The sequence below is a fragment of the Oceanibaculum indicum P24 genome, from assembly GCF_000299935.1.
GTDB lineage: Bacteria > Pseudomonadota > Alphaproteobacteria > Oceanibaculales > Oceanibaculaceae > Oceanibaculum > Oceanibaculum indicum.
The window spans coordinates 1-54,970 of sequence record NZ_AMRL01000023.1 but is presented as its reverse complement, the minus strand read 5'-3'; the positions used below and the strand labels follow the sequence as shown (position 1 = coordinate 54,970).

Here is a 54,970-nt window from a genome sequence, read left to right as displayed (position 1 = left end):
TTCTCGCCGGCAAACAGCTCGGTCGTGGCCTCGCCATCGGCCAGCAGCAACTCATGGCGGCCGACGCGGCCGGCGATGCTGTAGCCTTCGCGGTCAAGCCCGCGGGCGGTGAACTGGCGCATCGCCTCCGCCATGGAGGGCGCGATGATGGTGCAGTAATCCTCTTGCGGAGGCATGGTGCGGTTGTTCTGGTCCTGCATGGTCGGTCTCCTCAATCTCTGCTCCGCAATGGCGCGGGCTGTTGATGTAAAGATTTGACACGAGCCGAATTTACGCAACAAATATCGTGAGTTAGCCGTGTAAACCTGCAAAACACAGGTCAAAGAAAACGGCACGGTTTGTAAAATTTTGTAAACCGAGGGGCGGACATGACCGCAAAATCGGACCCGCAGATCGGATCGCGCATCCGCAAGCTTCGCCTGCAGCGCCGGCTGAGCCAGACCGACCTGGCGTCGGCACTCGGAATCTCGATCAGCTACCTGAATTTGATCGAGCACAACCGCCGCAAGATCACCGTGCCGCTGCTGTTCAAGCTGGCCGGGTATTTCGGCGTGGAGCCGGGCGACCTGGTCGATGGCGACGAGGCGCGGATCGTCGGCGACCTGATGGAGATGTTCGGCGAGGATCTGTTCGCGGAATCCGACCTTACCAACCACGACATCCGCGACTTCGCGCACAGCAACCCGGCCGTGGCGCGCGCCATCCTGCATCTCTACGACCGCTATCGCGCGCTGGAATCGCACCGCCAGGCAGAGCCCGACATACCGAGCGAGGAAGGCCCGCCCTTTCATCTGGCGACCGACCGGATTTCCGATTTCATCCAGGAGAATGCCAATTACTTCCCGGCGCTGGAGGCGGCGGCGGAGCGGGTGCGCGCCGATATCGACCATGCCGCCGAGGATTTCGAGGGCGGGCTGAAGAGCTACCTTGCCAATGTGTTCGGTATCGACTGGCGCCTTTCCTCGCTGCCCTCCGGCATTGCCCGCAAGCTGGAGCCCACCAGTGGCCGGCTTTTGGTCTCCGACATATTGCCGCCGGAATCGGCGATCTTCGCGGCGGCGCACCAACTGGGCCTGCTGGCGGCGGTGCGCGAGATCGACGCCATCGTCGCCGAGGCCAGCCTGCCGGAAGGCGACGCGCCTGACCTCGCGCGCAACGCGCTGGCCGCCTATTTCGCCGCCGCCCTCATCATGCCCTATGAGCCGTTCTACCGGATGGCACGCGACTACCGTTACGACATCGAGCGTCTGGCACGCCGCTTCGGCGCCAGCTTCGAGCAGGTGTGCCACCGGCTGACCAGCCTGCAGCGGCCGGGCCTGCAGGGCATCCCGATGCACCTTGTGCGCACCGATATCGCCGGAAACATCTCCAAGCGCTTCTCGCTGTCGGGTATCCAGATTCCGCGCCATTCCGGTGCGTGCCCGCGCTGGAACGTCTATGCCGCCTTCCTGCAGCCGGAACGCATCAATATCCAGATATCCGAGATGCCAAGCGGCGAGCGCTATTTCTGCATCGCCCGCACCATCACCAAGGGCGACTACCGTCACAACGCCCCGCGCCGGCATTTCGCCATCGGCATCGGCTGCGCGATGATCCATGCGCGCGAGATGATCTATGCCGATGGCTTCGACCTTGCCAACAGCGCGCATGTGGTGCCGATCGGTGTTGGCTGCCGCATCTGCCCGCGCATGGAATGCGGCCAGCGCGCGCATCCGCCGGCCAACCACCGTTTCCGGCTGGACGAGGCAATCCGCCCGGAAAGCCTTTACACGATGATGTAAAAGGCCGGTTAGCCGGCGATACGGCGCAGCGGATTCCGGCTGCCGCGCACGCGCAGTTTGGGAGCGGATTTCTTGTCGCCCCGCCACGGCGCCAGCAGATCGGCGATGTCGGCCGAGACGGCAACCGTGCCGTCTCGCGCATAGGCCTCGTGATTCTCCTCGATATCCTCGCGCCGGTAGAGATAGTTCACCATCAGCCCGGCGGATTCCTTCAGTCCCTTGGCGGACACGTCACCCAGCCAGTTCAGCCGTTCGATCCGCGCGCCATTGCCGAGATGGAAGCGCGCCACCGGATCGAGCAGCCTTCCCTTGGGCTGGATGGTGAGATAGCGGGCGCACAGCCGCTCAAGCGGCTCGTGCAGCGCTTCTGCCAGCGCCTTGTCCTGTTGCCAGCCGGGCTCGGCCAGCAGCTGCGCCAGGACCGACGGATCGGCAAAATCCGCATTCCGCTCGGCGATGGCCGCGCGCTCGGCATCGGGCAACAGCTCCGGATCGGCGGCCAGCGCGCCGTCCAGCCAGCGCCGGAAACCGGGGATCGGCGACAAGGTGGAGAAGATCTTCAGCTGCGGCAGATCGGCGGCCAGCGCATCAACCACGCGCTTGATGAGAAAGCTGCCGAAGCTAATACCGCGCAGGCCGTTCTGGGTGTTGGAGATCGAATAGAAGATCGCGGTGTCCGCGTCTTTCGGGTCGGCCACCGGCGCGCTTTCGTCCAGCAGCGCCTGGACCGATCCCGCCAGCCCTTTCACCAGCGCCACCTCGACGAAGATCAGCGGTTCGTCCGGCATGCGCGGATGGAAGAAGCCGTAGCAGCGCCGGTCGCGGTCCAGCCGGTTGCGCAGATCGGCCCAGGAGCGGATTTCATGCACCGCCTCATAGGCGATCAGCTTCTCCAGCAGGGCCGCCGGCGAGTCCCAGGAGATCGCCCGCATATCGAGGAAGCCGACATCGAACCAGGCAGTCAGCAGATCCTTCATGTCGCGGTCGAGGCTGGCCAGGTGCGGCTGCTTCAGATCCATGCGCAGCAGGTCGGCGCGCATATCGACCAGGAATTTCACCCCCTGCGGCAAGGCGTTGAACTGGGTCAGCAGCTTCACGCGCGGCGCCACCAGCACGCTGCGCAGCCTTTCCTCCGCTGCCAGCCGCGCCGCCCGGTCCGGTGCTTCCCGACAGGCGGCAAGCGCCGCATCCAGCGCCGCATCCTCGACATCGAACTCCCCGGCCAGCACAGTCAGGAAGCGTTCGCGCCCTTCCCGGTTCAACCCAAGATAGAGCTGACCGATACCCGCCGCACGGGCCCGGGCCGAAACCTCACCACCACGCGCCTCGATACATTCGGCGATGCGGGCGCGCAGCTTCTGCACAGCACCATCGTCCAGCGCGTGCGGCTCCTGTTCCTTGCCGCCGGCAATCTCGCGCCAGGCCGATTTCAGGTTCGTCAGCGCGCGGTCAAGCAAGCCAGGTGCTGGACCACCAGCCTGGGGTGCATCCCCGGACGAGATTGTTTCCGGAACCGGATTCGCAGCAGACACAGGGAACCTCGCAATGGCGTTTGACGGAATGGCTTCTTCAGCATGTGGGTATTGCCACCCTTCTGGCAATAACCGGCTACCCTGTCATCTTGCTGCAAGATGCTTGATTGAACTGCGCAAATAAAGACAATGCGAGGTATTGACGGCACCGGGGGGCCAAAAGCCCCGCCGGCCAGCCACCAGCAATCCTTAAACGGGACGCCTGATGCCGATTCTCTATGAGGTTCACACGCTGAAAGGCGGAAACTGGATGATCGATTCGACCTATTCCGACAGGGATAAGGCGGTCGATACGGCCAAGCAGCTTTATGCCGAAAAACGTTTCGAGGGCGTGAAGGTCATCAAGGATGATTATGACGCCGACGCCAATCAGGGCCGCGAGATCGTCATCTACGACACCAGCAAACCGGCCACCGAGAAGCGCACGCTGGTAAAGGAGACGCCAAAGGCGGCACCCGCCGCTGCCGACACGAAGGCCAATGTCGATTTCAAGCATCACAAGCACAAGGCCGGCGCGAAGGCGGAGGTGTCGGTCTTCCTGCGCTCGGTGATCTGGCTGCTCGTCATTCTGGGTGCCGGCATCACCATCATCTGGCTGCTGTTCGCCTTCACCGACTTCCTGGCCGGTGCGGGCATCATGCGCTGACGGATCAGTAGCGCCCCATCAGGACCGAAGGGCGGCGATCCGCTGCACCATGGCCGGCCTCGGTTCCGACAGTTCGATATCCTCGTAGGCGACGATTCTGAACGCGCCGCGCACGGCGTCCAGCAATTCGCCGGGCTGCAACAGGAAATCCGGGTTGCTGGGCTTGCCGAAGCGTTCGTTGCCGGCGGCGAAGGTCTCGTAGAGCAGGGCCCCGCCCGGCGCCACCGAGGCCACAATATCCGCCAGGATCGGCCGCCATAGATAGTTGGTGACGATCACACCGGCGAAGCGCCGATCCGCAAACAGCCAGGGCCCGCCATCCTCAAGGTCGTGCCGCAGCAGTTCGACATCCGGGTCGCCCGCAAGATCAGCCAGCCCGGCAATGTCGATATCGACCACGACCACCGGATGGCCCAGCCGCCGGAAAAGCCGCGTGTGCCGTCCACCGCCCGCGGCCACGTCCAGTACCGTGCCGCCCTCCGGCACCAGCCCGGCGTGGCGCACGATCCAGTCTGAGGGGCGGGGATCACCATGCATGCCGATTTCTCTTGTTTCATTCGGATGACACGCCACATTAAATGCCCAATTCGATTGGCATTCATGCAGACACCCCATGATCCGATATCAGCTACGCTGCGACAAGGCGCACGGTTTCGAGTCCTGGTTCCGCGACAGTGCTGCCTATGATGCGCTGGTGAAGGTGGGCGAGGTCGCCTGCCCGGTCTGCGGCAGCACCAAGGTGGAAAAGCAGCTGATGGCCCCTGCCATCGCGAAACCGACGGAAAGCGCCCCCGCGACCGCCGGCAGCGATCAGGCCATGGCCGTCGCGGGCGAACAGCTGCGCCAACTGCGCGAGCTGCGGCGGCAGATCGAGGCGAATGCCGATTATGTCGGTCCTGCCTTCGCCGAGGAGGCGCGCAAAATCCATTATGGCGAGGCCGATCCGCGCAGCATCTATGGCGAGACCTCGGGCGAGGACGCCAAGGCACTACGCGAGGAAGGCATCGATATCGCCGTCGTGCCCTGGGTTCCCACAGCCGATAACTGACAGCCGGGGCTTAGGGCCCTAAAAGCTAAGGCCGCGGCGCCCGCTTGTTCAGGATGCGCTGCAGGGTCCGCCGGTGCATCTTCAGCCGGCGCGCCGTTTCCGAGACATTGCGGTCGCATTGCTGGAACACGCGCTGGATATGCTCCCAGCGCACCCGGTCGGCCGACATCGGATCGTCGGGCGGCGGCGGCAGCGCTTCCTTGTGGTCCAGCAGCGCCGCCTCGACCGCATCGGCATCGGCCGGCTTCGGCAGGTAATCGACGGCACCGGCCTTGATCGCGGCGACGGCGGTGGCGATGTTGCCATAGCCCGTCAGCATCACGATCCGCATGTCCGGGCGGGCACTGCGCAGCGCCTCCACCACATCCAGGCCGCTGCCGTCGGCCAGCCGCAGATCGACCACCGCATAAGCCGGCGGCTGACCGTGCCGCGCGGCGTCCAGACCTTCCGCGACGGTTTCCACATCGGTAACGGCAAAGCCGCGCTTTTCCATGGCCCGCGCCAGACGCTGGCGGAAGGGCGAATCGTCATCCACCAGCAGCAGGGTCATGTCGCCGGCGACTGGCCCCGTCATCCTGTGAGAACTGTCTTCCGCCATGTCTCGGCCTGCTCCTTCGTTCTTACCGGGATAGCGTTCTCATCCCTGGGCATTATCTGGTGGTTCTGGAAGCCAAAACCAGCTTTTTAGCAGCAAATACTAGCCGGTATGCGCCCGTGGCCAGCGCAGCGTCACCCGCGCGCCGCCCCCTTCTCCGGCATTGCCGAAATCGACCAGCGCCCCGGTCCGCCCCAGCAGGGTCTTGGCGATGAAAATGCCAAGGCCCATATGGCCGTCCCGCTGCGTGCGGCCAGAGAGATACGGCTCGCCCAGACTGTCCAGCACGGCGAGGGGATAGCCTGGCCCGTCATCCTGGATTTCCACCAGCACCGTGTTCTCATCCCAGTGCAGCCGGACCTCCACGGTCTCACGCGCGAACTGGATGGCGTTCTGCATGATGTTGCCCAGCCCGTGCATCAGTTCCGGCGTATGCGGCAGGGTGGGCTCCTCCCCCGTTGGCGGATTACCCTCGGAATCCGCCGCTTCCAGCACGAGCACAATCGGATCGCGGCGATAAGGCGCTGCGGCTGCTTCCACCGCGTCGGTCAGGCGGATGCGGCTGAACGGCGCATTACCGTCTGCCTCCGGCCGCTGGCTCAGCTGCGCCAGAATGCGGCGGCAGCGGTCGGTCTCGCTCTGCAGCAGCTTCAGATCGTCGGCGATCTCGCTGCCCGCCGGCACTTCGCGGATCAACTCCTTGGCAACCACCGCGATGGTGGAGAGCGGGCTGCCCAGCTCATGCGCCGCCGCCGCCGCCAGCCCGCCCAGTGCGGACAGGCGCTGTTCGCGCGCCAGCGCCATCTGCGTCGCGGCCAGCGCATCGCGCATCCGCCGCGCTTCCTCCGCCACCAGCCAGCCGAAGGTCGCCATGAAGATCGTCGCGATCCACAACCCGGCCCAGATGCCCAGCACATAGGTCTGCGGCAGGTCGAACAGTGGCCGGGTCATCCAGGGCAGCGGCAGGTGGAAGAAGGCCAGCAGGCTGAGGCAGGCCAGCGAGAGCACACACAGCGCGATGGTGGAGCGCGCCGACAGGATGGTCGCCGCCACCGTCACCGGCGCCAGCACCAGCAGCGCGAAGGGATTGGTGAGGCCACCAGTGATGAACAGCAGGCCCGAGAGCTGCAAGATGTCGAAGGCCATCGACCCCGCCGCCTCGCGGTCGGTCAGCCGCGCCGAGGAAGGCTGGCGCAGCGCGGTCGAGAGGTTCAGCAGCGCCAGCAGGCCGACGATGGTGAAGCCCAGCTCGATGGGCAGGTCGAAGCCCAGCCAGAAATAAGTGACCAGCAGCGTCGCCGCCTGCCCGCTGACCGCCACCCAGCGCAGCATGACCAGCGTATGCAGACGGACCGGGTGGGTCAGTTCGTACGGCGTCATCGGACGGTCTGGCGGGGTCGGGCTCATCTCACTATCGCTTCTGTACGCAACGGACCGCATCGTCCTATATAGACGCTATGCCCGATGCCGTCCTCGAAGTCCAATCCCTGCGCAAGGACTATATCAGCCGCGAGCGGACCGTGACCGCCGTGGACGGGATCGATTTCGCCATCGCGCCCGGCCAGACCGTGGCGCTGCTGGGCGGCAATGGCGCCGGCAAGACCACCACACTGTCCATGCTGCTGGGCCTGCTGATCCCCACTTCCGGGTCCATTCGTATCCTGGGCGAGGATATGGTGCGCCACCGCTATCGCGCGCTGCCGCGCATGAATTTCTCCTCGCCCTATGTGGAGCTGCCGCACCGGCTGACCGTCGCCGAAAATCTGGGCATCTATGCCCGGCTCTACGGCGTGCGCGACCGCAAGGCGCGGATAGCCGCAATCGCCGCCGACATGGATATCGAGGCCCTGCTGGAGCGCCCCGCCGGCAAGCTGTCCGCCGGGCAGAAGACGCGGGTGACGCTGGCCAAGGCGCTGCTGAACCGGCCGGAAGTGCTGCTGCTGGATGAGCCGACGGCGAGTCTGGACCCCGACACGGCGGACTGGGTGCGCCAGTATCTGCGGCGCTACCAGCAGGACAGCGGCGCCACCATCCTGCTCGCCTCGCACAACATGCAGGAGGTGGAGCGGCTGTGCGATGCCGTGCTGATGATGCGCGGCGGGCGGATCGTGGACCGGGGTGCCCCGTCGGAGCTGATCGCGCGCTATGGCCGCCAGAACCTTGAGGAAGTCTTCCTCGACATCGCCCGCCGGCCCGACACCGCGCCGGAGGCGGTCTCCGCATGATCGCGTCCGCCAACCGGATCGCGGCAATGGTGCTGCGCTATCTCTATCTGCTGCGCGGCTCCTGGCCACGACTGCTGGAACTTGCCTACTGGCCGACCGTTCAGATGGTCATATGGGGTTTCATCACCCAGTTCTTCCTCGGCCACTCCTCCTGGGTGGCGGAGGCCGTCGGCGTCCTGCTGGCCGCCGTGTTGTTGTGGGATGTGGTGTTCCGCAGCCAGCTCGGCGTTTCCATCTCCTTCCTGGAGGAAATGTGGTCACGCAATCTGGGCCATCTCTTCGTCAGCCCGCTGAGGCCGCAGGAATTTGCCGCGGCGCTGGTGAGCATGGCCTTGATCCGCACGCTGATCGGCGTGGTGCCGGCGATGCTGCTAGCGATCCCGCTCTATCATTACTCGATCTTCTCGCTGGGCCTGCCGCTGCTCGCCTTCTTCAGCGCCCTGATGATCATGGGCTGGTCGCTGGGGCTGGCGGTCACCGGCCTCATCATGCGCGTGGGGCTGGGCGCGGAAAGCCTGGCCTGGATCACCATCTTCGCCTTCGCGCCGGTCAGCGGCATCTACTACCCGGTCGCCACATTGCCCTTCTGGCTGCAGCCCATCGCCTGGGCCACGCCGTCGGCCTATGTGTTCGAGGGCATGCGCGCCGTCATGTTCGAGGGCGTGTTCCGCTGGGACCTGTGGGCTGGCGCGATGGCGGTGAACGCCGTCTATCTGGTGCTGGCCGTGGGCTTCTTCCTGTTGGCCTTCCGCAGCGCGCGCCAGCGCGGCCTGCTGCTGCAACAGGGGGAATAGGCGGGTGACGGACACTGTCGGCCCCTTGCTCTATCTGCGCGGTGCATCAGAGGAACGAATCAGCCTCGCCGCCCTGCTTGTGCTGCCGGACGGACACGAACCGCCGCTGCTTGATGCCGAGGGCGAGGCTATCGCTGCCACCCGGCTGCTGACGCGGCTGGGGAAAACCGCCTGGCGCTATGACTTCACCCTGCCGATGCGGCGGGATACCGGATACAGCCTGGGTGGCACTCACTATCCGGTGAATGCCGATTTCCACGGCGATCTGCGCATCGCCTTCGTGTCCTGCAACGGGCAGGAGGAGGATGACCGCGAGCGGCCATTGGACGAACGCAACGCGATGTGGCGGCGGCTGCGGATCGAACATGAAGACCGGCCCTTCCAGCTGCTGCTGCAGGGCGGCGACCAGATCTATGCCGACGAACTGCTGAAAAGCCACCCGGCGCTGAAGCGCTGGGCGCGCGGCAAGCGGCCCCCCAAGGCGGGCACACCGCAGGCCGATCTCGCCGAGACCCTGCATGACGGTTTCTTCGGACTGTATCTCGACATACTGGGCCAGCCGGCGATCTCCGGCATGATGGCGCGGGTGCCCTCGCTCGCCATGTGGGACGACCACGATATCTGCGACGGCTGGGGCTCGCTGCGCCCGGCGAAGCTGGATTCGCCGGAGGGCAAGACGCTGTTCGCCGTCGCCCGCGAGTATTTCCTGCTGTTCCAGTATGGTGCCCGGCCGGACGAGCTGCCCGGCTTTTGCCCGGACCGCAGCGGCGCCAGCCTGGGCTGGCATGTCGCCCTGCCCGGCCTACAGGTGATCGCGCCCGATCTGCGCTCCGAACGGCGGCCGAACCGCGTCATGGGGCCGGCGGGCTGGAAATCCTTCGAGACCATGCTGGAGACCATCCGGTCCGGCGCGGACGGGAAAGGCGGGGGCGGGCGCGTCCTGCTGCTGTCCAGCGTGCCGGCGCTGGGGCCGCGCCTGTCCTGGGTCGAGGCGCTGATGCATCTGACGCCGCGGCTGGAGAAATACGAGGACGATTTGCGCGACCAGTGGCAGAGCCGCGCCCACCGGGAGGAATGGAAGAACTTCCTGGAACGGCTGGCCGCACTCCATGCCAACCCCGCGACGCCGGTGACCTGCCTGTCGGGCGAGATTCACCTGGCCACCCACGGCACGCTGGACGTGCCAACGAAGCCGCTGCACCAGCTGGTCGCCTCCGGAATATCCCATCCCGCCCCGCCCAAGGGCTACGCCATCGGTCTCGGCCTGCTGGCGCGCTTCGGCAGCTCGCCGCTGCCTGGCCATCCGATCCGCCTGCAGGGCCTGCCCGGCCAGTCCGGCACCTACACAGCGGAGCGCAATTATCTGGTGCTGGAGCGCAGAGGCGCGGACTGGACCGCCAGCTGGGAGCTGGAACAGTCCGGCCGCACGTCAGAGGTGGAGATTTAGGCAGCAGAGTCCCTCCACACATCCAGACCGTCACCCCCGCACTTGTTGCGGGGGTCCAGGCTTCCGCTTGCTGGATCGTCGGTCGAGTAGGCTGAGCCCTGGATTCCCGGGACAAGCCCGGGAATGACGACAGAGGGAATTCCACTATTGGCGTATCAGTTAGAAATACTGTCTCTCACCACCAATTGACGCTCGCGCAGGGCGATGGGCATTGTAGCGCATGCTCCTGTTTCTCGGCCAATCGACGGAAACCCTGATCTTGCTGATCGCGGCACTGGCTATCGATGCCTATGCCGGCGGCTTCGTGTGGCCGCGCAGCCTGTCGCGGCTGAATCCGGCCCATCTGCTGGGCCGGCTGGCGCGCTGGTTCGACGACCGGCTGAACCGGCCGGAACGCACGCCGCGCTCGCTGCGCATCCGGAGCTGGCTGGCCCTGCTGGCCCTGCTGATCCTGGTCCTTCCCGTCGGGATTGCGGTGCATGGTCTGGCGATGACCAGCGGCTTCGGCTGGGCGCTGGCGCTTTGGCTGATGGTCGCCTTCGTGACGCTGCGCCGCACTTACGATCTGGCGGAGAATGCCCGCCGCCTGCTGCAGGGCGGCACGCTGGCCGAGGCACGGCTGTCGGTCGATGCGCTGACCGACCGCGATATCTACCGGCTGGACGAGCATGCCGTTGCCCGCGTCGCCGTGGAATCGCTGACCGAGCGCTTCGTTGCCTGGGTCGCGGCCCCGCTGCTGTGGGCGGCGCTGTTCGGTCTGCCCGGCCTGCTGGCCCAGGCCGCCGCCCATGCCGGCTCGCGCATCCTGCGGCGCGGCGACCAGACGCTCTATGGCCGTGCCTTCACCCTGGCCGACCGGCTGTTCCAGGCGCCGGCCTCGTGGCTGGCGGGCCTTGCCTTCACGATAGCCGCCATCGCCGTGCCGACCGCGCGGCCCCTCACGGCCCTGCGCATCCTGCTGCGCGACGGCGATAAGGCGAAGGACCAGACCGAAGGACGAGCTCTGGCGGCGATGGCCGGCGCGCTCGATCTGTCGCTTGGCGGCCCGCGCCAGCATGCCGCGCTGACCGTGCCCGGCGCATGGATCGGCAGCGGCCGGGCTCGGCTGCAGCCTGACGATGTGCGCCGCGCCCTGATGCTCTATGCGGTTTCCGGCGTGGTGCTGGCCGGCCTACTGGCCGCGACCATTGTGGTCAGCCTGCGCCTTTAAAACAAAACCCCGCCGGCAGGCCCGGCGGGGTTCGTTTCGCCTGCGATACAGTCCGCGATCAGCGGCGCATCACCATCATCTTCTTGATCTCGGCGATGGCCTTCGCCGGGTTCAGATGCTTCGGGCAGGTCTTGGTGCAGTTCATGATGGTATGGCAGCGATAGAGGCGGAACGGGTCCTCCAGCGCGTCCAGACGCTCGCCGGTCTTCTCGTCGCGGCTGTCGGCGATCCAGCGATAGGCCTGCAGCAGCACGGCCGGGCCGAGATAGCGGTCGCCATTCCACCAGTAGCTGGGGCAGGAGGTGGAGCAGCAGAAGCACAGCACGCACTCCCACAGCCCATCCAGCTTCTCGCGCTCCTCCGGGCTCTGCCGGCGTTCGGTATCCGGCGGCGGGGCCGATTCGGTCTGCAGCCACGGCTCAATGGAGGCCAGCTGCGCATAGGGCGTCGAGAGGTCGGGCACCAGGTCCTTGATCACCGGCATGTGCGGCAGCGGGTAGATCTTCACCTCGCCCTCGACATCCTCGATCGGCTTCAGGCAGGCCAGCGTGTTGGTGCCGTCGATGTTCATCGAGCAGGAACCGCAGATGCCCTCGCGGCAGGAACGGCGGAAGGTCAGCGTGGTATCGACCTCGTTCTTGATCTTGATCAGCGCGTCGAGAACCATCGGCGCGCAATCGTCGAGATCGATCTCGTAGGTATCGACACGCGGCGTCTTCCCGCTGTCGGGATCGTAGCGGTAGATCTTGAACTTCTTGACCCGCTTCGCCCCGTCCGGCGCCTTGTAGGTCTGGCCGTCGGTAACCTTGGAGTTGGCGGGCAGCGTGAACTGAGCCATGGGGGTTTCCTTGTCCTGGGCTCCAGAAGAAATGGCCGGGCTTAGTAGACGCGGGCCTTCGGCGGGATCGTCTTGATCTCGTTCGACATGGTGTTCAGATGCACCGGGCGATAGCCCAGCTCCACCTTGAAGCCATTATCCACATCGCACCAGGAGACGGTGTGCTTCATCCAGTTCTCGTCATCGCGCTCGGTGAAGTCGTCGCGGGCGTGCGCGCCGCGGCTTTCCTTGCGCGCCTCGCCGGATTCCAGCGTGACGATGGCCTGGCCCATGAGGTTGTGAAGCTCCAGCGTCTCCACCAGGTCGGTGTTCCAGATCAGCGACTTGTCGGTCACCGCCACATCGACCAGGCCTTTGGCGACATCGTGAATGTTCTTCACGCCGGTCTCCAGGATGTTCTGGTCGCGGAACACGGCGGCATGACGCTGCATGACATGCTGCATCTTCAGCCGCACCTCGCCGGTCTTGGTGCCGCCCTTGTTGAAGCGCACGGCATCGAGACGCGCGATGGCGTTCTCACCGGCACTCTCGGGCAGCGGCTTGTGCGGGGTGCCCGGCTTCAGCGTCTCGCCGCAGCGGTTGGCGCAGGCCCGGCCGAACACGACCAGGTCGAGCAGCGAGTTGGTGCCGAGGCGGTTGGCGCCATGCACCGACACGCAGGCCGCCTCGCCCGCCGCCATCAGGCCGGGGATGGTGGCGTCCGGATCATCCTTGGTCGGCCGGAACACCTCGCCATGATAGTTGGTCGGGATGCCGCCCATATTGTAGTGCACGGTCGGCACCACGGGGATCGGCTCCTTGGTCACATCGACGCCGGCGAACACCTTGGCGGTCTCGGAAATACCGGGCAGGCGCTGGTGCAGCACCGCCGGGTCCAGATGCTCCAGATGCAGATGGATGTGATCCTTGTTCGGACCGACGCCGCGGCCCTCATTGATCTCCACCGTCATCGCCCGGCTGACCACGTCGCGGCTGGCCAGATCCTTGGCGTTGGGGGCATAGCGCTCCATGAAGCGCTCACCCTCGGAATTGGTGAGGTAGCCGCCCTCGCCGCGCGCGCCCTCGGTGATCAGGCAGCCAGCGCCATAGATGCCGGTCGGGTGGAACTGCACGAACTCCATGTCCTGCAGCGGCAGGCCGGCGCGCAGCACCATCGCCCCGCCATCGCCGGTGCAGGTATGCGCCGAGGTGCAGGAGAAATAGGCGCGGCCATAGCCGCCGGTCGCCAGCACCACCTGATGCCCGCGGAAACGGTGAATCGTGCCGTCCTCCAGGCACAGCGCCATGACGCCACGGCACTCGCCCTCCTCATCGATGATGAGGTCGAGCGCGAAATATTCGATGAAGAACTCCGCCTTGTGCTTCAGGCACTGCTGGTAGAGCGTGTGCAGCAGCGCATGGCCGGTGCGGTCGGCGGCGGCACAGGCCCGCTTGGCCATGCCCTCGCCGTAGTTGGTGGTGTGCCCGCCGAACGGGCGCTGATAGATCTTGCCCTCCTCGGTGCGGCTGAAGGGCATGCCGAAATGCTCCAGCTCGATGATCGCCGGGATCGCGTTGCGGCACATGTACTCGATGGCGTCCTGATCCCCCAGCCAGTCCGACCCCTTCACGGTGTCGTACATGTGGTACTGCCAGTTATCGCCATCATTCATGTTGTTCAGCGCGGCACCGATGCCGCCCTGGGCTGCCACCGTGTGGCTGCGGGTCGGGAACACCTTGGTCACGCAGGCGGTCTTCAGCCCGGCCATGGTGGCGCCCATGGTCGCGCGCAGGCCGGCACCGCCGGCCCCCACCACGACAACATCATAGGCATGATCGACAATCTTGTAGGACTGCATGGGTTAAGCTCCGAAAGCCAGCTTCAGAATGGCGAACACGGAAGCGACACCTAGCACCACGGTGAGCAACTTCAAGCCGATGAGGGCGGCGAACTTCACACCCTCGTTATGCACATAATCCTCGATGACCACCTGCATACCGAGCTTGGCATGATAGTAGCCTCCGACCACCAGCAGGATCATCAGGATGGCCGGGATGGGCTGCCCCATCCACGCGGTCACGGCGGCATGGCCGGCCCCGGCATGGGCGACGATGGAGATCACCAGCCACAGCATCAACGGCACCAGCGCGATGGCGGTCAGGCGCTGCATCCACCAGTGATGCACGCCTTCCTTGGCGGAACCCATGCCGCGCACGCGGCCGAGATTGGATTGCATCGACATGGCTCAGCTCCCCATCGAGAGGCCAACGCCCCAGGCGATGGCGGTCAGGATCACCGTGGCGGCAAGCACCGCATAGCCGCTCTTGTACACCTGCGGCAGCTCGAAGCCCCAGCCGGCGTCCCAGGCAAGATGCCGGATGCCGTTGGACAGGTGATAGAACAGCGCCACCGACCAGCCCAGCAGCAGCAGCCAGCCAAGCCAGGAGGTGATGAAGCCGTGCGCCAGCGCGAAATGATCAGGGCCAGCCGCAGCGGCCAGCAGCCACCAGGTCAGCATCAGCGTGCCGACCGAGAGTGCGACGCCGGTGATGCGGTGCAGGATCGACAGCGCAGAGGTAATCTGCGGACGGTAAATCTGCAAATGGGGTGATAGCGGCCGTGCCGCCTTCCCGCCGGACTGCATGGTGCCCCCTTCGCCAGAGCGGTAAGAATGGTTTTCAACTGTACCTGAACGGGTTGGGCCCGTCTCTTAAACACGCAGTTGATTTAGACCCCGCCCGCCTTCAAGTCAACGCAGCGCTGCCTTACCCCCGGCGCAGCCGTCCAACGCCCCGCACCGCAGAGAACCGTCCGGCGCAGCATCAAGGCCTCGTCCTGTGGATTTTTTGCCGAACATTATCCACCGCTGTGGATAAACCGCGCCTTGGACGCCAGCCAGAGGCGCAACACACAGCCATGGAATGATTTTTCGCGAGGATGCGGCTTGGGTACAAATGGAAGGGCCTGTGGAAAAACCGTTAGTGAAATTTAGTAACTTTTTCTTGCGATAAATTGGTTGATTAATACCGATTTTTCGTTGCCAGGGCAATGAAATTCCGACAGACTTGATTCCAGCGCAGTAGGCGTCATGGCACAGGGCGATGTTAATGCCATGCTGGCGGCAGGCCGGTTACCGGCCCCCGCTGGCTGATCGGGACCAGATGGCCGGAAACGGCCTGTTCGGAAACGATCCATAGAATCGCACCGCCACCCGCCCGCTTGGAAACCGCGCCGCGCCAGCGGCGATGGTGGATAGCGGAACCGCGCGGTCCGGTTCAGCCGATCAGGCGGACCGGCACCGAGGGGAAGGGGCATGCCAGCGGTCGCGCCGGTCCGGGTTCCTTCGTGGCCCAACGACGGCGATGACGGGGCGGCATGACTTGCGGGAGATCTTGCGCGCTGTCGGCCGGGCGGCTCCGTGCCAAGCTGTCGCCCAGCCTGGTGCCCCGCACCGGACAGCGCAAAGAGAATGACGGTTTCTGCGTCTGGGGTTCCGGCGGTCGCTTGCGGCCCGCCTCCGGCCCCGAAAAGAGAGGCGTCGAGGACGTGCCTTCCCGGGCCGGGCGATTATCGCCTACATCCTCGACGCCTCTGCTTTTTATCAGAATCGGCGTCTCGCAACAACCAGATAAGGTGGTTTGCCTGGCATGGCCCCATAGGGCTATTGCGCCGGAACAGCATGTCGCGGCCAGAAGACCGCGGACGGGACGGCGGAAATACCCCTCGAACATTGCAAGCGGACCGGGAGGCGCTACATTGGCTGGCAATGAAGAAGATCATCGGCCTTTCCTTCCTGCTGGCGGCGCTGACAGCGGTGTCGCTTGCCCCCTCCCCCGCCCTTGCGGGCTGCGGCGATCCGCCCGGTCCGGGCGTGGATTGGCGGAACTGCAATATGAGCCGGCAGGAGATGCCCGGCGCTAACCTGACGAAGGCGACCCTGTGGCAGACCAACCTGAACCGCAGCGACATCGCCGGGGCCGATCTAAGCGAGGCCGATGCCAACCGGGCGCTGTTCCTGGAAACTAGGATGCCGGGCGCCTCGCTGGATGGCGGGCGCTTCACCTATGCGGACTTCTCCCGTGCCGACCTGACCGGCGCCTCGCTGAAAGGCGCCAACCTGTCGCGCGCCCGGTTCCATAACGCGATCCTGCGCGAGGCGGACTTTACCGGTGCGGACATCCGGGACGCGGATTTCTTCCGGGCCGATCTGCGCGGCGCGCTGTGGATCGATGGCAAGCGACGCTGCGGCGAAGACTCAATCGGCGCCTGCCGCTGATGTGCGACAGACGCCGATTTCCAGAAGGCCGGGAAAGCGGCCTTAGTCGTTGGCGGCAAGCTCCTTGCGCAGCTCGGCACTGCCGGCCGGCGTGCGACCGCCACCCATGACGATGCCCTCGGCCGTGACGTCGGCACCGTAATAGGCCTTGTTCATCTCAGGCTTCGGCTTCACGACACCGCCTTCCAGCGAACCGCCACCGAACAGACCCTTCGACTTGGCATAGACCAGAATGTCGGCTTCCGGGTTGCCGGTACTGGCCGCGCCAACGCCTGCGCCAACGCCACCGACGGCGACACTGGCATCGGCACCAAGCTTCATCTCGTTCTGCATCAGCTTCTTCAGGCCGGCATCGCTCATCACCAGGAAGATGGTCTCCCGCGATTCGACACCCGCCTGCAGGCCGATGCTGCCGGCTATCACCTGATAGAAGGCCGGGCCGCTCCAGCTGCCATCCGCGCCGCGCGTCAGCAGCACGCCATCGCCAGCCTGGCCGCCCAGGATGAAGCCGGCCTTGATGAGGTCGGGCACGATCAGCACGCCCTTGGCCTGCTTCAGATGCTCGCGGGCCGGTTCCAGCCCTTTTTCATTCAGGATCGCGCGCAGCGAGCCGAGCGACTTGTCCACCAGCAGCTGCGGCGTGTCGTCGGCATGGGCCGGGGTCGTCATCGCCGGGGCGGCGACGAACAGGCCGAGGGCCAGGGTAAGGGCGTATCGCAGACGGCGCATGGCCAATCTCCTCATGTTTCATGCAACAGATGCCCGCCGTGCGGGCTTACTTCCTGCCGATAGAAACGCCGGGACCGGCGATACGTTCCGTCTCCACCCTTGGTCCCGGGCCTATTTCGGGTGCCGGTTCACCATCACCACCTGCCAGGCCGGGTCCGGCCAGTTCTCCTCCGCCGGATGATGGTCGATGCGGGTGACCGACAAATTATCGATCTGGAAATGCAGCGCCTTGGCCGCCGGTATCTCCAGCGCATGCGCCAGCGCCGCGCGGATCGTACCGCCATGGGCGACGCAGATGACATCCCGCCGCGCATAGTCATGCGTCAGCCGCTCGACCACCGGAGTCACCCGGCCCAGCAGATCCTCAAAGCTCTCGCCGCCAGGCGGTGCCACCTCCGGCGCGGTCAGCCAGAAGCGGTGGCGCTGGAATTCCACCGTGGCGAACACCTCATGCCGGGGCCTGCCCTGCAGATCGCCGAAACTCTGCTCGCCGAGATCGATCTCGATGCCCTGCGTGCCGGCCTCCGGCAGCGGATAGCCGGCTTCGCCGATTGCCGCCATGGTCTGGTGGGTGCGCTGCAGATGCGTAGTCACCCACACCGCATCGCGCGGTAGCAGCCCGGCCAGCCCCCGGAAGCTCTCGATATCCGACACATCCGCCAGCGGATCGCCGGCGCCGTAGATCCGGCCCCCGGTGCTGTTGACCGGCGCGTGCCGTATCCACCACCAGCGCGTTGTCATCGGACTGTCCTGGTTCATCCCGTCGCATCCTTTTCATTCTGCTTTCTCTCTCGCGCGTGAGGATATAGGAGAGAGGCGCCGTCGCGATATCTTCATCGCCGACATGAGCCGACCCGATATGGAGAGGACACCGCCATGGCCCAGGAGCCCCGCGCCGAAGAGACCCGTGCCGAGGAGCCGCATTTCGGCGAAATCCGCCGCATGCTGGGTGACCTGCCGGACATCGACCGCGATGCCGCGAGTGCGGCGGGCCATGCCGCCCTGCCTGGCACTGGCCGGCTGGCGACGCTGGCGCGCTTCCTGGCCGGCTGGCAGGGACGGACCGCGCCGCAGCTGAACCATCCGCGCCTGACCCTGTTCGCCGCCAGCCATGGCGCCGCCGCCGCGCTCGGCCTCGACCCGGTGGCCGCGAGCGAGGCGTCCGTGAAGCGCTTCCTGGACGGCGAGACGCCATTGAACCGGCTGGCGGAATCGCTCGATTCCGACCTGCGCATCTACGAATTGTCAGTCGAGCTGGCGAGCGGCGATTTCACGCAGGGCCCGGCGCTGGAGGAGGCCGACTGCGCGCGCGCCATGACCTACGGCATGATCGCTGTCGAACCCGGCATCGATGTGCTGGCGCTGGCCAGCATCTCTGCCGAATCGCAGCTGCCGGCGGCGGCGCTGGCAACCCTGCTGCTGGGCGGCATGGCGGCGGACTGGTGCGGACCCTCCACCGATCCGGCGCGGCTCGCCCTCATCGACAAGGCGGTCTCGTTGCATGCCGGCACCAGGGCCGACCCGCTGGAGGCGCTGCGCTGCCTGGGCGGCCTCGATATCGCGGCAATGGCCGGCGCCATCCTGGCCTGCCGCTTCGCCCGCACGCCGGTGCTGATCGACGGCATCGAAGGACTGGCAGCCGCGCTGGTGCTGCGCGCGCTGGAGCCGACGGCAATCCAGCACTGCCTGCTGGCCCATGCGAGCGCCGACCCGCTGGCGGCGGCACTCGGCCGCGCGCTGGGATTCGAACCGCTGCTCGACCTCGGCATTTCGACCGGCGATGGCGTCGCCTCCGCCACCGCCCTGTCCGTGCTGCGCGCCGCCTGCGCCTGCCAGATCGCCGCCGACCAGCGCAACTGAGAATATCGCGGCTTTTACGGGGCGAAAACAGCCGTACTCTTGCCATTGTCGGGCGTTACTTGGCACAAATACCCCGATTGAGGGGGACAACCGCCAAGGGAGACTCCGATGCGCCATCCTGCGCCAAATAAAACCCGCCTTCTGGCGCTGCCTGTTCTGGCCGTGCTGCTGCTGAGCGTGCCGCTCGCCGCACAGGCCCAGCCCGCCGGCCGCCACGGTCCCGCCGACGACGAGATCGTGCTGCGACTGGAGGCCGAAGGCTGGGTCGAGACCCAGACCGCGAAGCTGATCGTCGCCATCGACATGGCGCTGCAGGGTGGTGAGATGGCCGATGCCCGTGCACAGGTGAATGACACGCTGGGCGGACTGGTGGCCGGTGTGGACTGGCGCACCACCCGCTTCTCCCGGCAGATGGATTCGGCGGGCCTGGAGCGCTGGCAGGTTGTCGCCGAGGCGCGCGTGCCGGAGGCGAAGCTGGCCGGTGTGCACGACAAGGCCAAGAATGCCAGCAAGCCGGGCCTGTCGGTACGCGTCGCCGATATCGATTTCACCCCGACGCTGGCTGAGCACACGGCGGTCGAATCGGCGCTGCGCGCCGAGCTGTACCGCCAGACCAAGGAAGAGCTGGCACGCCTGGCCGACATCTTCCCGGAGCGGGACTACCGCGTGCGCATGATCGATTTCCAGTCGGCCGGCATGCCCAGCCCGCGCCCGGCCATGATGGTGCGCGGCATGGCGGCGGAATCCGCGCCCGCCATGATGAAGGACCAGGCTGGCGGCGAGGGCCTGTCGGTCAGCCGCCGCATCGTGCAGAGCGCCACCGTGATCCTGGGCACCACCGCCCCGGCGCCGGAACGGCGTGGCGGCCCGAAGCGGGAGGACGTTCCGCCCAAGCAGTAATATAAAGCGAATAAGGGGAGGGGATCATGACCGGCATTCTCATCGTCACCGGCGGCAGCCGGGGCATTGGCGCCGCCACCGCACGGCTGGCCGCCCAGCGCGGCTGGGATGTGGTGGTGAACTACAAGGGCAATGCCAGCGCCGCGAAGACAGTGGCTGGCGAGGTCGAGAGCGAGGGCCGCCGCGCCGTCGCCATCCAGGGTGACATGGCCCTCGAATCCGACGTGATCCGCCTCTTCCTGGAAGCCGAAAAGGCGCTCGGCAAGGTGACCGGCGTGGTGAACAATGCCGGCATCACCGGCACCGGCAGCCTGCTGGCCGATACCGACCTCGCCACCATCAAGTCGGTCATCGATCTGAATGTGACCGGCGCGCTGGTGGTGGCGCGTGAAGCCGTGCGCCACATGGCGAAGTCGCGTGGCGGCCGGGGCGGCGGCATCGTGAACCTGTCCTCGGTCGCGGCGCGGATCGGCGGCAGCGGCGAGCTGATCCCCTATGCCGCCAGCAAGGGCGCCATCGAGACGCTGACGCTCGGCCTCGCCAAGGAAGTAGCCGCCGAAGGGATAAGGGTGAACGCGGTGTCGCCCGGACTGATCGAGACGGACATCCATGACACGACCGGCGACCCGAACCGGCTCGCCCGGCTGGTGAAGGGCGTGCCGATGGGCCGTACCGGCACTGCGGCGGAAGTCGCCGAGGCGATCCTGTGGCTGCTGTCGCCGGCTTCGTCCTACGTCACCGGCACCTCGATCCAGATTGGCGGCGGCCGGCTGTAGGGCTTCGGTCAGATCGTGAAGTCGAGGGCGGACTTGCCGGTCTTGCGGATGTCCTTGCCGCGGGCCTCCTCGCACAGATCCTCGATGGTGACGGCGTCCAGCTTGGCCAGCAACTCGTCGCGCAGGCCGGCCCAGAGCGGGCGCAGCACCTCGCGCCCCAGTTCGGAGCCTTCGGTATCTTGCCGGTCTTCCTCGGCCTCCAGCCCGCCATCGACGGTGCGGCAAATCTCGCCCAGCGTGATGCGCCGCCGCTCCCGCCCCAGCCGGTAGCCGCCGCGCGGGCCGCGCACGCCGATCAATATGTCGGCACGGACAAGCTGCTGCAGCACCGGCTCCAGATAGCGCCGGGGGATGCCCTGGCGTTCGGTGATCTCCCGGCTCTGCACCGGCGTATCGGCCGCGTTGTAGGCGATATCCAGCACCGCCTCGATGGCGAACAGCAGCTTGCGCGAGGATTTCAGCATGGGTGTCAGGTGCCGGCTGTACCGGTCGCGGTCCCGGTCGAGCCGAAGCCTCCGGCGCCGCGCGCCGTCTCGTCCAGATCGGCAACCGGCTGCCACGCAATCTGCGTCACCGGGGCGACCACCATCTGGGCGATGCGCTCGCCGCGCTTCACCGCGAAAGGCTCCTGCCCCAGATTGATCATCAGCACCTTCACCTCGCCGCGATAATCGGCATCGACGGTGCCCGGGGAATTCAGCACCGTGAGACCGTGCTTGAAGGCAAGGCCGGAGCGCGGCCTGATCTGCGCCTCATAGCCGGATGGCAGGGCAATGGCGAGGCCGGTCGGCACCAGCGCGCGTTCGCCTGGCTGAAGCACCATCTCCGCCTCCACCGCCGCGACCAGATCGAGGCCGGCGCTGTCCGCCGTCTGATAGGCCGGCAGGGCCAGCCCCTCGCCATGCGGCAGGATGCGGACGGGAAGCGCAATGCTCATGTCGTTTTCTTTCCGAAATGATCGCCGATGCGGGCGGCGAGCCGTTCCGCCACCTGCTGCTTGGTAAGGCGCGGCCAGTCCTCGGTGCCGTTCTCCGTCACCAGATGGATGGTGTTGGCATCGCCGCCGAAGGTGCCGGTCCCGGCGGAGACGTCATTCGCCAGGATCCAGTCGCAGCCCTTGCGGGCGCGCTTGGCAGCGGCATGCTCCGCCACCTTCTCGGTCTCCGCCGCGAACCCTATGACCAGGGCCGGCCGGCCCTGTTTCAGGCCGGCGATGCTGGCCAGGATATCGGGATTCTCGGCGAAGCTGAGGGTCGGTGCGGCCCCGCCTTCCGCCGGCTTCTTGATCTTCTGTGGTGCTTCCTGCGCCACGCGCCAGTCGGCGACAGCGGCGGCGAACACGGCGATATCGGCCGGCAGCGCGGATTCGCAGGCCGCCAGCATCTCGCGCGCCGATTCGATGCGCACCACCTTCACCCCCGCCGGATCGGGCAATGCCACCGGGCCGCAGACCAGGGTGACGGCGGCACCCGCGCGCGCCAGCGCCGTGGCGATGGCATGGCCCTGCTTGCCAGAGGAGCGGTTGCCAATGAAGCGCACCGGATCGATGGCCTCATAGGTCGGGCCGCTGGTGACCAGCGCGCGCAGCCCCGCCAACGGGGCGCCCTTGCCGAAATAGCTCTCGATGGCGGCGACGATCTCCAGCGGTTCCGCCATGCGGCCCGGCCCGTATTCGCCGCAGGCCATGTCGCCCTCATTCGGCCCGACGAAGCGCACGCCGCGCTGCCTGAGAATGTCGAGATTGGCCTGGGTCGCGGCATGGGTCCACATGCGGACATTCATCGCGGGGGCGGCCAGCACCTCCTTGTCGGTTGCCAGCAGCAGCGTGGTGGCAAGGTCATCGGCAAGCCCGCCTGCCATCTTGGCGAGAATGTTGGCGGTCGCCGGTGCCACGACGATGAGGTCAGCCTGACGCGACAGGTTTATGTGACCCATCTCGGATTCGTCGGTCAGCGAGAACAGGTCGCGATAGACCTTGTCCTCCGTCAGTGCCTGCAGGGAGAGCGGCGTGACGAACTGTTCGGCCGAGGTGGTCATGGCGCAGCGCACCGCGGCCCCGCGCTCGCGCAGGCGGCGGACCAGCTCCAGGCTCTTATAGGCGGCGATACCGCCCGAGACGATTAGCAGGATGCGCTTGCCGGCCAGCATGTCAGCCCCAACAGGTAAAACCCCAGCAGATAAAACACAGTATCGCCTAGTACAATACCGCCGCCACCGACACAAGCAGCAATGCCAGCCAGAGCGGCCAGAGGGCCACCGCACCATTACGCCGCCGGCGCAGCAGCGCCTCCGCCGTGTCGGGGTGCAGCTTCACGCCGGCCGGGTCGGCCAGCCGGTCGGCGGCGCGCTCGATCTGGCCCAGCAGCGCCGGCAGCCGCTCCAGCACCTGGCCGATATCCAGGGCCGCCTGTCGGATGCGTGCCTCCGGCCCGCGATGCGCGCGCATCCAGTCCTCGATCAGCGGGCGCGCCAGCTCCCACATGTTCAGCGTCGGGTTCAGCGTGCGCCCCACCCCCTCGGCCACCAGCATGGTCTTCTGCAGCAGCAGCAGCTGCGGCTGGGTCTCCATGGCGAAGGTCTCGGTCACCTGGAACAGCTGCGCCAGCAGCCGGGCAACGGAAATCTCGTGCACGGGACGGCCCAGAATCGGCTGGCCGATGGCGCGGCAGGCCTGCATGAAATCGTCGATCGACTGGTCGGCGGGAACATAGCCGGCCTGGAAATGCACCTCGGCGACGCGGCGGTAATCACCGTTCAGGAAGCCCAGCAGCATGTCGGCGAGGAAATAGCGGGTCTTCACGTCGAGCCGGCCCATGATGCCGAAATCGACCGGGCGCAGCACGCTGTCCCCGTCCACGAACATGTTGCCGGGATGCATGTCGGCATGGAAGAAGCCGTCGCGGAAAACCTGCAGGAAGAACACTTCCGCCGACTGCCGCAGCAGCTGGTCGGTGTCGTGCCCGGCCTCCTTCAGCGCCGCCACATTGTCGATGCGGATGCCATCGATCCGCTCTAGCGTCAGCACTCGGCGCGCGGTGCGCTGCCAGTCCACCTGCGGCACGCGGAAGCCGTCATAATCGGCGAAATTGTCCGACAGCTCGGCAGCGGCGGCGGCTTCCAGCCGCAAATCCATCTCGGCGCGCACCGTGGCGGCAAAGGTGGCGACCACCGCGCGCGGCTTCAGCCGGCGCAGCTGCGGCTGCACCCGTTCCACCGTCTCGGCGATCCAGTCGAACAGGTCAAGATCGCGGGCAAAGGCAGCCTCGATACCGGGGCGCAGCACCTTCACCGCGACCTTTTCGCCTTCCGCCGTTTCGGCGAAATGCACCTGGCTGATCGAGGCGGCGGCGACCGGCCGGTCATCGAAGCTGGCGAACAGCTCGGCCAGCGGCCTTTCCAGCTCCGCCTCGATGGTGGCCCGTGCCCGAGCGCTGGAGAAGGGCGGCAGCCGGTCCTGCAGGGTGGAAAGGTCGGCGGCGATATCCTCGCCCAGCAGGTCGGACCGGGTGGCCAGCGTCTGCCCCAACTTGATGAAGCTCGGCCCCATTTCCTGCAGTGCGGCGGCCAGGCGCAGGCCGGGGCGCTGCTGCCGGCCGCGCTTGCGGCCGATCCTGCCCAGCAGCCGGCCAAACCAGCGCAGCGCCGGCAGGCCGGGCACGGCCTCCAGCGGAAACAACGCATCATGCCGGGCAAGGATGCGCACGATGCCGATCAGCCGGCCGGTATTGCGGAAGGCGCGGATCATGCGGGTCAGATACGCCAGCCGGAATGCAACGCCGCGATGCCGCCCGACAGGTTGCGATAACTCACACGCTCGAACCCTACGGCACGGATGCGCGCCGCAAGTTCCTCCTGCGGCGGGAAGGTGCGGATGCTCTCGGCCAGATAGACATAGGCATCACGGTCCTTCGCCACATACTGGCCCAGCGCCGGCAGCACGCTGAAGGAATAGGCGTCATAGAGCCTGTCCAGCACCGGCAGCACAACATGGCTGAATTCCAGGCACAGGAAGCGCCCGCCCGGCTTCAGCACGCGGTGCGCCTCGGCCAGCGCCTTGTCGATGCGGGTCACGTTGCGCAGCCCGAAGGCGATTGTATAGGCGTCGAAGGAGCGGTCGGCGACGGGCAGGCTCTCGGCATTGCCGGAAACCCAGGCGAGGCCGCCCCCGGCGTAGGGCGTCAGCCGGCCCTTGTCGATGGCGCGGTCGCGCCCTACCGCCAGCATTTCCGGCGTCAGGTCGCAGACCATGACCGGCCCGCCGCCGCGATCCTGGAAGCGGAAGGCGATATCGCCGGTGCCGCCGGCCACGTCGATGAGTCGCATGCCGGGACGCGGCGCCAGCCAGTCCATCATCGCCGACTTCCAGAGCCGGTGGACGCCGCCGCTCATCAGATCGTTCATCAGGTCGTAATTCTGCGCGACGCCGCCGAACAGCGTCTGCACCAGCCCGTGCTTCTCCGCCGCCCTCACCTCGCGAAAACCGAAGGGGGCTGTCTCTTCGCTGTGCTGCGCCTGCATGGTCGGCTGCTTTTCCTGCTTGTCCGTCTGCATGGTTCGGGGAAGATAGCCTCTGCCCGGCGGTTTCGCTACGGTAACGCCGGTTGTCGCTTAAGGTTTTATGTCGCATGCCCGAATTGCCCGAGGTCGAGACCGTATGCCGGGGACTGGCCCCGCATCTGGAAGGACGCCGCCTTGTCCATGTCGAGGCACGCCGGCCCGACCTGCGCTGGCCGCTGCCCGTGGATTTCGCCCAGCGCCTGCAGGGCCGCACGGTGGTGGCGCTGCGCCGCCGCGCCAAATACCTGCTGGCCGAGCTGGAGGATGGCACGGTGCTGATCGCCCATCTCGGCATGTCGGGCCGCATGCTGATCACCGAAGGCAAGCCGCCGGTGCTGGAAAAGCACGACCATATTGTGCTGGCCACCGACCGCGACATCTGGGTGCGCTTCAACGATGCGCGGCGCTTCGGCGCCATGGACCTGACCACGCTGGACGCACTGGAGACCCACAAGCTGCTGGCCGGGCTGGGGCCGGAGCCGCTGTCGAACGCCTTCAACGGGCCGGCGCTGGCGCTCGCCCTGAAGGGACGGCGCACGCCGATCAAGGCCGCGCTGCTGGACCAGCATGTCGTCGCCGGCATCGGCAATATCTATGCCTGCGAGGCGCTGTACCGGGCGGGCCTGTCGCCGCGCCGGCAGGCCTACACCGTCCAGGGCGAGCGCGCCGAGCGGCTGGCGATGGCGGTGAAGCAGGTGCTGGCCGAGGCCATCGAGGCCGGTGGCTCGACGCTGCGCGATTACCGCCAGGCCGATGGCGAGCTGGGTTATTTCCAGCACGCCTTCAAGGCCTATGGCCGCGAGGGCGAGGCCTGCGGCAATCCCGGCTGCGGCCGCCCCGTGCTCCGGCTGGTGCAGTCCGGCCGGTCCACTTTCTATTGTGCGCGCTGCCAGCGCTGATGGTATAGACGGTGCCCATGATCAGCAGGCGACAGTTCGCGGTGCTTCTGGTGGCGGCGCTGTCTTTTCCGTCACTGATGGCAGCCCCTCGCGCGGCGGACGAGTTCGTGCCGGGCTTCGAGGATCTGCCGCTGGCGCCGGGCTTGACGGCGGTTCCGGATGCCGCCATGAGCTTCGATTCGGCGGGCGGACGCATCGTCGAATCGCTGGCTACCGGACGCATCGATGCCGGATCGGTTGCCGATTTCTATGCCCGCACCCTGCCGCAACTGGGCTGGCAGCAGGCAGATGAGGGAACCTATCGCCGCGAGGGCGAGGAACTGGTGATCGAGATCGCCCGGTCGGGCGGCGTGCTCACCGTCCGCTTCGCCCTCACGCCACGCTGAACGGGCGCCACGCTGACCGGGCGCCGCAGAGCGCCGTCAACAATCTCGAAGTGGGGACTATCATGGCCTACGAAAACATCATCGCGGAGAAGAAGGGCGCCGTCGGCGTCATCACGCTGAACCGCCCGAAGGCGCTGAATGCGCTGTCCGCCGGCCTGATCGCCGACCTTGGTGCCGCGCTGGACGATTTCGAGTCCGATGCCGAGATCGGCTGCATCCTCGTCACCGGCAGCGAGAAGGCCTTCGCGGCCGGCGCCGACATCAAGGAAATGGCCGGCTTCTCCTACATGGACGCCTATAAGGCCGACTTCATCACTAGGGGCTGGGAACGGCTCGCCCAGTGCCGCAAGCCGGTGATTGCGGCGGTCGCCGGCTACGCGCTGGGCGGCGGCTGCGAGATCGCCATGATGTGCGACTTCATCCTGGCCGCCGACACCGCCAAGTTCGGCCAGCCGGAAATCACCATCGGCACCATTCCGGGTGCTGGCGGCACGCAGCGCCTGACCCGCTTCGTCGGCAAGTCGAAGGCAATGGAGATGTGCCTGACCGGGCGCATGATGGATGCCGAGGAGGCGGAGCGCGCCGGCCTCGTCAGCCGCATCATCCCTGCGGCCGAGCTGATGGACGAGGCGATGAAGACCGCCGAGCGGATCGCCGGCATGTCGAAGCCCGCCGTGATGATGGCGAAGGAATCGGTCAACCGCGCCTATGAGACCACGCTGGCCGAAGGGGTGCGGTTCGAACGCCGGCTGTTCCATTCCACCTTCGCCACGGCGGACCAGAAGGAAGGCATGGCCGCCTTCATCGAAAAGCGCAAACCCGCCTTCCGCGACGAATGAGGCAATGCGCTAGGCCGGCTGTGGATATACCCCCACAGCGGCCTTGACGCGCCGGGGGCCGGGGTATATAAACCGCGCTCCTTTCGATAAGGCGACAGTGATTTAGCGAGCAAGGGCACATCATGGCCAACACAGCGTCGGCAAAGAAGCGCATCCGTCAGACCATCCGCCGCACGGCGGTTAACGGTGCGCGTGTCAGCCGCATCCGCACCTTCGTGAAGCAGGTGGAAACCGCCATCGCCGGTGGCAACAAGGACGCTGCCGCCCAGGCGCTGAAGGCCGCCATGCCGGAAATGCAGCGCGGCGTGACCAAGGGTGTGCTGCACCAGAACACGGTCGCCCGCAAGCTCTCCCGCCTGTCCGCGCGCATCAAGGCTCTGTAAGCCGGCGCGCCACCCGGCGGCCCCTTCGGGAACCGCCACCAGCATCCACTGACGACAGCCCACCCGGTCCATTCCTGGCCCGGTGAGTGGGCTTTTGTCATTTTCATTGCAGGCGGGTGACAAAAAATACACCGTTCTCTATTCGTCCTGTTGCGAGTCAATTTTTAGCCCGATACATTTGAGAAGCGTTGGCGGGAAGCAATAGGAAACAAAATTTCACGCCGGCGCCTTAAAAATTGAAACCGATCTGAATGTCCAGAGTATTAGATTAAAAATTGAAACCCGGTAGGACAATCGGGATAGAGAGTTTTATTTAAAATGAGGGCTTCGGTGTTTCGCTTTTACATAACACGTCCTGACAGAAACGGGATTTATACAGGCATCGCCGCAAGTGATTCGGCGACAAACCCTCAGCCTCGGCATTCCAAAACAGACTTCCGGCGAACCGTTTCCGTGCCCGCTCGCCTGTATGCGCCGCGCTTTGCCGTGATGGCCGCCGACTTGCCGAACGCCACCCGCGCGCAGCAACAATAAGTAATAAGGAAAGGCGCCGGAAATGGTTCACCTTGATAGCACGTCCACCGGATCCCAGACCGGCACGTTCGCCCATGACGCCCAATGGACCCGGATTCGCGCACGCTTGCGCAGCGAGGTCGGCGACTCTGCCTTCCGCAGCTGGCTGAAGCCGCTGACGCTGATCGCCATCAATGGCCAGAGCGTGACCCTGTCGGTACCGACCCGTTTCATGCGCGACTGGGTGAACACCCATTACGCCGACCGTCTGCGCGCCCTGTGGGCCAGCGAAGACCCGGCGCTGCGCAATGTCGAGATCGTCACCGGCGTGGCAGCCCCGAGCAAGGCGGCCCCAGGCAAGGCAACCGCAAATGGCGCCCGGAGCGAGGCGGCGGACACAGTTCCGGAAATCACCCCCGAAGCGAGACCCGAAGCGGGAAATGGCAGCGCGCAGTCGGAAGCGGGGTCCAGCCCTGTCCCGGGGCCTGTTCTTGCCCATCTCGCCGCACCCGCCCTGCACGGTGGCGGCCTGGAGCCGCTGGAGATGGAAGCCGGACTCGATCCGCGCTTCACCTTCGAGAATTTCGTCGTCGGCAAGCCCAACGAACTGGCCTTCGCCGCCGCGCGCCGTGCCGCCGAATCCTCGACCGTGCCCTTCAACCCGCTGTTTCTCTATGGCGGGGTGGGCCTCGGCAAGACGCATCTGATGCATGCGATCGCCTGGCACATCCGCAAGCGCGACCCCAACCGCCGCGTCATCTACCTGTCGGCGGAAAAGTTCATGTACCAGTTCATCCGCGCGCTGCGCTTCAAGGACACGGTGGCGTTCAAGGAGCAGTTCCGCTCGGTCGATGTGCTGATGATCGACGATGTCCAGTTCATCAGCGGCAAGGATTCGACGCAGGAGGAATTCTTCCACACCTTCAACGCGCTGGTGGACCGCAACCGGCAGATCGTGATCTCCGCCGACAAGTCGCCGCACGACCTGGAAGGCATGGAGGAGCGGTTACGCTCCCGCCTCGGCTGGGGGCTGGTCGCCGACATCCACCCGACCAGCTATGAGCTGCGGCTGGGCATCCTGCAGGCCAAGGCCGAGAAGTGCGAGATTCCGATCCCCTACAAGGTTCTGGAATTCCTCGCCCACAAGATCACCTCCAACGTCCGCGAGCTGGAAGGCGCGCTGAACCGCCTCGTGGCCCATGCCACGCTGGTCGGCCGGCCGATCTCGCTGGAAAGCGCGCAGGAGCTGCTGCATGATTTGCTGCGCGCCAATGACCGCCGGGTGACCATCGAGGAAATCCAGAAGCGGGTTGCTGAGCATTTCAACATCCGCATCGCCGACATGCATTCCGCCCGCCGCAGCCGTGCCGTTGCCCGGCCGCGCCAGGTGGCAATGTATCTCGCCAAGCAGCTGACCGCCCGGTCGCTGCCGGAGATCGGCCGCAAGTTCGGCGGACGTGATCACACCACTGTCATGCATGCGGTGAAGAAGATCGAGGAGCTGCGCGGCAACGACCAGTCCTTCGCCGAGGATGTCGAGCTGCTGCGCCGGATGCTGGAAAGCTGAGTTAAGGCGCCTATCCCCTATCCTTAGTGGCCAGCAACGCCTGGACACGCGAAATCTCTTGTCCGTCCGGGTGAAATTTGCCCTGACTTTCATCCATTTGTGCTATAGTCAGCGACCGTTCGGCGCCCCGCGCCGCAGGCTGCTCCGCCCCCTTGGCGTGGCCGTTCTTCCAACCTTGCGGGCGTGGTGTCCGGGGCGGGCCGACAGGTATGTTACGCAACCGCTATTCGCACGCAGATAGGCAGTTATCAGGATGAAGCTGATCATCGATCGGGCCGCGCTGCTGAAGCCCCTGGCCCACGTTCAGAGCGTCGTCGAAAAGCGCAACACCATCCCCATCCTCAGCAATGTCCTGCTCCGCGCCGATTCGGACCGGCTGGCGCTGACCGCCACCGACATGGACATTGACGTGGTGGAGGAAGTCGGCGCCGAGGTGTCCCAGCCCGGTGCCACGACGGTGGCCGCGCACACGCTCTACGACATCGTCCGCAAGCTGCCGGACGGCGCACAGATCGAGCTGACAGAGGATGAGGGCGGCAACCGGCTGACGGTACGCGCCGGCCGCTCCACCTTCAGCCTGGCGACGCTGCCGACCGAGGAATTCCCGGCGCTGAGCGACGGCGACCTGCCGCACAATTTCATGCTGCAGGCGGGCGAGTTGAAGGCGATGATCGACCGCACCCGCTTCGCCATCTCCACCGAGGAGACGCGCTATTATCTGAACGGCATCTATCTGCACGCCGCCAGCAACAATGGCGTGCCGGTTTTGCGCGCCGTTGCCACCGACGGCCACCGGCTGGCGCGCGTTGAAATGCCGCTGCCCGATGGGGCCGCCGGCATGCCGGGCGTCATCGTACCCCGCAAGGCGGTGGGCGAGCTGCGCAAGCTGCTGGAGGATTCCGAGGGCGACATCCGTGTGGCCCTGTCGGAGACCAAGCTGCGCTTCCAGTTCGGCGATGTGACGCTGACCACCAAGCTGATCGACGGCACCTTCCCGGATTACGAGCGGGTGATCCCGACCGGCAACGACAAGACGCTGCAGGTCGGCCGCAAGGAGTTTGCCGAGGCGGTGGACCGGGTTGCCACCATCTCCACGGAGAAGAGCCGCGCGGTGAAGCTGTCGCTGCAGGACGGCATGCTGGTGCTGTCCGCCACCAGCCCGGAAAACGGCACCGCCATCGAGGAGCTGGAGGTCGCCTATGGCGCCGGCCCCATCGAGATCGGCTTCAACTCCCGTTACCTGCTGGACATCACGACGCAGATCGAAGGCGACGAGGCACAGTTCTCCCTGGCGGACGCCGCCTCGCCGACCATCGTGCGCGACCAGGCCGACGAAAGCGCGCTCTACGTCCTGATGCCCATGCGCGTCTGATCCGGCTCAGCGTGAACGCCGCCCTTGCCTTTCAGCAGCAGCCCGCCCGTGCCTCCGCACGGCTCGCGGTGGAGAGGCTCATTGTCACCGATTTCCGCTGCTACGCCTCGGCGCGGCTGGAGATCGATGGCCGGCCGGTCGTGCTGACCGGCGCCAATGGGGCGGGCAAGACCAACCTGCTGGAAGCGGTTTCCTTCCTGGCGCCAGGCCGTGGCCTGCGCCGCGCGAAACTGTCGGAGATTGACCGGCTTTCCGGCGATGCCGGCGGCTGGGCGGTTGCCGCCCGGCTGGAGACGGCGCTGGGTCCGCTCGATATCGGCACCGGCCGCGACATGGCGGCGGCAACCGGCGTGGAGCGGCGGGTCGTGCGCATCGACGGCGAGACCGCGAAGAGCCAGAGCGTGCTGGCCGACCATCTCTCGATGGCCTGGCTGACGCCGCAGATGGACCGGCTGTTCCTCGATGGCGCCTCGGGCCGCCGGCGGTTCTTCGACCGGCTGGCCTATGGTGCCGATCCGGCCCATGCCGGCCGCGTGTCGGCCTATGAGCAGGCCTTGCGCGAACGCGCGCGGCTGCTGAAGCAGGGCCGGGCCGATGCCCGCTGGCTGACGGCGCTGGAGGAACAGATGGCGGCGGGCGGTATCGCCATCGCCGCCGCCCGGCAGGCGCTGGTGGCGCGGCTGAACCAGGCCTGCGAGATGAGCACGGGACCGTTCCCGCGCGCCGCGCTGGCGCTGGAGGGCACGGTCGATCAATGGCTGGCCGAGATGCCGGCGCTGGACGCGGAGGACCGGCTGCGCGCCGCCCTTGCCGACAACCGGCGGTTGGACGCGGAGACCGGCGGCGCCGCCGAAGGCCCGCACCGCAGCGACATCGTGGCCCGCCATGTCGAGAAGGACATGCCCGCCGCCCTGTGCTCGACCGGCGAGCAGAAGGCGCTGCTGATCGCCATCACCCTGGCCCATGCGCGGGCCCAGACGGCGGAGACCGGCATCGCGCCGATCCTGCTGCTGGACGAGGTGGCGGCGCATCTGGACGAGGCGCGCCGCGCCGCACTGTATGACGAGATTTGCGCCCTGGGCTCGCAAGCCTGGCTAACCGGGACCGACCGGGCCCTGTTCGAGCCGTTCGCCGGGCGGGCGCAGTACGCCATCGTGGCAGATGCCACGATCACACCCGAAGCATCCGTTTGACGGGAAACCGAAAATGACCACAGAGCCAGCCCTGGGCAGCCAGCCGGAGAATAACGGCGCCGATTATGGCGCCGATTCGATCAAGGTCCTGCGCGGCCTGGATGCGGTGCGCAAGCGCCCGGGCATGTATATCGGCGACACCGAGGACGGCACCGGCCTGCACCACATGGTCTATGAGGTGGTGGATAACGCCATCGACGAATCGCTGGCCGGCTATTGCGACATGATCAATGTCATCCTGAACGAGGATGGCTCGATCACGGTGCGTGATAATGGCCGCGGCATCCCGGTGGAAATCCACAAGGAAGAAGGCGTTTCCGCTGCCCAGGTCATCATGACCCAGCTGCATGCCGGCGGTAAGTTCGACCAGAATTCCTACAAGGTTTCCGGCGGCCTGCACGGCGTGGGCGTCTCGGTCGTGAACGCGCTGTCGGAGAAGCTGGAGCTGACCGTCTGGCGCGACGGCAAGGAACATTTCATGCGCTTCCGCCATGGCGAGCCGGAAGCGCCGCTTTCCGTCACTGGACCGGCCGAGGGCAAGCGCGGCACGCAGGTCACCTTCCTGCCCTCGCTGGATACCTTCGGCACCCGCGAGTTCGACTTCGCCACGCTGGAACACCGGCTGCGCGAGCTGGCCTTCCTGAATTCCGGCGTGCGCTTGCAGATCGTCGATGCCCGCTCGGTCGAGGGGCAGGCCACGGTGGATCTGCATTACGAGGGCGGTCTGCGCGAGATGGTGAAGTATCTCGACCGCTCCAAGGGCGCGCTGCATGAGGGGCCGATCCATGTGATCGGCGAGCGCGACGGCATCACGGTCGAAATGTCGATGGAGTGGACCGACTCCTATCACGAGACCATGCTGTGCTTCACCAACAACATCCCTCAGCGCGACGGCGGCACCCATCTGGCAGGCCTGCGCGCCGCGCTGACCCGCACCATCAACAGCTATGCCGTGGAAAGCGGCATCGCCAAGAAGGAGAAGGTGACGCTGAGCGGCGAGGATGCGCGCGAGGGCCTGACCTGCGTGCTGTCGGTGAAGGTGCCGGACCCGAAATTCTCCAGCCAGACCAAGGACAAGCTGGTCTCTTCCGAAGTCCGGCCGGCGGTCGAGAATGTGGTCGGCGAGCGGCTGCAGCAATGGTTCGAGGAGAACCCGAACGAGGCCAAGCGCATCATCGGCAAGGTGGTGGAAGCGGCCATCGCCCGCGAGGCGGCGCGCAAGGCACGCGACCTGACCCGGCGCAAAGGCGCGCTCGACATCGCCAGCCTGCCCGGCAAGCTGGCCGACTGCCAGGAGCGCGACCCGGCACAGAGCGAGCTGTTCCTGGTCGAGGGCGATTCGGCAGGCGGCAGCGCCAAGCAGGCGCGCGACCGCAAGTTCCAGGCGATCCTGCCGCTGCGCGGCAAGATCCTGAATGTGGAGCGCGCGCGTTTCGACAAGATGCTGAGCTCGGCGGAAATCGGCACCATCATCGCCGCACTGGGCACCGGCATCGGCGCCGACGATTTCAACGTCGAGAAGACGCGCTACCACAAGATCATCATCATGACCGACGCGGACGTGGACGGCAGCCACATCCGCACCCTGTTGCTGACCTTCTTCTACCGGCAGATGCCGCAGCTGATCGAGCAGGGCTATCTCTATATCGCCCAGCCGCCGCTGTATCGGGCCAAGCGCGGCAATTCCGGCGTCTATCTGAAGGATGACCGGCAACTTGAGGATTACCTGGTCAGCGAAGGGCTGGAAAATGCCAGCCTGACGATGAGCGACAACAGCGTCCGTGTCGGCCAGGATCTGCGCGACGTCGTGGACACGGCCCGTCGCATGAAGGGGCTGATCGAGCCGCTGACCCGCCGGATCGGCAGCCTTGGCGTCGTCGAACAGGCGGCGATTGCCGGCGCGCTGAAGCCGGAGCTGCTGCTCGACGAGGCGCGTGGCCAGGAAATGGCCAACGAGGTAGCGCGCCGCCTCGACACGCTGGAAAAGCAGACCAAACGCGGCTGGCAGGGCCGGGTAGACGCGGGCCAGGCGCTGGTGTTCGAGCGCACGCTGCGCGGCGTGCGCGAAAGCTTCCGCATCGACCATGCCGCGCTGACGAGCGGCGAGGCGCGGCGCCTCGACCAGATGGCCGAGACACTGGCACAGGGCTACGAGACGGTTGCCGACCTGACGACCAAGGAAGGCAGCAGCCGCATCTACGGGCCGGTCGAGCTGGTCGAGAAGATCCTCGATGCCGGACGCAAGGGCATCGCCATCCAGCGCTATAAGGGTCTGGGTGAGATGAACCCCGACCAGCTGTGGGAGACCACGCTGGACCCGAATGTCCGCTCCCTGCTGCAGGTGAAGGTCAGCCACGCCGACGAGGCGGCGGAAATCTTCTCCACCCTGATGGGCGATGTTGTGGAACCCCGCCGCGATTTCATCCAGACCAACGCGCTGAAGGTCGCCAACCTGGACGTTTAAGCTCTTCAGTAGCCCTGATGCAGAAAGTCGATGGCGTTCACGATGTCATGGCGCTTGTCTGACAGTGACGCCACGATTTCCCCAAGGAGAGTTGCCGGCGCGCCGGCAAGCTCCGTGGTGGCGAGAACATAAGCAACGCCCGCGATCTCAACCACAGGATTGATCCGGCTCATCGGAACAGGATATTCCGACAGCGGAACGACCGGGATAACCACACGGGTCTTTAACGAAGACAACACGGGCGACTGCACGTCGAGCAGAAATGGAACCCGTTCATCGCCGGACAGATTGCGATGAACGTCAAACTGAGCCATCAGAACCGGCGAAGCCTGTCGTTCAACAGACCTGACTGTTCGATCCGCGCGTTATAGCGCTCTATCGCATCCAGGTTCTCTGCTTCCCAGCTTTTCGCAGGCTCCAGTCGCGTCGCCGCGAGACGAAGCGCACGCGCGGCCAGACGCTGCGGGTTTTGCCCCGCGGCTTCCAGCCGGCCCAGAGCCGCCGCATCGAGTGTCACCGTGATGGTCTTTTGCGGATCGGGCTTGTGTTTCGTCGAAGCGCTCATGTCCCTATTTCCTTGCGCGCCATGCACACAGAACGGTACCGCCAAGCATAGGGACAACTATACAGGCTGCGGTCATTCGCGTATATCACGGGTTCCCGATAGTTGGTGCGCCAATCATGATCCGCCCGGAGTCCGCCTGGACCATCGCCTATCTGACCGTGCTGGTCGCGATGGGGCAGATGTCCACCGGCATCTACCTGCCGTCCATGCCGTCGCTTGCCGCCGTCTTCGCCACCGATCCCGGCACGGTGAAGCTGACAATGAGCGTCTTTCTGGCGGGATTCGCCGTGGCGCAGCTGATCTATGGCCCCCTGTGCGACCGCTTTGGGCGGCGACCGGTGGTGATCGGCGGGCTGGCGATCTTCGCACTGGCGAGCCTGGCCTGCGCGCTGGCCCCCAGCATCGAATGGCTGATCGCAGCTAGGCTGTTCCAGGCCATCGGTGCCTGTTCCGGTCAGGTGCTGGGCCGCGCCATCGGCCGCGACCTGTTCGAGGGCCAGCGCTACGCCAAGGTGATGGCGCTGGTTGGCCTCGCCCTGGCGCTGACGCCGGCGGCCGGCCCGGTGCTGGGCGGCGTGCTGCAGGTCGCCTTCGGCTGGCAGGCGAATTTCCTGTTCCTGGCAGGATGGGGGCTGGTGCTGCTGCTGGTTACCCTGGTTGGCGTGCAGGAAACCAATGCGGCCCGCGACCCACGTGCCCTCGACCTCTCGGTCATGGCGGGTAATTTCGGGCGCCTGCTGCGCAACCGCCTCTATATGGGCTATACGCTGACGCTGGCCTTCAGCTTCGGCTGCCTGTTCGCCTATATGACCGGCTCTCCCTTCATCCTGATCGACCAGCTGGGAATCCGGCCCGACCTGTTCGGCGTGCTGTCGATCTTCAACGTGCTGGGCTACGCCATCGGCAGCGCCATCGCCAACAGGGCCTCCGGCCGTGTGGCGGCACCGCGCATGGTGGCGATTGGCGCGCTTGTCGTGCTGCTGTCCGGCGGAGCGATGATCGGCTTCTCGCTGGCCGGATTCGTCACGGCCTATACCCTGATCGGGCCGATGATGGTGATGCTGACCGGCATGGGCATGCTGATCCCGAACGCCATGGCCGGCGCCATCGGCCCGTTTCCCGCCATGGCCGGCGTCGCCTCGGCGCTGATGGGCTTCCTGCAGATGGCGATGGCAATGGTGATGTCGGTGCTGGTCGGCCTGCTGCAGTCCGTGCATGATATGCCCATGCCGCTTGTCTTCGCCCTGTCCGCCCTGCTGACCTTCGCCAGCTATCTGGCGCTGGTGCGCGGTGCGCGACCAGAGGCTGTACGCCTGCAATGAGCGGGGCCGGCGCGATGCAGCTGTCCGTCGGGCGGGACCGCACAGTGTCCGTCACCGTCCGCCGCAGCGCCCGCGCCCAACGGCTGATCCTGCGCCTCGACCAGACCGGCAAGGTCACGCTGGTGCTGCCGCCCGGCGTGCGCGAGGCGGAGGCGCAGGCCTTCCTGAAAGCGCATACAGGCTGGCTGGAAAGCCGGCTGGCCAAGGTGCCGGAAAAGCTGGCTTTCGCGCCCGGTGCCAGCGTTCCCTATCGCGGCGTCGAGCATCGGATCCGCCATCGCGCGACCGGCGACAGGATGGGCCGGCGCGGCGTCGTCTGGCTGGAGACGCCGGCGGACGGGCCGGAACTCCACATTGCAGGGCCGGAAGAGCATCTGCCCCGCCGGCTGACCGACTGGCTGAAGGCAGAGGCACGGCGCGAGCTTGCCGCCCGCTCCCGTCTCTATGCCGCCCGGCTGGGCCGGCCGATCGGTCGGGTGACCGTGCGCGACACGCGCAGCCGCTGGGGCAGCTGTTCCTCGAAGGGCGACCTGTCCTTCTGCTGGCGGCTGATCCTGGCCCCCGACTTCGTGATCGACTATGTGGTCGCACACGAGGCCGCCCATCTGGTGGAGATGAACCATTCTGTGCGGTTCTGGCGGCTGGTGGACCAGCTGCAGGTGGACCGGCAGCGCGCCCAGCGCTGGCTGAAGGCGCACGGTCCCCGGCTGCATCGCTATGGCTGAGAAGCCAAGGGCGGACAGCCTGCCGGTCGCTGTCCTGCTGACCGCCTGCGTCGCGCTGGGGCCGATCTCCACCGACATGTATCTGGCCTCGCTGCCGACCATGACGCGGGTCTTCTCGACCGACGTGGCCAGCGTGCAGCTGACGCTCAGCGTCTTTATGGTCGGCTTCGCCGTGGCGCAGCTGATCTATGGTCCCCTGTCCGACCGGTTCGGCCGGCGCCCGGTCATGCTGGGCGGCATGGCGCTGTATTTCCTGGCCTCCATCCTGTGCGCGCTGGCCTGGAACATCGAGACGCTGATCGCCGCGCGCGGGCTGCAGGCGGTCGGTGCCTGCTGCGGGCCAGTGCTGGCCCGGGCCGTGGTCCGCGATGTCTATGGGCCAGCCCGCGCCGCCAAGGTGCTGGCCTATATGTCCAGCGCCATGGCGCTGGTACCGGCGGCTGCTCCCATCCTGGGCAGCTTCCTGCATGTCTGGTTCGGCTGGCAGGCGAATTTCTGGGTGCTGGCGGGCTTTGGCGGCACGGTCCTGGCGGGGCTGCTGCTCCTGCTGGCGGAGACGAATGCGCAGCGCAACCCCCGGGCGCTCGACCCCGCCATCCTGATCGGCAATTACCGGCTGCTACTGCGCGACCACACCTATCTCGGCTATGTGCTGACCGTCGCCTTTTCCTATTCCACCATCTTCAGCTTCATCTCCGGCTCCTCCTTCGTGCTGATCGGGGTGCTGGCTGTGCCGGAAGAATATTTCGGCTTCTGCTTCGCCGCCGTGGTGCTGGGCTTCATGAGCGGCGCGCTGGCTGCCGGGCGGCTGACACTGCGCCTGGGCGGCGACCGGCTGATCCTGCTGGGCGCTACGCTGGCCGCGCTGGCGGGAACCTTCATGGCCGGGCTGGTGCTGGCGGGCCTGCCCAGCGTAACCGGCATTGTTGGCCCGTTCGCGCTGGTCATGGCCGGAATCGGCCTCATCATGCCGAACGCGATGGCCGGCGCCATCGGCCCCTATCCGCAGATGGCCGGCGCCGCCTCGGCGCTGATGGGTTTCCTGCAGATGGGCATGGCCGCAATCGTCGGCATCGGTGTCGGTCACTGGCATGACGGCACCGCCATCCCGATGACGGCCAGCATCGCCGCCATGACCATCCTGGCGCTGCTCAGCTTCCGGTTTCTGGTATTGCCCAGGAAGCGCTAGGCGGAAACGCTAATTCCGGGCGCCGTGCGACTCAGATTTCCGCATAGATTTCGAGGATATTGCCGTCGGGGTCCCTAAAGAAAACTGTCCGGTGACCGAAGGGCTGATCGGTCACCGGAGATTCGAGCGCCACGCCCTTGGCCTGCAATTCCTCGGCGCAGACCGCAACCGCCTCTGGCGGAACACGGAACGCCAACTGCACGGATAGCGCACCCGGTGGCAATTGCGGGTCATCGAACCGCCCGCCATATGTGGTCAGCGCCAGAATGGTCGGCCCAATCTTGTATTCGAGCCAGCGCGCGCTGAGCGTCCGCGTGAGCGGGAAGCCCATTACCTCTTCGTAGAAGCGCCGCATCGCATCGAAATCACGCGCGTAGATGACGGTGTAATCGATCTGGCCGATCTGGCTGAGGCCGCTCATGCCTGTCTCGCAGGCCGTCGCGAGTCCAACACACCCCTAATCCCGCGCACCGGACAGGCCATCCACGCGGTTGCCCGGCGCGACACCGGTCGTTGCCAGCGCCGGCCGCGACGGCTCGACGGAGGCCTGCTGGATACGCATCAGCGCATGGGCGAACAGCGGGCTGGGCGGCAGCCCCTGATGGCTGCGCTCCATGAAAGCCTGCCAGGCCTTTGCCGGCAGGCCGCCGCCGGTGACCTTGTTCATCGGCGCAGCATTGTCATTGCCCATCCAGATGCCGGTGATGAGATCGCTGGAATAGCCCACGAACCAGGCATCGCGATAATCCTGGCTGGTGCCGGTCTTGCCCGCCGCGGGCCGGCTGAGCTGCGCCGCACGGCCGGTGCCCCGGGAGATTACACCGACCATCATGTCGGTCATGGCGGCCGCCTCGGCAGGGGACATGACCGGGCCGATGCCTGAGCCATTGTGGCGGAACAGCACCAGCCCGTCGGCATCGCGGATTTCCCGGATGCCATAGGGGATGACGCCCTGCCCGCCATTGGCAAAGGGGCCATAGGCGCCGGTCAGCTCCAGCAGGCTGACTTCGTTGACACCCAGCGGCAGGCTGGGGTGGTTGGCCAGTTCCCCCGACAGGCCGAGGCGGCGCGCGGTCTGGATCACCCGCGACCGGCCGACACGCTCGGCAAGCCGAACGGTCGCGACGTTCGAGGATTGCGCGAAGGCATCGGCCAGCGTCACCGTGCCATGATGGCGACCGTCGAAATTAGCCGGACTCCAGTCACCGATGCGGATCGGCTGGTCCTCAATGCTGTCCGTCGGTTCCCAGCCGGCCTGCAAGGCCGCCAGATAGACGATGGGCTTGAAGGCGGAGCCGGGCTGGCGCTGCGCCTGGGTTGCCCGGTTGAACTGCGACTGGCCGTAATCGCGCCCGCCGACCATCGCCCGCACCCCGCCATCGAGGTCGAGCGCGACCAGCGCCGCCTGCCCGGCCTTGGCGGCCTTGCCGTCCCGCGCCAGCGCGCTGTCGAGCGTCTCTTCCGCGGCGCGCTGCAAGGCCGGTTCCAGCGTGGTGACGATGATGATGTCGCGGTCGATATGGCCGAGATAGCCCATGGCGCGATCTAGCACCCAATCGGCGAAGTAGCGCGCGCCATCGCCGCCCCGCGCGCCGACGGCGATGGCCGTGCCCTGCTTTGCCGCGCGGGCGGCGGCCGCCGAATCGGCCAGGCCAGCATCCACCATGCTGGCCAGCACCTGCCGGGCGCGGCCATCGGCCTGCGCCTTGTCGCGGGACGGGTTGTAGCGCGAGGGCGCCTTCAGCAGGCCGGCCAGCATTGCCGACTGGTAGAGATCGAGGTCGCGCGCGCTGCGCCCGAAATACCGCCGGGATGCGGCATCCACGCCATAAGTGCCGGCGCCGAAATAGACCCGGTTCAGATAGATGCCGAGGATTTCATCCTTGCTGAACTTCCGCTCCAGCCAGAGCGCCAGCATCACTTCCTTGATCTTGCGCTCAAGGCTGCGTTCGGAGGTGAGGAACAGGTTCTTGGCAAGCTGCTGGGTAATGGTGCTGCCCCCCTGAACCACGCGGCCCTCGCGGAAATTGGCGACACTGGCGCGGGCAAGGCCGATCAGATCGACACCGAAATGATCGTAGAAACGCCGGTCCTCAATGGCGATGACGGCACGCGGCAGGTGCGGCGACATCTGCTTGACCGGCAGGGTTTCGCCATAGACCTCGCCGAAGCTGGCAAAGGCAGCGCCATCGGCCGAGAGCAGCTGCACACTGGGCCGGCGCGCCTGTTCGCTGAGGGTGGAAATATCAGGCAGCTGATAGGCGAAGTATCCCATCACCCCGGCAAACAGCATGGAGAGCCAGACCAGGGAAACAAAAGACCATTTTAGTAAAAATCGAGCTATTCCGTATCGAGGCGTTGTATTGCCGCCTTTCGTGCGACGGCGCTGCGTGTCGGCTTTCGCCCGTGCTGCTGTCCGCTTTCCCGCCATGGAGCCCCGAACGCCTTATCCTCGGCCAACCATTATCATGCTTTAGAGATATATGCCAATTAGCTTATCGCCACTTGGAATCGATGCCCCCGATTACCCGGATCGGCTTCGATCTTGCGTCTCCGATAGTGCGAAGGCCTTCAAAATCGCCAGTTTTAAGCTTTTGGTTTAACAGTCCGTTAATATAAACATGAATTTCAGTACATTATCAGAGAAAATTGATCCAGCGTCAAACCTTCCGCTCCTGCGCCAGCAGACGGCGCTTGCGATCGATGCCCCAGCGATAACCGGCCAGTGACCCGTCCTGGCGCACCGCCCGATGGCAGGGGATGACCAGCGCCGCCGGATTAGTGGCACAGGCCCGCGCCACTGCGCGCACCGCCGCCGGCCGACCGAGTGCAGCCGCAATCTCGCTGTAGCTGCGCGTTTCGCCGCGCGGAATGGCGCGCAGCGCCTCCCACACCTGATGCTGGAAAGCGGTCGCGCGGATGTCGAGCGGCAGGTCGAGATGCGGGCTGCGCCCGTCCAGATGCGCAAGGATCGCCGCCAGCGCCGGCGCCAGCCCCTGCTGATCCGGTACCCGCGCAGCCTTAGGGAATTCGGCGGCAAGATCGGCCAGCGCCTCATTCGCATCATCAGCGAGGCCGACCGCACACAGCCCGCGCTCCGTCGCGCCGACATAGAGTAGGCCGAACGCTGTCTCCGCCATCGCATAGCCCAGCGCCATGCCCTCGCCGCCCTTGCGATAGACTGCCGGCGTCATGCCGAGATAATCCCCCGCCTTCTCATAAAGACGGCTGCTGGAGCCATAGCCGGCACCATAGAGGGCGCTGGCCACATCCTCGCCTTTGCGCAGATGGTGGCGCAGCCGCGCCTGCCTGCGCGCTTCGGCATATTGTTTCGGCGTTACCCCGACCAGCTGCTTGAACAGGCGCTGAAAATGGAACGGGCTGAGGCCCGCACCCGCTGCGAGCGTCTCCAGATCGGGTGCCGGCTGTTCCGTGCGCTCGATCTCCCGGCAGGCGCGGCGTACCGCCACCATGCGCGGATCGGCAAGGGCAGCCTGTTCCGGCCGGCAGCGCTTGCAGGCACGGAACCCCGCCTGTTCGGCGGCTTCAGGCAATTCATAGAAGCCGATATTCTCGCGCTTGGGCTTGCGGCTGGGGCAGCTTGGCCGGCAATAGATCCCCGTCGAGCTCACCGCATAGACGAAATGGCCATCGGCATCGCTATCGCGTGCCAGAACTTGCAGCCAGCGTGCCTCTTCATCCGCCGGCTGCATGACCGCCCTCTGTGGCGCCGCTTCCTGTCGCTGGGCCCGCATGATCTTCTCCTCGTCATCCCGCTTCACAGGCACCAGTCTCACCCTTCGGGAAAGGCTTCACTACCCGAAGCTTGCGGCCTTATCCGCGGTCGAAATAGAGTCTCCGACGCTCACACGGCTGTAATAAAAGCTTCACAAATTTGTCGCGAGAGCATAATGAGTTCAGCCTACAAGAGGGCTCCAGCGTACCGCTGATCAGCCCATAAAGGGGGGACCTGAAATGATCATCCGCAAGTTTACACTCGCTGCTGGCGTTCTCGCCACCGCGCTCACCGGCGCCAGCGCTGCCCATGCGCAGACCGAAATCCAGTGGTGGCACGCCATGGGCGGCCGCTTGGGCGAGCTGCTGCAGGCCCAGGTTGACAAGTTCAACGCCTCGCAGAGCGAATTCAAGGTCGTTGCCACCAACAAGGGCAACTACTCCGAAACCCTGAACGCCGGCGTCGCCGCGTTCCGCGCCAAGCAGCAGCCGCACCTGCTGCAGGTGTACGAGGTCGGCACCGCCAGCATGATGGCCGCCAAGGGCGCGGTGAAGCCGGTCTATGAGGTGATGAACGAGAATGGCTTCCCGTTCGACCCGAAGAACTATCTGTCGGCCGTGACCGGCTACTACAGCACGCTGGACGGGAAGATGCTGTCGTTCCCGTACAACAGCTCCACCCCGGTCATGTATGTGAACAAGGACCTGTACAAGAAGGCCGGTATCGACACCGCCACCCTGCCCAAGACCTGGGCCGAGGTCGCTGCCGCCGTGGACAAGCTGAAGGCCGCCGGCGTCGAGTGTCCGATGACCGTCTCCTGGCAGTCCTGGACCCAGCTGGAGAACCTCAGCGCCTATCACAACCAGCCCTTCGCCACCAAGGCGAACGGCATGCTGGGCATGGATGCCGAGCTGACCTTCAACGGCCCGGTGCAGGTGAAGCACATCGACATGCTGGGTACCTGGGCGAAGGAAGGCAAGTTCTTCTACGGTGGCCGCCGCAACGAGGCTGCCGCCCGCTTCCGCAGCGGCGAATGCGGCATGATGTTTGAAAGCTCGGCCGGCTATGCAGGCGTGAAGAAGGAAGCCAAGTTCGACTTCGCGATCAGCAACCTGCCCTACCACGCCGAAGTCGAGGGCGCGCCTTACAACACCATCATCGGCGGCGCGTCGGTGTGGGTGATGACCGGCCATTCCCCGGCGGAATACAAGGGTGTGGCCAACTTCCTGAACTTCCTGTCCTCGCCGGAAGTGCAGGCCGAGTGGCACCAGAATACCGGCTATCTGCCGATCACCTACGCCGCCTATGAGCTGACCAAGAGCCAGGGCTTCTACGAGAAGAACCCGGGCACCGACATCGCCATCAAGCAGATGACCGGCAAGGCCCCGACCGATAACTCCAAGGGCCTGCGCCTGGGCAGCTTCGACCAGATTCGCACCATCATCGACGAGGAGCTGGAAGGCGTGTGGTCCGGCCAGAAGACCGCCAAGGCGGCTCTGGACAATGCGGTTGCCCGTGGCAACGAGCTGCTGCGCCGCTTCGAGCGGGCCAACAAGTAACCCGCTGACGGCTCAAGACGACGACAGAGGGCGGCGCATCCTTGCGATGCGCCGCCTGAGTCGTTACCAAGCCACAAACCTCGCCCTTTTCTGCAGAACAGACCGCCCCGATGGAAAAACGCGTCGTCTTCCGCCAGCGCCTGCTGCCGCTGGCCCTGGTCTTTCCCCAGCTGGTGATCACGGCTGTGTTCTTCCTCTGGCCGGCAAGCCAGGCGCTGTACCAGTCCTTCCTCATCGAGGACGCATTCGGCCTGTCGAGCGAGTTCGTCTGGTTCGAGAATTTCGAGAACCTGCTGAGCGATCCGCTGTATTTCTCCTCCTTCAAGACCACGGCCGTGTTCAGCATCTCGGTGACGGCGCTGTCGCTCGGCATGGCGCTGGTGCTGGCCGTCATGGCCGACCGCGTCATCAAGGGCACCGACGCTTACCGCACCCTGCTGATCTGGCCCTATGCCGTGGCCCCGGCCATCGTCGGCGTGCTGTGGCTGTTCATGTTCAACCCGTCGACCGGCCTCGTCGCCTTCTGGCTGAAGCAGATGGGCTATAACTGGAACCATGTGCTGAACGGCAACCAGGCCATGACGCTGATTGTGTTCGCCGCCGCCTGGAAGCAGATCAGCTACAATTTCCTGTTCTTCCTGGCCGGGCTGCAGGCAATTCCGAAATCGCTGATTGAGGCGGCTGCCATTGATGGCGCCGGCCCGTCGCGGCGGTTCTGGACCATCGTGTTCCCGCTGCTGTCCCCGACCACCTTCTTCCTGCTGGTCGTTAACATCGTCTATGCCTTCTTCGACACCTTCGGCATCATCCATGCCGTCACCAAGGGCGGTCCCGGCAAGGCGACCGAGACGCTGGTGTACAAGGTGTTCTCGGACGGTTTCGTCAGCCTCGACCTCGGCGGTTCGGCGGCGCAGTCGGTCATCCTGATGGCGATCGTCATCACGCTGACCGTCGTGCAGTTCCGCTATATCGAACGCCGCGTGCATTACTGAGGAACGCGCCATGATCGAACGCCGCCCCGGACTGACGATCCTCAGCCACATCATCCTGCTGAGCGGAATCGCTATCGTCGCCTTTCCGCTCTACGTGACCTTCGTCGCCTCCACGGTGACGCAGGGCGAGATCCTGCAGCCGCCCCTGCCGCTGGTGCCAGGGCCGCATCTGATCGACAATTACACGCGCGCCCTGTTCGAGGGGTCGAGCAAGGTGGTGCCGGTCGGGCAGATGATGCTGAACAGCCTGATCATGGCGCTGGTCATCGCCATCGGCAAAATCGCGATCTCGCTGACCTCGGCCTTCGCCATCGTCTATTTCCGCTTCCCGTTCCGGATGCTGTGCTTCTGGACGATCTTCATCACGCTGATGCTGCCGGTGGAGGTGCGCATCCTGCCCACCTTCGAGGTGGTGGCCGATCTGGGGCTGCTGAATTCCTATGGCGGCCTCACCATTCCGCTGATCGCGTCGGCGACCGCGACCTTCCTGTTCCGGCAGTTCTTCATGACGATCCCGGACGAGCTGCTGGAAGCCGCGCGCATCGACGGCGCCGGGCCGATGCGCTTCTTTCGCGACGTGGTGCTGCCGCTGTCGCGCACCAACATCGCCGCCCTGTTCGTCATCCTCTTCATCTATGGCTGGAACCAGTATCTCTGGCCGTTGCTCATCACCACCGACAAGGACATGAACACCATCGTCATGGGCATCAGCCACATGATCGGCGTGGACGATTTCACCGACTGGCCGGCCGTCATGGCGACCGCCATGCTGGCCATGCTGCCGCCTGTCGCCATTGTCGTCTTCATGCAGCGCCTGTTCATCAAAGGCCTGGTCGAAACCGAAAAGTAAGGCTTGGAAGGGTCAACACCGATGGCTGACGTCCATCTGAAGAACGTCTTCAAGAAATACGGCGATACCCAGGTGATCCACGGGATCGACATGGATATATCCGATGGCGAGTTCATCGTGCTGGTCGGCCCGTCGGGCTGCGGCAAGTCCACCCTGCTGCGCATGGTGGCCGGGCTGGAGGAAATCACCGGTGGCGACATCTCGATCGCCGACCGGGTGGTGAACCAGCTGGAGCCGAAGGACCGCGACATCGCGATGGTGTTCCAGAACTACGCGCTGTACCCGCACATGACGGTCTATGCCAACATGGCCTATGGGCTGAAGATCAAGGGCCTGCCGAAGGCCGAGATCGAAAAGCGGGTGCAGGATGCCGCCAGCCTGCTGCAGATCGGCCAGCTGCTGGAGCGCTATCCCCGCCAGCTGTCCGGCGGCCAGCGCCAGCGCGTCGCCATGGGCCGCGCCATCGTGCGCGAGCCGGCCGTGTTCCTGTTCGACGAGCCGCTGTCCAACCTCGACGCCAAGCTGCGCGTGCAGATGCGCGTGGAGATCAAGCGGCTGCAGCGGCGCCTCGGCACCACCTCGATCTACGTCACCCACGACCAGGTCGAGGCGATGACCATGGCCGACCGGCTGGTGGTCATGAATCTGGGTGTCGCCGAGCAGATCGGCACGCCGCTGGAGGTCTATGAGAAGCCGGCCACCATGTTTGTCGCCGGCTTCATCGGCTCGCCCTCGATGAATTTCCTGCCGGCCACCCTGTCCGATGGTGGCCGCACCGCCGATCTGGGCGGCGTGATGCTGCCGCTGAATGGCGGGGTCCGCGGTGCTGCCGATGGCAAGCCGGTGGTGCTGGGCATCCGCCCGGAACATCTCCAGCAGCAGGCCGAAGCCGCCCCGGGCACGCTGGAAGTCGCGGTCGATCTGGTCGAGATGCTGGGTGCCGACACGCTGGTCTATGGCACGATCCAGGGCACCGAGGCGCATCTGACCGCCCGCCTGCCCGGCGTGGCGCAGTTCCGGGCCGGCGACACGCTGCACCTGCGCCCGGCGGACAATGAGCTGCATCTGTTCGACAAGGAAAGCGAGAAGCGGCTGAACTGATCCCTGCTATCAGCAGCGGATTGGTTGCTATAGGCAAATAAATAAATCATGCTCGATCCTTCTGATCAGGAGGGTCGGGCATGGAAGAGACTATTCGTGAACAGCGCATCGCGGCGATCCGCCGCTTCAGCCGCTTCTATACCCGGCGTATCGGCGTGCTGCATGAGGGGCTGCTCGGCAGTCCCTATTCCCTGACCGAAGGCCGAATCATCTATGAGCTGGCGCAGCGTTCGCCGCTGACCGCCAGCGATCTTGGTGCCGATCTCGGCCTCGACGCCGGCTATATGAGCCGCGTCCTGAAGGGGCTGGAGGATAAGGGCATCCTTGCGCGGCGCCCGTCGCCGGAGGATGCCCGCCGCACGTTGTTGTCCCTGACCGAGGAGGGGCAGACTGCCTTCGCGCAGCTGAATGCGCGCAGTCATGACGAGATCGGCGATCTCCTCGACACGCTGCCGGAAGCCGCGCGGCAAAGGCTGGTGTCATCGCTGGAAACGGCTGAGACCCTGTTGTCCGGTGAGGCCCTGCAGCCCCCCGCCTATCTCCTGCGGCCGCATCGGCCGGGCGATATCGGCTGGGTGATCCAGCGCCATGCCGAACTCTATGCCGAGGAATATGGCTGGGACATCAGCTTCGAGGCTCTGGTGGCCGAGGTGGCGGCGACGTTCCTGCGCAACTTTGATCCGGCAGGCGATTGCTGCTGGATGGCCGAGATCGCCGGGGAGCGCGTCGGATCGGCGTTCGTGGTCCGGCAGGATACGGAGACCGCGAAGCTGCGGCTTGTGATCGTCGATCCCAAGGCCCGCGGGCTCGGCATCGGCGCCCGGCTGGTGGAGGAATGCCTGCGCTTCGCCCGCCAGGCCGGCTATCGCCGGATGATCCTGTGGACCAATGATGTGCTGCATGCCGCCCGGCACATCTACGTGAAAGCTGGCTTCCGTCTGGTCGCCTCCGAGCCGCACCACAGCTTCGGCAAGGATCTGGTGGGCGAAACCTGGGAGCGCGATTTGTGACAGGCGCGCCGGCAATCGACCGGCGAACTGCGCGGCTGGCCGGGCTGGCCGCCGCCGGCACTGGCATCCAGGTCGGCGCCACCCTGGTCGCCAGCCGCTATGCGGTGGAGCAGACAGGCCCGGCAACGCTGACGCTGCTGCGCTATGCGCTGGGGCTAGCGGTCCTGCTGGCCCCTGCCCTGCTGGCGCCACGGACACGCTTTGCGCCCCGCGACCTGCTGGCCATCGTTCTGCTGGGCATAGGCCAGTTCGCGCTGCTGGTGGCATTGCTGAATATCGGCCTGCAATACACCACCGCCGCCCGCGCCGCCCTGGTCTTTGCCAGCATGCCTTTGCTGACGCTGTTGCTGGCCGCCTTGATCGGGCAGGAAAAGCTGAGCGGCGCCAAGGGTCTGGGCGTGATGCTGACACTCATCGGCGTCGGGCTGGCGCTGGGTGAGACACTGGCCGCGCCGACCGGAGAAGGGAGGGACTGGCTCGGCGCGCTGGCCGTGCTGGGCAGTGCGGTCACCGGCGCCATATGTTCCGTGCTGTACCGCCCCTACCTTGCCCGTTATCCGGTGGTGCGGGTCGGGGCGCTGGCGATGGCGGCAGCCGTCCTGTCGCTGCTGCTGCCGGCCTGGTGGGAGCAGGGGGCCACACCCCTAACCGCCATCGATATGACCGCAGCCCTTGCTGTCCTTTTCATCGGGCTCAGCAGCGGCGTGTTCTTCTTCCTCTGGCTCTGGGCACTGCGCCATGCCCCAGCCAGCCGCGTTGCCGTGTTCCTGGCGCTCAGCCCGCCGACGGCGGCGTTGCTGGGGGTCCTGCTCCTCGACGAACCGCTGACCCTGTCGCTGCTGGCCGGCCTTGCCGCCATCGTCGCCGGAATCGTGATGGCGCATCGCTAGAGGTTCCCAAGATTACGACTTTGACAGCCTCCTTTTAAGTTGATATCAACTTTTAAGACTTGGAGGCTGAGATGACTCTTTTCTGGATCGTAACGATTGCCGTTCTGGCAGCTATTGCCCTGCTGGCGCTGGTCGTGGCGCGGCGGCCGGACCATTTCCGCATCGCCCGGTCGACGCGGATCGACGCACCGCCGGAGACCGTCTTCGCCATCCTGAACAACCCACGGCGCGGCGTCGACTGGTCGCCCTTCGAGCGTACGGACCCGAACATGAAGCGCGTCTTCACCGGCCCCGACCAGGGGGTTGGCGCGACCCTCGCCTGGGATGGCAACCGGCAATGCGGCACCGGCAGTATCCGCATCGTCGAAAGCGTGCCGCACAGCCATATCGCCCTTGCCCTGGAAATGAGCCGCCCGATGAAGGCCAGCAACCGCGTCATCTTCACGCTGGAGCCGGCACAGGGCGGGACAAAGCTCACCTGGGCGATGGAAGGCCCGATGAACTACGCCGGCAAGGCCTTCAGCCTGGTGTGCAATTCCGAGAAGATGGTGGGCGGGGCGTTCGAGACCGGCCTTGCCGATCTGAAGAAGCTGGCCGAGTGGGAAGCCCCGCGCGCCGCCTGACCGGACCTGCCATCACATGAAAAAGCCCCGCTCCTCGGAGCGGGGCTTTTCTTATTGCATGCGCCGAAGGCTTACTCGGCAGCTTTGGCCTGGGTGCCAGGGAAGCGGAACTGGGTCTGGGCCAGCTTCTCCTCCAGGGCGGCATAGCGCTCGTCGGAGATCGCGACGAAGGGCGGACGCACCGGGCGCCAAGCGGCATCGCCGGTCTGCCGGGCGATCATCTCCTTCATGGCGCTGGCCGCCGGCGCGCTTTCCATGGCGACACGCTGGGCGGTCATCTCGGCCTGCAGGGCATCGGCATCGGCGCTCTTCCAATTGGCGAACACCTTCGCCGCCTGTGCGCAGGTCACGTTCACCGTGGCCGAAATCGTGCCGGGCGAGCCCAGGCGCAGCACATCCAGCAGATACTTCTCGGTGCCGGAATACAGCTCGAAGCCGGGATGCTCGGTCAGCATCTTCTTCATATGCTCGAAATCGCCGGAGCTGTCCTTCATGCCGACCACGATGCCGGGGTAGTTCTTGATCAGCTTCGCGGTGACGGCATCCGGGATCGGCACGCCCGACATCTGCGGGAAGTGGTACAGGAAGATCTTCATCCGCGGATCGTTGATCCGGTCGATGGCGGTGGCGAAGGCGGCATACAGCCCGTCCTCGGACTGGTTCTTGTAGTAGAAGGGCGGCAGCATCAGCAGGCGCACCACGCCGGCCGCGAGAGCAGCCTTCGACAGAGCGACCGTGTCCGGGATGGCGCAGCAGCCGGTGCCGATCATCAGCTTGTCCTTCGGCAGGTCGGACTTGCCGATCGCCTCGATGACCTCCAGCCGCTCGGCGACGGACAGCGAGTTCGCCTCGCCGGTGGTGCCGAAGATCAGCACGCCGTCACAGCCATTGGCCAGCAGCCACTTGGCGTGCGCGAGGGTGCGCTCCGTATCGATGGAAAGATCGGGCTTGAAGGCGGTAAGGCTGGCGGCGACAACGCCCGCCGGGCCGGTCAGGGTGCTCATTTCGGGGTCTCCTGAAGAATGTTGTAAGCGCTTTCACGACTCTATGAAGGAAAGGCGCCGCGAATCAAGCGGCGGCGCTGCCGCGCGCCTTATAGCATCTTGTTTAGGGTCTCTGCCATCCGTTCCGGCGGAGTCTCATGTGTGAAATTCGCAAGATACTTACCGTCCGGACCCATCAGATAGATGATGGCACTGTGGTCCATCAGATAGTCGGCGGCGCTCTCGCTCTCCACCTTCTTGTAATAGACCCGGTAGGCCTTGGCGGCGGTGGCCACCTGCTCCGGCGTGCCGGTGAGGCCGACCATGCGCGGATGGAAGAACCCGACATAGTTCTTCATCTGCTCCACCGTATCGCGCGCCGGATCGACGGTGATGAAGATCGGCGTCAGCTTCTGCGCCTTTTCTTCCGGCAGCATGTCCATGGCCTGCGCCATCACCTGCAACCCCAGCGGACAGACATCCGGACAGTAGGTGTAGCCGAAGTTGACCAGCATGTACTGACCCCGGAAGTCGCTGTCGCGGCGCGGCTTGCCGTCCTGATCGACCAGCTCGAACGGCCCGCCGATCAGCGCCGCCGTGCCCTGCGGCGCATCCTGCTGCATCATCATGTAGACGCGGCCCGCCAGGGCGACCAGCAGCACGAGAGCGCCAGCGATGAAGATCAGCAGGGCGCGGCGCAGAAGGGTGGAAGACATCGGGCAGTCTTTCGCAACGGTCGGAAAAGAACCGGAAGGTTAATTGCAAGCTCTTCTTATAGAAGCAGCGGGCCCACAAAATCCATGCGGCCCGCCGTCGCACGCCTTTATGTGGGGTGTTGGCAGGGTCCGACAATGCCCTGTTCCCGGGGATTCCAGATCTGGCTTTCCGGCAAGCCCGGCCGGACCTTGTATTTGCCCCGCATCAGGACTATCTTATGGGCGTAGGAGTATTTGTAATGTTGCAACCGTTTACCCCGACTGTCGCACCGACGCCCACCACGACTGTAGCGGCCCCGCGCCCTGCGGAAATTCGTGGCGAGCCCGTGCAGGTGACGCCGGAGGCGGTTAGCAGCAACCGTCAGGTCGTCGAGCGGCAGCGTCAGGATGAGCGCGCCCGCGAGAACGAGCAGCGCAATGGCGGTCGCCTGTTCGATGCCCGAAATGCCCAGCAGGCCAGCCAGGCGAATGCGGAAGGCCGCGGCAGCCAGCTCGACATCACCGTCTGAGCTAAATCTCCCCTATGCCTCAAGGGCCGGCCTTTGCCGGCCTTTTTCATGCCTGCCTCCCGATAGCCTCCCAGCGCACAGGGCCGGTATTTCTGCTTGCCGCCGCCGTCAAAGCCCGCCAAATCTAGGCGCATGTCGCGCGACCCCTCAGACAGGCCCGATGCCCGGACCGGCGAAACGCCCCTGGATTCCGCCCTCAACAAGGGGCCTGTGAACCGGCGCGTGCCCGAGGGCGACAACCGGCCAAGGCTGATCTGCGACGATTGCGGCTTCATCCATTACGACAATCCGAAGATCGTGGTCGGTGCCGTGTGCCTGCATGAGGACCGCATCCTGCTGTGCCGCCGCGCCATTGCGCCGCGCATCGGCTATTGGACGCTGCCGGCCGGCTATCTGGAACTGAACGAATCGACGGAAGCCGGCGCCGCCCGCGAAGCCTTCGAGGAGGCAACCGCGCGCATCGAAATCGACCGGCTGCTGGCGGTCTATAACATTCCCCGCATCAGCCAGGTGCAGCTGATCTACCGCGCCCGGCTGCTGTCGCCCGAGGTCGCGGCGGGTGAGGAATCGCAGGAAGTGGCGCTGTTCCGCTGGGAGGATATCCCCTGGCAGGAAATCGCCTTCCCCAGCGTGCACTGGGCGCTCGACCATCATCGCCAGACCAGCGGAATGACCGATTTTCCGCCTCTCGGCAATCCCGCCGGCGAAACCGGACATTACTGAAGCAGGCCATGCCCCGTTCCTATGCAGACCGCGCCGTGGCCCTGGCCACGCTATCCGCCGTTCTGGACCGCAACCGGCCGCTGGAGGAAGCGTTCGACGAGGCGGCGGGCAACGGATTGTCAGCCCGCGACCGGGGCTTCGCCCGGCTGATCGCCAGCACGGCGCTGAAGCGGCTGGGCCAGACCGACGCCCTCATCGCGCATTGCCTGGAAAAGCCGCTGCCGGCCTCGGCCCAGCCGGTGCGCCACGCCCTGCGGCTGGGCGTCACGCAATTGCTGTTTCTCGATGTGCCAGCCCATGCCGCCATCGATTCCGCCGTCTCGCTGCTGGCAAAGACCCGCCATGCCGGCTTCAAGGGGCTGGCGAACGCGGTGCTGCGCCGGCTGGACCGCGAGGGCAAGGCTCTGCTGGACGATCAGGATGCCGCATGGCTGAACATGCCGGACTGGCTGTGGCATGCTCTCGTCGGCGCATATGGCGAAGTGACCGCCCGCGCCATCGCCGCCGCCAACATGACCGAGCCACCGCTCGACATCAGCGTGAAGGCAGACGCCGCACTCTGGGCCGAACGGCTGGAGGGCACCCTGCTGCCGACCGGCACCATCCGCCGTGGCTTCGGCGGTGCCATCGCCGATCTTCCCGGCTATGAAGAGGGCGCCTGGTGGGTGCAGGACGCCGCCGCCGCCCTGCCGGCCCGGCTGCTGGGGGATGTTGCCGGCAAGGATGTGATCGATCTGTGCGCCGCGCCCGGCGGCAAGACGTCGCAGCTGGCCGCCGCCGGCGCCCGGGTCACCGCCATTGACCGTTCGGTGAAACGGCTGGAAAGGCTGTCGCGCAATCTGCAGCGCCTCGGCCTTGCTGCCGCGACCCAGGCAGCCGATGGCACGGCATGGATGCCCGCCGACCCTGCCGACGCGCTGCTGCTGGACGCACCGTGCAGCGCCACCGGCACGATCCGCCGCCATCCCGATGTGGCGCTGGGCAAGACGCCCGCCGATGTCACCAAGCTGGCCGCCCTGCAGGACCGGCTGCTGGATCATGCCGCCCATCTCGTAAAACCGGGCGGGCTGCTGGTCTATGCCACCTGCTCGCTGCTGCCGGCGGAGGGGGAGGAGCGCATCGCCGCCCTTCTCGACCGCGCTGCGGGCGCGTGGGAGCGGGTCCCGGTCGATCCGGCCGAGATCGGCGGCTGGGCCGAGTGCATGACCCCGGACGGCGATGTGCGCACCCTGCCCTGCCATCTTGCGGATGAGGGCGGAGTTGATGGATTCTATGCCGCGCGCTTGCGGCGTCTTGGTTAAAGGGATAAGGAACGCAGCATGTCTCGACCCGTGAAGATTGCCCCCTCCATCCTATCGGCCGATTTCGCCCGGCTGGGCGAGGAAGTGCGCGCGCTGACGGAGGCTGGCGCCGACTATGTGCATGTCGATGTGATGGACGGGCATTTCGTGCCGAACCTCACCATCGGCCCGCTGGTGGTGAAGGCGCTGCGCCCGCACAGCCCGCTGCCCTTCGACGTGCATCTGATGATCTCGCCGGTCGATTCCTTCATCGAAGCCTTTGCCGAGGCCGGCGCTGACATCATCAGCTTCCACCCGGAGGCTGGCCCGCACCCGCACCGCACGGTCCAGCTGATCAAGTCGCTGGGCAAGAGTGCCGGCATCGTGCTGAACCCGGCAACGCCGGTCGAGGCGGTCGAATATCTGATGGGCGACATTGACCTGATCCTGGTGATGAGCGTCAATCCCGGTTTCGGCGGGCAAAGCTTCATCGACAGCCAGCTTGGCAAGATTGCGCGGCTGCGCCGGATGATCGACGACAGCGGCCGGGCGATCGAGCTTGAGGTCGATGGCGGGGTCAACGCCCGCACCGCGCCGCAGGTGATTGCCGCCGGCGCCGATGTGCTGGTGGCCGGCACCGCCACTTTTGCCGGCGGTACCGCCGCCTATGCCACCAACATCCAGACCTTGAGGGGCAAATAGGGTTGAGCGGCACGCGCGAGAGCAGCGGCGGGCATCAGGGCGGCAGGCCGGGCGGTCTCTGGCGGACAGTCAGAACCTTCGCCTACGGCACGCCGCTCTACCGCTACATGCTCGCCGGCCGCGTGCCCGACCGTATTGCCGCCGTCCCCTCCGACAGCTGGCCCGGCAATTCCGACCATGGCCGGATGATCCTGGAGGGCCGCTTCTCGCTGCTCGGACATGTGGTGCTGCTGTCGGCGGACCCCCGCGATCCTGACGCCTGGGTGCCGGAGAACGCCACCGGTGACTGGCAGGCCGCCCTGAACGGCTTCGCCTGGCTGCGCGACCTGCGCCAGGTCGGCGGCGACATGGCCAGGCGCCGCGCGCGCGAGCTGGTGGCGGACTGGACCGACCGTTACGACGACTGGGACAGCTTCGCCTGGGAGGCCGATATTCTGGGCGAGCGCATCGCCAACTGGATTGGCCATCACGATTTCTTCTGCGCCAGCGCCGACGACGAGTTCCGCGCCCGCTTCCTGGACAGCCTGTTCCGCCAGGCCCGCCATCTCGGCCGGGTTGCGACGACGGTAGGCGATGGCACCGGCTTGGTACAGGCCGCCAAGGGGCTAGTTTACGCCGGCACCGCCCTGCCCGAGGAAAAGGCCTGGCTGGCACTGGGCAAGCGGCTGCTGTCGGAGCGGCTGGC

The 54,970-nt window shown here is 65.9% G+C and carries 57 protein-coding genes (1 of these 57 cut by a window edge); 34 read left to right on the top strand and 23 right to left on the bottom strand.

The genetic code is table 11. From position 1 onward, the window contains the following. A protein-coding gene (locus P24_RS19380; RefSeq protein WP_008945595.1) for a hypothetical protein crosses the window boundary here: on the bottom strand, positions 1-200 show its 5' portion. It extends 49 nt beyond the left edge of the window; the window shows 200 of its 249 coding nt (coding positions 1-200); the start codon lies at positions 198-200; its stop codon lies off the left edge, out of view. A 168-nt stretch (positions 201-368) separates the two neighbouring features. On the opposite strand from P24_RS19380, the gene P24_RS15020 reads away from it, so the two are divergent. Next, positions 369-1,781: a helix-turn-helix domain-containing protein gene (locus P24_RS15020; protein ID WP_008945594.1), complete on the top strand. Its 1,413-nt coding sequence runs from the start codon at positions 369-371 to the stop codon at positions 1,779-1,781. An 8-nt stretch (positions 1,782-1,789) separates the two neighbouring features. On the opposite strand, the gene P24_RS15015 is transcribed toward P24_RS15020, so the two are convergent. Then, positions 1,790-3,238 (bottom strand): malonyl-CoA decarboxylase, encoded by a 1,449-nt coding sequence (locus P24_RS15015; RefSeq protein ID WP_008945593.1) that lies wholly within the window; start codon positions 3,236-3,238, stop codon positions 1,790-1,792. 280 nt (positions 3,239-3,518) lie between these two features. Here P24_RS15015 and P24_RS15010 point away from each other — a divergent pair, with 280 nt between their 5' ends. Next, on the top strand, positions 3,519-3,959 hold the full coding sequence (locus P24_RS15010) for a hypothetical protein (protein ID WP_008945592.1): 441 nt from the start codon (positions 3,519-3,521) through the stop codon (positions 3,957-3,959). An 18-nt stretch (positions 3,960-3,977) separates the two neighbouring features. Here P24_RS15010 and P24_RS15005 read toward each other — a convergent pair whose 3' ends face one another. Then, positions 3,978-4,496: a class I SAM-dependent methyltransferase gene (locus P24_RS15005; protein WP_008945591.1), complete on the bottom strand. Its 519-nt coding sequence runs from the start codon at positions 4,494-4,496 to the stop codon at positions 3,978-3,980. 76 nt (positions 4,497-4,572) lie between these two features. On the opposite strand from P24_RS15005, the gene P24_RS15000 reads away from it, so the two are divergent. Beyond that, positions 4,573-5,007: a DUF1178 family protein gene (locus P24_RS15000; RefSeq protein ID WP_008945590.1), complete on the top strand. Its 435-nt coding sequence runs from the start codon at positions 4,573-4,575 to the stop codon at positions 5,005-5,007. 25 nt (positions 5,008-5,032) lie between these two features. On the opposite strand, the gene P24_RS14995 is transcribed toward P24_RS15000, so the two are convergent. Together P24_RS14995 and P24_RS14990 are read right to left on the bottom strand one after the other, a co-directional pair. Then, on the bottom strand, positions 5,033-5,605 hold the full coding sequence (locus tag P24_RS14995) for an ActR/PrrA/RegA family redox response regulator transcription factor (RefSeq protein ID WP_040707930.1): 573 nt from the start codon (positions 5,603-5,605) through the stop codon (positions 5,033-5,035). Positions 5,606-5,704: 99 nt separating this feature from the next. Continuing rightward, positions 5,705-7,009 (bottom strand): ActS/PrrB/RegB family redox-sensitive histidine kinase, encoded by a 1,305-nt coding sequence (locus tag P24_RS14990; protein ID WP_008945588.1) that lies wholly within the window; start codon positions 7,007-7,009, stop codon positions 5,705-5,707. Between the two features lie 50 nt (positions 7,010-7,059). Here P24_RS14990 and P24_RS14985 point away from each other — a divergent pair, with 50 nt between their 5' ends. The 4 genes from P24_RS14985 to P24_RS14970 all read left to right on the top strand — a co-directional run bounded on the left by P24_RS14985 (position 7,060) and on the right by P24_RS14970 (position 11,278). Further along, on the top strand, positions 7,060-7,827 hold the full coding sequence (locus P24_RS14985; protein ID WP_008945587.1) for an ABC transporter ATP-binding protein: 768 nt from the start codon (positions 7,060-7,062) through the stop codon (positions 7,825-7,827). Then, a complete protein-coding gene (locus P24_RS14980; RefSeq protein WP_008945586.1) occupies positions 7,824-8,621 on the top strand; it encodes an ABC transporter permease in 798 nt (265 codons plus the stop codon). The genes P24_RS14985 and P24_RS14980 overlap by 4 nt, the downstream gene beginning before the upstream one ends. A 4-nt stretch (positions 8,622-8,625) precedes the next feature. Further along, on the top strand, positions 8,626-10,068 hold the full coding sequence (locus P24_RS14975; protein WP_008945585.1) for an alkaline phosphatase D family protein: 1,443 nt from the start codon (positions 8,626-8,628) through the stop codon (positions 10,066-10,068). 220 nt (positions 10,069-10,288) lie between these two features. Next, a complete protein-coding gene (locus tag P24_RS14970) occupies positions 10,289-11,278 on the top strand; it encodes a cobalamin biosynthesis protein CobD/CbiB (RefSeq protein ID WP_008945584.1) in 990 nt (329 codons plus the stop codon). Between the two features lie 58 nt (positions 11,279-11,336). On the opposite strand, the gene P24_RS14965 is transcribed toward P24_RS14970, so the two are convergent. Genes P24_RS14965 through sdhC form a run of 4 tightly spaced genes read right to left on the bottom strand, consistent with a single transcriptional unit; the run spans position 11,337 to position 14,740 of the window. Then, the gene (locus P24_RS14965) at positions 11,337-12,116 is read right to left on the bottom strand and encodes a succinate dehydrogenase iron-sulfur subunit (protein ID WP_008945583.1); all 780 of its coding nucleotides are present in this window, start codon (positions 12,114-12,116) and stop codon (positions 11,337-11,339) included. Positions 12,117-12,157: 41 nt separating this feature from the next. Further along, positions 12,158-13,954 (bottom strand): succinate dehydrogenase flavoprotein subunit, encoded by a 1,797-nt coding sequence (sdhA, locus tag P24_RS14960; protein WP_008945582.1) that lies wholly within the window; start codon positions 13,952-13,954, stop codon positions 12,158-12,160. A gap of 3 nt (positions 13,955-13,957) precedes the next feature. Next, complete coding sequence (gene sdhD / locus P24_RS20305) at positions 13,958-14,338, bottom strand: succinate dehydrogenase, hydrophobic membrane anchor protein (RefSeq protein WP_008945581.1); 381 nt, start codon at positions 14,336-14,338, stop codon at positions 13,958-13,960. A 3-nt stretch (positions 14,339-14,341) separates the two neighbouring features. Then, positions 14,342-14,740 (bottom strand): succinate dehydrogenase, cytochrome b556 subunit, encoded by a 399-nt coding sequence (gene sdhC, locus P24_RS20300; protein ID WP_040707927.1) that lies wholly within the window; start codon positions 14,738-14,740, stop codon positions 14,342-14,344. A 1,122-nt stretch (positions 14,741-15,862) separates the two neighbouring features. Between sdhC and P24_RS20140 the strand changes: the two genes are divergently transcribed. Beyond that, positions 15,863-16,372 carry a pentapeptide repeat-containing protein gene (locus P24_RS20140; protein WP_008945579.1) on the top strand — a complete coding sequence of 170 codons (510 nt, stop codon included), beginning with the start codon at positions 15,863-15,865 and terminating at the stop codon, positions 16,370-16,372. A gap of 42 nt (positions 16,373-16,414) precedes the next feature. Here P24_RS20140 and P24_RS14940 read toward each other — a convergent pair whose 3' ends face one another. Both P24_RS14940 and P24_RS14935 read right to left on the bottom strand, forming a co-directional pair. Further along, positions 16,415-17,101: a lipid-binding SYLF domain-containing protein gene (locus P24_RS14940; RefSeq protein WP_008945578.1), complete on the bottom strand. Its 687-nt coding sequence runs from the start codon at positions 17,099-17,101 to the stop codon at positions 16,415-16,417. Positions 17,102-17,212: 111 nt separating this feature from the next. Then, the gene (locus P24_RS14935; protein ID WP_008945577.1) at positions 17,213-17,860 is read right to left on the bottom strand and encodes a histidine phosphatase family protein; all 648 of its coding nucleotides are present in this window, start codon (positions 17,858-17,860) and stop codon (positions 17,213-17,215) included. Positions 17,861-17,977: 117 nt separating this feature from the next. Between P24_RS14935 and P24_RS14930 the strand changes: the two genes are divergently transcribed. The 3 genes from P24_RS14930 (at position 17,978) to P24_RS14920 (ending at position 20,637) form a co-directional block, all read left to right on the top strand. Then, positions 17,978-18,961: a nicotinate-nucleotide--dimethylbenzimidazole phosphoribosyltransferase gene (locus tag P24_RS14930; protein ID WP_008945576.1), complete on the top strand. Its 984-nt coding sequence runs from the start codon at positions 17,978-17,980 to the stop codon at positions 18,959-18,961. Between the two features lie 108 nt (positions 18,962-19,069). Continuing rightward, the gene (locus tag P24_RS14925; protein ID WP_008945575.1) at positions 19,070-19,861 is read left to right on the top strand and encodes a hypothetical protein; all 792 of its coding nucleotides are present in this window, start codon (positions 19,070-19,072) and stop codon (positions 19,859-19,861) included. A 26-nt stretch (positions 19,862-19,887) separates the two neighbouring features. Next, positions 19,888-20,637, top strand: coding sequence for an SDR family oxidoreductase (locus P24_RS14920; protein ID WP_008945574.1), 750 nt, complete (start codon positions 19,888-19,890; stop codon positions 20,635-20,637). An 8-nt stretch (positions 20,638-20,645) separates the two neighbouring features. On the opposite strand, the gene P24_RS14915 is transcribed toward P24_RS14920, so the two are convergent. From P24_RS14915 to P24_RS14895, 5 genes are read right to left on the bottom strand one after another with little or no spacing between them, the layout of a single operon-like run. Next, a complete protein-coding gene (locus P24_RS14915; protein ID WP_008945573.1) occupies positions 20,646-21,101 on the bottom strand; it encodes an RrF2 family transcriptional regulator in 456 nt (151 codons plus the stop codon). A gap of 5 nt (positions 21,102-21,106) precedes the next feature. Then, complete coding sequence (gene dut, locus P24_RS14910) at positions 21,107-21,574, bottom strand: dUTP diphosphatase (protein WP_008945572.1); 468 nt, start codon at positions 21,572-21,574, stop codon at positions 21,107-21,109. Beyond that, complete coding sequence (gene coaBC / locus P24_RS14905; RefSeq protein WP_008945571.1) at positions 21,571-22,785, bottom strand: bifunctional phosphopantothenoylcysteine decarboxylase/phosphopantothenate--cysteine ligase CoaBC; 1,215 nt, start codon at positions 22,783-22,785, stop codon at positions 21,571-21,573. Before coaBC ends, dut begins: the two co-directional genes overlap by 4 nt. A gap of 46 nt (positions 22,786-22,831) precedes the next feature. Then, positions 22,832-24,382, bottom strand: coding sequence for a 2-polyprenylphenol 6-hydroxylase (gene ubiB / locus P24_RS14900; RefSeq protein WP_008945570.1), 1,551 nt, complete (start codon positions 24,380-24,382; stop codon positions 22,832-22,834). Positions 24,383-24,387: 5 nt separating this feature from the next. Further along, positions 24,388-25,188 (bottom strand): class I SAM-dependent methyltransferase, encoded by an 801-nt coding sequence (locus P24_RS14895; RefSeq protein WP_008945569.1) that lies wholly within the window; start codon positions 25,186-25,188, stop codon positions 24,388-24,390. Positions 25,189-25,262: 74 nt separating this feature from the next. Here P24_RS14895 and mutM point away from each other — a divergent pair, with 74 nt between their 5' ends. The 8 genes from mutM to gyrB all read left to right on the top strand — a co-directional run bounded on the left by mutM (position 25,263) and on the right by gyrB (position 34,810). Next, the gene (gene mutM / locus P24_RS14890) at positions 25,263-26,093 is read left to right on the top strand and encodes a bifunctional DNA-formamidopyrimidine glycosylase/DNA-(apurinic or apyrimidinic site) lyase (protein ID WP_008945568.1); all 831 of its coding nucleotides are present in this window, start codon (positions 25,263-25,265) and stop codon (positions 26,091-26,093) included. Between the two features lie 17 nt (positions 26,094-26,110). Beyond that, positions 26,111-26,479, top strand: coding sequence for a hypothetical protein (locus P24_RS14885; RefSeq protein ID WP_008945567.1), 369 nt, complete (start codon positions 26,111-26,113; stop codon positions 26,477-26,479). 62 nt (positions 26,480-26,541) lie between these two features. Then, positions 26,542-27,318, top strand: coding sequence for an enoyl-CoA hydratase (locus P24_RS14880; RefSeq protein WP_008945566.1), 777 nt, complete (start codon positions 26,542-26,544; stop codon positions 27,316-27,318). Positions 27,319-27,440: 122 nt separating this feature from the next. Beyond that, positions 27,441-27,701: a 30S ribosomal protein S20 gene (gene rpsT / locus P24_RS14875; protein ID WP_008945565.1), complete on the top strand. Its 261-nt coding sequence runs from the start codon at positions 27,441-27,443 to the stop codon at positions 27,699-27,701. 640 nt (positions 27,702-28,341) lie between these two features. Further along, entirely contained in the window at positions 28,342-29,781 is a 1,440-nt protein-coding gene (gene dnaA, locus P24_RS14870; protein ID WP_008945564.1) for a chromosomal replication initiator protein DnaA, read from the top strand. A 253-nt stretch (positions 29,782-30,034) separates the two neighbouring features. Then, positions 30,035-31,153, top strand: coding sequence for a DNA polymerase III subunit beta (gene dnaN / locus P24_RS14865; RefSeq protein ID WP_008945563.1), 1,119 nt, complete (start codon positions 30,035-30,037; stop codon positions 31,151-31,153). Positions 31,154-31,164: 11 nt separating this feature from the next. Further along, entirely contained in the window at positions 31,165-32,346 is a 1,182-nt protein-coding gene (gene recF, locus P24_RS14860) for a DNA replication/repair protein RecF (RefSeq protein ID WP_008945562.1), read from the top strand. Between the two features lie 13 nt (positions 32,347-32,359). Further along, entirely contained in the window at positions 32,360-34,810 is a 2,451-nt protein-coding gene (gene gyrB / locus P24_RS14855; protein ID WP_008945561.1) for a DNA topoisomerase (ATP-hydrolyzing) subunit B, read from the top strand. 5 nt (positions 34,811-34,815) lie between these two features. Here the strand turns inward: gyrB and P24_RS14850 are convergent, their stop codons facing one another. Both P24_RS14850 and P24_RS14845 read right to left on the bottom strand, forming a co-directional pair. Continuing rightward, positions 34,816-35,124 (bottom strand): CcdB family protein, encoded by a 309-nt coding sequence (locus P24_RS14850; RefSeq protein WP_008945560.1) that lies wholly within the window; start codon positions 35,122-35,124, stop codon positions 34,816-34,818. Continuing rightward, entirely contained in the window at positions 35,124-35,375 is a 252-nt protein-coding gene (locus tag P24_RS14845) for a type II toxin-antitoxin system CcdA family antitoxin (RefSeq protein WP_008945559.1), read from the bottom strand. Before P24_RS14845 ends, P24_RS14850 begins: the two co-directional genes overlap by 1 nt. 116 nt (positions 35,376-35,491) lie before the next feature. On the opposite strand from P24_RS14845, the gene P24_RS14840 reads away from it, so the two are divergent. The 3 genes from P24_RS14840 to P24_RS14830 are packed head-to-tail and all read left to right on the top strand — an operon-like array spanning position 35,492 to position 38,611. Continuing rightward, positions 35,492-36,697, top strand: coding sequence for a multidrug effflux MFS transporter (locus P24_RS14840; protein ID WP_008945558.1), 1,206 nt, complete (start codon positions 35,492-35,494; stop codon positions 36,695-36,697). Beyond that, on the top strand, positions 36,694-37,422 hold the full coding sequence (locus P24_RS14835) for a M48 family metallopeptidase (RefSeq protein WP_008945557.1): 729 nt from the start codon (positions 36,694-36,696) through the stop codon (positions 37,420-37,422). Before P24_RS14840 ends, P24_RS14835 begins: the two co-directional genes overlap by 4 nt. Then, positions 37,415-38,611, top strand: coding sequence for a multidrug effflux MFS transporter (locus tag P24_RS14830; protein ID WP_008945556.1), 1,197 nt, complete (start codon positions 37,415-37,417; stop codon positions 38,609-38,611). The genes P24_RS14835 and P24_RS14830 overlap by 8 nt, the downstream gene beginning before the upstream one ends. A gap of 31 nt (positions 38,612-38,642) precedes the next feature. On the opposite strand, the gene P24_RS14825 is transcribed toward P24_RS14830, so the two are convergent. The 3 genes from P24_RS14825 to ada all read right to left on the bottom strand — a co-directional run bounded on the left by P24_RS14825 (position 38,643) and on the right by ada (position 42,366). After that, positions 38,643-39,032 (bottom strand): VOC family protein, encoded by a 390-nt coding sequence (locus P24_RS14825; RefSeq protein WP_008945555.1) that lies wholly within the window; start codon positions 39,030-39,032, stop codon positions 38,643-38,645. Between the two features lie 36 nt (positions 39,033-39,068). Next, positions 39,069-40,904, bottom strand: coding sequence for a transglycosylase domain-containing protein (locus P24_RS14820; protein WP_008945554.1), 1,836 nt, complete (start codon positions 40,902-40,904; stop codon positions 39,069-39,071). 367 nt (positions 40,905-41,271) lie between these two features. Continuing rightward, positions 41,272-42,366: a bifunctional DNA-binding transcriptional regulator/O6-methylguanine-DNA methyltransferase Ada gene (gene ada / locus P24_RS14815; RefSeq protein ID WP_051013159.1), complete on the bottom strand. Its 1,095-nt coding sequence runs from the start codon at positions 42,364-42,366 to the stop codon at positions 41,272-41,274. 220 nt (positions 42,367-42,586) lie between these two features. On the opposite strand from ada, the gene ugpB reads away from it, so the two are divergent. The 7 genes from ugpB (at position 42,587) to P24_RS14780 (ending at position 49,372) form a co-directional block, all read left to right on the top strand. Further along, complete coding sequence (ugpB, locus tag P24_RS14810) at positions 42,587-43,906, top strand: sn-glycerol-3-phosphate ABC transporter substrate-binding protein UgpB (protein ID WP_008945552.1); 1,320 nt, start codon at positions 42,587-42,589, stop codon at positions 43,904-43,906. Between the two features lie 110 nt (positions 43,907-44,016). Next, entirely contained in the window at positions 44,017-44,898 is an 882-nt protein-coding gene (gene ugpA, locus P24_RS14805) for a sn-glycerol-3-phosphate ABC transporter permease UgpA (protein ID WP_008945551.1), read from the top strand. Positions 44,899-44,908: 10 nt separating this feature from the next. Then, positions 44,909-45,748, top strand: a complete 840-nt coding sequence (gene ugpE, locus P24_RS14800) for a sn-glycerol-3-phosphate ABC transporter permease UgpE (protein ID WP_008945550.1) — start codon at positions 44,909-44,911, stop codon at positions 45,746-45,748. A 21-nt stretch (positions 45,749-45,769) separates the two neighbouring features. Continuing rightward, positions 45,770-46,849, top strand: coding sequence for a sn-glycerol-3-phosphate import ATP-binding protein UgpC (locus tag P24_RS14795; protein WP_008945549.1), 1,080 nt, complete (start codon positions 45,770-45,772; stop codon positions 46,847-46,849). Between the two features lie 80 nt (positions 46,850-46,929). Then, entirely contained in the window at positions 46,930-47,859 is a 930-nt protein-coding gene (locus P24_RS14790) for a bifunctional helix-turn-helix transcriptional regulator/GNAT family N-acetyltransferase (protein WP_008945548.1), read from the top strand. After that, positions 47,856-48,749 (top strand): DMT family transporter, encoded by an 894-nt coding sequence (locus P24_RS14785; RefSeq protein ID WP_008945547.1) that lies wholly within the window; start codon positions 47,856-47,858, stop codon positions 48,747-48,749. The genes P24_RS14790 and P24_RS14785 overlap by 4 nt, the downstream gene beginning before the upstream one ends. 71 nt (positions 48,750-48,820) lie before the next feature. After that, a complete protein-coding gene (locus P24_RS14780; RefSeq protein WP_008945546.1) occupies positions 48,821-49,372 on the top strand; it encodes an SRPBCC family protein in 552 nt (183 codons plus the stop codon). A gap of 71 nt (positions 49,373-49,443) precedes the next feature. On the opposite strand, the gene P24_RS14775 is transcribed toward P24_RS14780, so the two are convergent. Next, entirely contained in the window at positions 49,444-50,376 is a 933-nt protein-coding gene (locus tag P24_RS14775) for a dihydrodipicolinate synthase family protein (protein ID WP_008945545.1), read from the bottom strand. 89 nt (positions 50,377-50,465) lie between these two features. Beyond that, the gene (locus tag P24_RS14770) at positions 50,466-51,071 is read right to left on the bottom strand and encodes an SCO family protein (RefSeq protein ID WP_008945544.1); all 606 of its coding nucleotides are present in this window, start codon (positions 51,069-51,071) and stop codon (positions 50,466-50,468) included. Between the two features lie 239 nt (positions 51,072-51,310). Here P24_RS14770 and P24_RS14765 point away from each other — a divergent pair, with 239 nt between their 5' ends. The 5 genes from P24_RS14765 to P24_RS14745 form a co-directional block, all read left to right on the top strand. Continuing rightward, positions 51,311-51,580, top strand: coding sequence for a hypothetical protein (locus P24_RS14765; protein WP_147431084.1), 270 nt, complete (start codon positions 51,311-51,313; stop codon positions 51,578-51,580). A gap of 132 nt (positions 51,581-51,712) precedes the next feature. Further along, a complete protein-coding gene (locus tag P24_RS14760; protein WP_008945542.1) occupies positions 51,713-52,303 on the top strand; it encodes an NUDIX hydrolase in 591 nt (196 codons plus the stop codon). 8 nt (positions 52,304-52,311) lie between these two features. Continuing rightward, positions 52,312-53,604 carry an RsmB/NOP family class I SAM-dependent RNA methyltransferase gene (locus P24_RS14755; protein WP_008945541.1) on the top strand — a complete coding sequence of 431 codons (1,293 nt, stop codon included), beginning with the start codon at positions 52,312-52,314 and terminating at the stop codon, positions 53,602-53,604. Positions 53,605-53,622: 18 nt separating this feature from the next. Then, complete coding sequence (gene rpe / locus P24_RS14750) at positions 53,623-54,285, top strand: ribulose-phosphate 3-epimerase (protein ID WP_040707921.1); 663 nt, start codon at positions 53,623-53,625, stop codon at positions 54,283-54,285. 2 nt (positions 54,286-54,287) lie between these two features. Beyond that, the coding region (locus P24_RS14745) for a heparinase II/III family protein (RefSeq protein WP_008945539.1) at positions 54,288-54,970 on the top strand (683 nt) is incomplete at its 3' end.

Coding starts and splice junctions, on each gene's coding strand:
- P24_RS15020 (WP_008945594.1), top strand. CDS start 369: ATGACCGCAAAATCGGACCCGCAGATCGGATCGCGCATCCGCAAGCTT.
- P24_RS15010 (WP_008945592.1), top strand. CDS start 3,519: ATGCCGATTCTCTATGAGGTTCACACGCTGAAAGGCGGAAACTGGATG.
- P24_RS15005 (WP_008945591.1), bottom strand. CDS start 4,496: ATGCATGGTGATCCCCGCCCCTCAGACTGGATCGTGCGCCACGCCGGG.
- P24_RS15000 (WP_008945590.1), top strand. CDS start 4,573: ATGATCCGATATCAGCTACGCTGCGACAAGGCGCACGGTTTCGAGTCC.
- P24_RS14995 (WP_040707930.1), bottom strand. CDS start 5,605: ATGGCGGAAGACAGTTCTCACAGGATGACGGGGCCAGTCGCCGGCGAC.
- P24_RS14990 (WP_008945588.1), bottom strand. CDS start 7,009: ATGAGCCCGACCCCGCCAGACCGTCCGATGACGCCGTACGAACTGACC.
- P24_RS14985 (WP_008945587.1), top strand. CDS start 7,060: ATGCCCGATGCCGTCCTCGAAGTCCAATCCCTGCGCAAGGACTATATC.
- P24_RS14980 (WP_008945586.1), top strand. CDS start 7,824: ATGATCGCGTCCGCCAACCGGATCGCGGCAATGGTGCTGCGCTATCTC.
- P24_RS14970 (WP_008945584.1), top strand. CDS start 10,289: ATGCTCCTGTTTCTCGGCCAATCGACGGAAACCCTGATCTTGCTGATC.
- P24_RS14965 (WP_008945583.1), bottom strand. CDS start 12,116: ATGGCTCAGTTCACGCTGCCCGCCAACTCCAAGGTTACCGACGGCCAG.
- sdhA (WP_008945582.1), bottom strand. CDS start 13,954: ATGCAGTCCTACAAGATTGTCGATCATGCCTATGATGTTGTCGTGGTG.
- sdhD (WP_008945581.1), bottom strand. CDS start 14,338: ATGTCGATGCAATCCAATCTCGGCCGCGTGCGCGGCATGGGTTCCGCC.
- sdhC (WP_040707927.1), bottom strand. CDS start 14,740: ATGCAGTCCGGCGGGAAGGCGGCACGGCCGCTATCACCCCATTTGCAG.
- P24_RS20140 (WP_008945579.1), top strand. CDS start 15,863: ATGAAGAAGATCATCGGCCTTTCCTTCCTGCTGGCGGCGCTGACAGCG.
- P24_RS14940 (WP_008945578.1), bottom strand. CDS start 17,101: ATGCGCCGTCTGCGATACGCCCTTACCCTGGCCCTCGGCCTGTTCGTC.
- P24_RS14935 (WP_008945577.1), bottom strand. CDS start 17,860: ATGAACCAGGACAGTCCGATGACAACGCGCTGGTGGTGGATACGGCAC.
- P24_RS14930 (WP_008945576.1), top strand. CDS start 17,978: ATGGCCCAGGAGCCCCGCGCCGAAGAGACCCGTGCCGAGGAGCCGCAT.
- P24_RS14925 (WP_008945575.1), top strand. CDS start 19,070: ATGCGCCATCCTGCGCCAAATAAAACCCGCCTTCTGGCGCTGCCTGTT.
- P24_RS14920 (WP_008945574.1), top strand. CDS start 19,888: ATGACCGGCATTCTCATCGTCACCGGCGGCAGCCGGGGCATTGGCGCC.
- P24_RS14915 (WP_008945573.1), bottom strand. CDS start 21,101: ATGCTGAAATCCTCGCGCAAGCTGCTGTTCGCCATCGAGGCGGTGCTG.
- dut (WP_008945572.1), bottom strand. CDS start 21,574: ATGAGCATTGCGCTTCCCGTCCGCATCCTGCCGCATGGCGAGGGGCTG.
- coaBC (WP_008945571.1), bottom strand. CDS start 22,785: ATGCTGGCCGGCAAGCGCATCCTGCTAATCGTCTCGGGCGGTATCGCC.
- ubiB (WP_008945570.1), bottom strand. CDS start 24,382: ATGATCCGCGCCTTCCGCAATACCGGCCGGCTGATCGGCATCGTGCGC.
- P24_RS14895 (WP_008945569.1), bottom strand. CDS start 25,188: ATGCAGACGGACAAGCAGGAAAAGCAGCCGACCATGCAGGCGCAGCAC.
- mutM (WP_008945568.1), top strand. CDS start 25,263: ATGCCCGAATTGCCCGAGGTCGAGACCGTATGCCGGGGACTGGCCCCG.
- P24_RS14885 (WP_008945567.1), top strand. CDS start 26,111: ATGATCAGCAGGCGACAGTTCGCGGTGCTTCTGGTGGCGGCGCTGTCT.
- P24_RS14880 (WP_008945566.1), top strand. CDS start 26,542: ATGGCCTACGAAAACATCATCGCGGAGAAGAAGGGCGCCGTCGGCGTC.
- rpsT (WP_008945565.1), top strand. CDS start 27,441: ATGGCCAACACAGCGTCGGCAAAGAAGCGCATCCGTCAGACCATCCGC.
- dnaN (WP_008945563.1), top strand. CDS start 30,035: ATGAAGCTGATCATCGATCGGGCCGCGCTGCTGAAGCCCCTGGCCCAC.
- gyrB (WP_008945561.1), top strand. CDS start 32,360: ATGACCACAGAGCCAGCCCTGGGCAGCCAGCCGGAGAATAACGGCGCC.
- P24_RS14850 (WP_008945560.1), bottom strand. CDS start 35,124: ATGGCTCAGTTTGACGTTCATCGCAATCTGTCCGGCGATGAACGGGTT.
- P24_RS14845 (WP_008945559.1), bottom strand. CDS start 35,375: ATGAGCGCTTCGACGAAACACAAGCCCGATCCGCAAAAGACCATCACG.
- P24_RS14840 (WP_008945558.1), top strand. CDS start 35,492: ATGATCCGCCCGGAGTCCGCCTGGACCATCGCCTATCTGACCGTGCTG.
- P24_RS14835 (WP_008945557.1), top strand. CDS start 36,694: ATGAGCGGGGCCGGCGCGATGCAGCTGTCCGTCGGGCGGGACCGCACA.
- P24_RS14830 (WP_008945556.1), top strand. CDS start 37,415: ATGGCTGAGAAGCCAAGGGCGGACAGCCTGCCGGTCGCTGTCCTGCTG.
- P24_RS14825 (WP_008945555.1), bottom strand. CDS start 39,032: ATGAGCGGCCTCAGCCAGATCGGCCAGATCGATTACACCGTCATCTAC.
- P24_RS14820 (WP_008945554.1), bottom strand. CDS start 40,904: ATGCTGTTTGCCGGGGTGATGGGATACTTCGCCTATCAGCTGCCTGAT.
- ada (WP_051013159.1), bottom strand. CDS start 42,366: ATGCGGGCCCAGCGACAGGAAGCGGCGCCACAGAGGGCGGTCATGCAG.
- ugpB (WP_008945552.1), top strand. CDS start 42,587: ATGATCATCCGCAAGTTTACACTCGCTGCTGGCGTTCTCGCCACCGCG.
- ugpA (WP_008945551.1), top strand. CDS start 44,017: ATGGAAAAACGCGTCGTCTTCCGCCAGCGCCTGCTGCCGCTGGCCCTG.
- ugpE (WP_008945550.1), top strand. CDS start 44,909: ATGATCGAACGCCGCCCCGGACTGACGATCCTCAGCCACATCATCCTG.
- P24_RS14795 (WP_008945549.1), top strand. CDS start 45,770: ATGGCTGACGTCCATCTGAAGAACGTCTTCAAGAAATACGGCGATACC.
- P24_RS14790 (WP_008945548.1), top strand. CDS start 46,930: ATGGAAGAGACTATTCGTGAACAGCGCATCGCGGCGATCCGCCGCTTC.
- P24_RS14780 (WP_008945546.1), top strand. CDS start 48,821: ATGACTCTTTTCTGGATCGTAACGATTGCCGTTCTGGCAGCTATTGCC.
- P24_RS14775 (WP_008945545.1), bottom strand. CDS start 50,376: ATGAGCACCCTGACCGGCCCGGCGGGCGTTGTCGCCGCCAGCCTTACC.
- P24_RS14770 (WP_008945544.1), bottom strand. CDS start 51,071: ATGTCTTCCACCCTTCTGCGCCGCGCCCTGCTGATCTTCATCGCTGGC.
- P24_RS14765 (WP_147431084.1), top strand. CDS start 51,311: ATGTTGCAACCGTTTACCCCGACTGTCGCACCGACGCCCACCACGACT.
- P24_RS14760 (WP_008945542.1), top strand. CDS start 51,713: ATGTCGCGCGACCCCTCAGACAGGCCCGATGCCCGGACCGGCGAAACG.
- P24_RS14755 (WP_008945541.1), top strand. CDS start 52,312: ATGCCCCGTTCCTATGCAGACCGCGCCGTGGCCCTGGCCACGCTATCC.
- rpe (WP_040707921.1), top strand. CDS start 53,623: ATGTCTCGACCCGTGAAGATTGCCCCCTCCATCCTATCGGCCGATTTC.